Annotated in this window: 49 protein-coding genes and 1 tRNA gene (2 of these 50 cut by a window edge); 37 read left to right on the forward strand and 13 right to left on the reverse strand. The window is 48.5% G+C overall.

What is annotated here, in order from left to right; all coding sequences use genetic code 11:
* On the forward strand, nt 1-948 hold the 3' end of the coding sequence (ggpS, locus tag CLV83_RS11810; RefSeq protein ID WP_132292257.1) for a glucosylglycerol-phosphate synthase. 1,335 nt of this gene lie to the left of the window's left edge; 948 of the gene's 2,283 nt are visible here — the last part of the coding sequence; the start codon falls outside the window, past its left edge; it ends in the stop codon at nt 946-948.
* Between the two features lie 33 nt (nt 949-981).
* Here the strand turns inward: ggpS and CLV83_RS11815 are convergent, their stop codons facing one another.
* Nucleotides 982-2,187 carry a multidrug effflux MFS transporter gene (locus tag CLV83_RS11815; protein WP_132292260.1) on the reverse strand — a complete coding sequence of 402 codons (1,206 nt, stop codon included), beginning with the start codon at nt 2,185-2,187 and terminating at the stop codon, nt 982-984.
* Nucleotides 2,188-2,468: 281 nt separating this feature from the next.
* Between CLV83_RS11815 and CLV83_RS11820 the strand changes: the two genes are divergently transcribed.
* Both CLV83_RS11820 and CLV83_RS11825 read left to right on the forward strand, forming a co-directional pair.
* On the forward strand, nt 2,469-3,119 hold the full coding sequence (locus tag CLV83_RS11820; RefSeq protein WP_165900292.1) for a TetR/AcrR family transcriptional regulator: 651 nt from the start codon (nt 2,469-2,471) through the stop codon (nt 3,117-3,119).
* 340 nt (nt 3,120-3,459) lie between these two features.
* Nucleotides 3,460-4,287: an ATP-grasp domain-containing protein gene (locus tag CLV83_RS11825; protein WP_132292266.1), complete on the forward strand. Its 828-nt coding sequence runs from the start codon at nt 3,460-3,462 to the stop codon at nt 4,285-4,287.
* Here CLV83_RS11825 and CLV83_RS11830 read toward each other — a convergent pair.
* From CLV83_RS11830 to CLV83_RS11850, 5 genes are read right to left on the reverse strand one after another with little or no spacing between them, the layout of a single operon-like run.
* The gene (locus CLV83_RS11830) at nt 4,224-4,754 is read right to left on the reverse strand and encodes a hydrogenase maturation protease (RefSeq protein WP_132292269.1); all 531 of its coding nucleotides are present in this window, start codon (nt 4,752-4,754) and stop codon (nt 4,224-4,226) included. The two genes, CLV83_RS11825 and CLV83_RS11830, sit on opposite strands and share 64 nt — an antisense overlap.
* On the reverse strand, nt 4,751-6,049 hold the full coding sequence (locus tag CLV83_RS11835) for a Ni/Fe hydrogenase subunit alpha (RefSeq protein ID WP_132292272.1): 1,299 nt from the start codon (nt 6,047-6,049) through the stop codon (nt 4,751-4,753). Before CLV83_RS11835 ends, CLV83_RS11830 begins: the two co-directional genes overlap by 4 nt.
* Entirely contained in the window at nt 6,039-6,848 is an 810-nt protein-coding gene (locus CLV83_RS11840; RefSeq protein WP_132292275.1) for an NADH-quinone oxidoreductase subunit B family protein, read from the reverse strand. The genes CLV83_RS11835 and CLV83_RS11840 overlap by 11 nt, the downstream gene beginning before the upstream one ends.
* Nucleotides 6,848-7,690 carry an FAD/NAD(P)-binding protein gene (locus CLV83_RS11845; protein WP_132292278.1) on the reverse strand — a complete coding sequence of 281 codons (843 nt, stop codon included), beginning with the start codon at nt 7,688-7,690 and terminating at the stop codon, nt 6,848-6,850. The genes CLV83_RS11840 and CLV83_RS11845 overlap by 1 nt, the downstream gene beginning before the upstream one ends.
* A gap of 2 nt (nt 7,691-7,692) precedes the next feature.
* The gene (locus CLV83_RS11850) at nt 7,693-8,817 is read right to left on the reverse strand and encodes a 4Fe-4S dicluster domain-containing protein (RefSeq protein WP_132292281.1); all 1,125 of its coding nucleotides are present in this window, start codon (nt 8,815-8,817) and stop codon (nt 7,693-7,695) included.
* Nucleotides 8,818-8,992: 175 nt separating this feature from the next.
* On the opposite strand from CLV83_RS11850, the gene CLV83_RS11855 reads away from it, so the two are divergent.
* The 3 genes from CLV83_RS11855 (at nt 8,993) to prsR (ending at nt 13,580) form a co-directional block, all read left to right on the forward strand.
* Nucleotides 8,993-9,065, forward strand: a tRNA-Thr gene (locus CLV83_RS11855).
* Between the two features lie 1,055 nt (nt 9,066-10,120).
* On the forward strand, nt 10,121-12,166 hold the full coding sequence (gene prsK, locus CLV83_RS11860) for an XrtA/PEP-CTERM system histidine kinase PrsK (protein WP_132292284.1): 2,046 nt from the start codon (nt 10,121-10,123) through the stop codon (nt 12,164-12,166).
* 1 nt (nt 12,167) lies between these two features.
* Nucleotides 12,168-13,580, forward strand: coding sequence for a PEP-CTERM-box response regulator transcription factor (gene prsR / locus CLV83_RS11865; protein WP_132292287.1), 1,413 nt, complete (start codon nt 12,168-12,170; stop codon nt 13,578-13,580).
* Nucleotides 13,581-13,964: 384 nt separating this feature from the next.
* On the opposite strand, the gene CLV83_RS11870 is transcribed toward prsR, so the two are convergent.
* Nucleotides 13,965-15,185 carry a porin family protein gene (locus tag CLV83_RS11870; protein ID WP_132292290.1) on the reverse strand — a complete coding sequence of 407 codons (1,221 nt, stop codon included), beginning with the start codon at nt 15,183-15,185 and terminating at the stop codon, nt 13,965-13,967.
* Nucleotides 15,186-15,242: 57 nt separating this feature from the next.
* A complete protein-coding gene (locus CLV83_RS11875) occupies nt 15,243-15,875 on the reverse strand; it encodes an XrtA/PEP-CTERM system exopolysaccharide export protein (RefSeq protein WP_165900293.1) in 633 nt (210 codons plus the stop codon).
* A 365-nt stretch (nt 15,876-16,240) separates the two neighbouring features.
* On the opposite strand from CLV83_RS11875, the gene CLV83_RS22695 reads away from it, so the two are divergent.
* The 12 genes from CLV83_RS22695 (at nt 16,241) to CLV83_RS11935 (ending at nt 29,507) form a co-directional block, all read left to right on the forward strand.
* The gene (locus CLV83_RS22695) at nt 16,241-16,750 is read left to right on the forward strand and encodes a VPLPA-CTERM sorting domain-containing protein (RefSeq protein WP_207894841.1); all 510 of its coding nucleotides are present in this window, start codon (nt 16,241-16,243) and stop codon (nt 16,748-16,750) included.
* A 159-nt stretch (nt 16,751-16,909) separates the two neighbouring features.
* Complete coding sequence (locus CLV83_RS11885; protein ID WP_132292296.1) at nt 16,910-18,289, forward strand: undecaprenyl-phosphate glucose phosphotransferase; 1,380 nt, start codon at nt 16,910-16,912, stop codon at nt 18,287-18,289.
* A gap of 13 nt (nt 18,290-18,302) precedes the next feature.
* Entirely contained in the window at nt 18,303-19,847 is a 1,545-nt protein-coding gene (locus tag CLV83_RS11890) for a hypothetical protein (RefSeq protein WP_132292299.1), read from the forward strand.
* Nucleotides 19,848-19,849: 2 nt separating this feature from the next.
* Nucleotides 19,850-20,677, forward strand: a complete 828-nt coding sequence (locus CLV83_RS11895; protein ID WP_132292302.1) for a CpsD/CapB family tyrosine-protein kinase — start codon at nt 19,850-19,852, stop codon at nt 20,675-20,677.
* 11 nt (nt 20,678-20,688) lie between these two features.
* A complete protein-coding gene (locus CLV83_RS11900; protein WP_132292305.1) occupies nt 20,689-21,993 on the forward strand; it encodes a right-handed parallel beta-helix repeat-containing protein in 1,305 nt (434 codons plus the stop codon).
* A complete protein-coding gene (locus CLV83_RS11905) occupies nt 21,983-22,918 on the forward strand; it encodes a glycosyltransferase family 2 protein (protein WP_132292308.1) in 936 nt (311 codons plus the stop codon). The genes CLV83_RS11900 and CLV83_RS11905 overlap by 11 nt, the downstream gene beginning before the upstream one ends.
* A gap of 68 nt (nt 22,919-22,986) precedes the next feature.
* Entirely contained in the window at nt 22,987-23,331 is a 345-nt protein-coding gene (locus tag CLV83_RS11910; protein WP_243642373.1) for an acyltransferase, read from the forward strand.
* Entirely contained in the window at nt 23,303-24,556 is a 1,254-nt protein-coding gene (locus tag CLV83_RS11915) for an O-antigen ligase family protein (protein WP_132292314.1), read from the forward strand. Before CLV83_RS11910 ends, CLV83_RS11915 begins: the two co-directional genes overlap by 29 nt.
* Nucleotides 24,557-24,578: 22 nt before the next feature.
* Nucleotides 24,579-26,084: an oligosaccharide flippase family protein gene (locus tag CLV83_RS11920; protein ID WP_132292317.1), complete on the forward strand. Its 1,506-nt coding sequence runs from the start codon at nt 24,579-24,581 to the stop codon at nt 26,082-26,084.
* Nucleotides 26,085-26,522: 438 nt separating this feature from the next.
* On the forward strand, nt 26,523-27,668 hold the full coding sequence (locus CLV83_RS11925) for a polysaccharide pyruvyl transferase family protein (RefSeq protein WP_132292337.1): 1,146 nt from the start codon (nt 26,523-26,525) through the stop codon (nt 27,666-27,668).
* Nucleotides 27,661-28,668 carry a glycosyltransferase family 2 protein gene (locus CLV83_RS11930; RefSeq protein WP_132292349.1) on the forward strand — a complete coding sequence of 336 codons (1,008 nt, stop codon included), beginning with the start codon at nt 27,661-27,663 and terminating at the stop codon, nt 28,666-28,668. The genes CLV83_RS11925 and CLV83_RS11930 overlap by 8 nt, the downstream gene beginning before the upstream one ends.
* A gap of 50 nt (nt 28,669-28,718) precedes the next feature.
* A complete protein-coding gene (locus CLV83_RS11935) occupies nt 28,719-29,507 on the forward strand; it encodes a glycosyltransferase family A protein (RefSeq protein WP_165900294.1) in 789 nt (262 codons plus the stop codon).
* 460 nt (nt 29,508-29,967) lie between these two features.
* Here the strand turns inward: CLV83_RS11935 and CLV83_RS22915 are convergent, their stop codons facing one another.
* The 3 genes from CLV83_RS22915 to CLV83_RS11950 form a co-directional block, all read right to left on the reverse strand.
* Nucleotides 29,968-31,050: an acyltransferase family protein gene (locus CLV83_RS22915; RefSeq protein ID WP_132292355.1), complete on the reverse strand. Its 1,083-nt coding sequence runs from the start codon at nt 31,048-31,050 to the stop codon at nt 29,968-29,970.
* A 63-nt stretch (nt 31,051-31,113) separates the two neighbouring features.
* Nucleotides 31,114-32,064: a glycosyltransferase family 2 protein gene (locus CLV83_RS11945; RefSeq protein ID WP_132292358.1), complete on the reverse strand. Its 951-nt coding sequence runs from the start codon at nt 32,062-32,064 to the stop codon at nt 31,114-31,116.
* Nucleotides 32,051-32,965, reverse strand: coding sequence for a glycosyltransferase family 2 protein (locus CLV83_RS11950; RefSeq protein ID WP_132292361.1), 915 nt, complete (start codon nt 32,963-32,965; stop codon nt 32,051-32,053). Before CLV83_RS11950 ends, CLV83_RS11945 begins: the two co-directional genes overlap by 14 nt.
* 762 nt (nt 32,966-33,727) lie before the next feature.
* Between CLV83_RS11950 and xrtD the strand changes: the two genes are divergently transcribed.
* The 5 genes from xrtD (at nt 33,728) to CLV83_RS11975 (ending at nt 39,781) form a co-directional block, all read left to right on the forward strand.
* The gene (gene xrtD / locus CLV83_RS11955; protein ID WP_165900295.1) at nt 33,728-35,302 is read left to right on the forward strand and encodes a VPLPA-CTERM-specific exosortase XrtD; all 1,575 of its coding nucleotides are present in this window, start codon (nt 33,728-33,730) and stop codon (nt 35,300-35,302) included.
* A 34-nt stretch (nt 35,303-35,336) separates the two neighbouring features.
* Nucleotides 35,337-37,718, forward strand: a complete 2,382-nt coding sequence (locus CLV83_RS11960; RefSeq protein WP_132292367.1) for a tetratricopeptide repeat protein — start codon at nt 35,337-35,339, stop codon at nt 37,716-37,718.
* Between the two features lie 20 nt (nt 37,719-37,738).
* A complete protein-coding gene (locus CLV83_RS11965) occupies nt 37,739-38,635 on the forward strand; it encodes an ExeA family protein (protein WP_132292370.1) in 897 nt (298 codons plus the stop codon).
* Between the two features lie 190 nt (nt 38,636-38,825).
* Nucleotides 38,826-39,269, forward strand: a complete 444-nt coding sequence (locus tag CLV83_RS11970; protein WP_132292373.1) for a glycosyltransferase family protein — start codon at nt 38,826-38,828, stop codon at nt 39,267-39,269.
* Nucleotides 39,266-39,781: a glycosyltransferase gene (locus CLV83_RS11975; RefSeq protein WP_132292376.1), complete on the forward strand. Its 516-nt coding sequence runs from the start codon at nt 39,266-39,268 to the stop codon at nt 39,779-39,781. The genes CLV83_RS11970 and CLV83_RS11975 overlap by 4 nt, the downstream gene beginning before the upstream one ends.
* A 210-nt stretch (nt 39,782-39,991) precedes the next feature.
* On the opposite strand, the gene CLV83_RS11980 is transcribed toward CLV83_RS11975, so the two are convergent.
* A complete protein-coding gene (locus tag CLV83_RS11980) occupies nt 39,992-40,726 on the reverse strand; it encodes a TraX family protein (RefSeq protein WP_132292379.1) in 735 nt (244 codons plus the stop codon).
* 310 nt (nt 40,727-41,036) lie between these two features.
* Between CLV83_RS11980 and CLV83_RS11985 the strand changes: the two genes are divergently transcribed.
* The 10 genes from CLV83_RS11985 to CLV83_RS12030 all read left to right on the forward strand — a co-directional run bounded on the left by CLV83_RS11985 (nt 41,037) and on the right by CLV83_RS12030 (nt 51,079).
* Nucleotides 41,037-42,443, forward strand: a complete 1,407-nt coding sequence (locus CLV83_RS11985) for a phosphatase PAP2/dual specificity phosphatase family protein (RefSeq protein WP_132292382.1) — start codon at nt 41,037-41,039, stop codon at nt 42,441-42,443.
* 294 nt (nt 42,444-42,737) lie between these two features.
* Nucleotides 42,738-43,895, forward strand: a complete 1,158-nt coding sequence (locus CLV83_RS11990) for an alpha/beta hydrolase family protein (protein ID WP_132292385.1) — start codon at nt 42,738-42,740, stop codon at nt 43,893-43,895.
* Nucleotides 43,896-43,932: 37 nt separating this feature from the next.
* Nucleotides 43,933-44,859, forward strand: a complete 927-nt coding sequence (locus CLV83_RS11995) for a VOC family protein (protein WP_132292388.1) — start codon at nt 43,933-43,935, stop codon at nt 44,857-44,859.
* Nucleotide 44,860: 1 nt separating this feature from the next.
* Entirely contained in the window at nt 44,861-45,205 is a 345-nt protein-coding gene (locus CLV83_RS12000; protein ID WP_132292391.1) for a Rieske (2Fe-2S) protein, read from the forward strand.
* Nucleotides 45,206-45,235: 30 nt separating this feature from the next.
* On the forward strand, nt 45,236-46,369 hold the full coding sequence (locus CLV83_RS12005; protein WP_132292394.1) for an FAD-dependent oxidoreductase: 1,134 nt from the start codon (nt 45,236-45,238) through the stop codon (nt 46,367-46,369).
* Nucleotides 46,370-46,441: 72 nt separating this feature from the next.
* Nucleotides 46,442-47,245, forward strand: coding sequence for a cyclase family protein (locus CLV83_RS12010; protein ID WP_132292397.1), 804 nt, complete (start codon nt 46,442-46,444; stop codon nt 47,243-47,245).
* A gap of 19 nt (nt 47,246-47,264) precedes the next feature.
* Nucleotides 47,265-47,843: a cupin domain-containing protein gene (locus CLV83_RS12015; protein WP_132292400.1), complete on the forward strand. Its 579-nt coding sequence runs from the start codon at nt 47,265-47,267 to the stop codon at nt 47,841-47,843.
* A gap of 42 nt (nt 47,844-47,885) precedes the next feature.
* Nucleotides 47,886-48,872, forward strand: coding sequence for a fumarylacetoacetate hydrolase family protein (locus CLV83_RS12020; protein ID WP_132292403.1), 987 nt, complete (start codon nt 47,886-47,888; stop codon nt 48,870-48,872).
* Nucleotides 48,869-49,861 carry an NAD-dependent epimerase/dehydratase family protein gene (locus tag CLV83_RS12025; RefSeq protein ID WP_132292406.1) on the forward strand — a complete coding sequence of 331 codons (993 nt, stop codon included), beginning with the start codon at nt 48,869-48,871 and terminating at the stop codon, nt 49,859-49,861. Before CLV83_RS12020 ends, CLV83_RS12025 begins: the two co-directional genes overlap by 4 nt.
* 264 nt (nt 49,862-50,125) lie before the next feature.
* Nucleotides 50,126-51,079, forward strand: coding sequence for a fumarylacetoacetate hydrolase family protein (locus CLV83_RS12030; RefSeq protein ID WP_132292409.1), 954 nt, complete (start codon nt 50,126-50,128; stop codon nt 51,077-51,079).
* A 77-nt stretch (nt 51,080-51,156) separates the two neighbouring features.
* Here CLV83_RS12030 and CLV83_RS12035 read toward each other — a convergent pair whose 3' ends face one another.
* Nucleotides 51,157-52,248, reverse strand: coding sequence for an amidohydrolase family protein (locus tag CLV83_RS12035; RefSeq protein WP_207894843.1), 1,092 nt, complete (start codon nt 52,246-52,248; stop codon nt 51,157-51,159).
* 356 nt (nt 52,249-52,604) lie between these two features.
* Here CLV83_RS12035 and CLV83_RS12040 point away from each other — a divergent pair, with 356 nt between their 5' ends.
* The 4 genes from CLV83_RS12040 to CLV83_RS12055 form a co-directional block, all read left to right on the forward strand.
* Nucleotides 52,605-54,260 (forward strand): DUF1302 domain-containing protein, encoded by a 1,656-nt coding sequence (locus tag CLV83_RS12040; protein WP_132292412.1) that lies wholly within the window; start codon nt 52,605-52,607, stop codon nt 54,258-54,260.
* Between the two features lie 12 nt (nt 54,261-54,272).
* Entirely contained in the window at nt 54,273-55,652 is a 1,380-nt protein-coding gene (locus CLV83_RS12045) for a DUF1329 domain-containing protein (RefSeq protein WP_132292415.1), read from the forward strand.
* A 178-nt stretch (nt 55,653-55,830) separates the two neighbouring features.
* On the forward strand, nt 55,831-57,015 hold the full coding sequence (locus CLV83_RS12050) for an MFS transporter (protein ID WP_132292418.1): 1,185 nt from the start codon (nt 55,831-55,833) through the stop codon (nt 57,013-57,015).
* A gap of 26 nt (nt 57,016-57,041) precedes the next feature.
* A protein-coding gene (locus CLV83_RS12055) for an arylsulfatase (protein WP_132292421.1) crosses the window boundary here: on the forward strand, nt 57,042-57,671 show its beginning. Its footprint extends 1,008 nt past the window's final position; the window shows 630 of its 1,638 coding nt (coding positions 1-630); it begins with the start codon at nt 57,042-57,044; its stop codon lies off the right edge, out of view.

Consider the following 57,671-nt stretch of genomic DNA (forward strand, 5'->3'; position numbering starts at 1 on the left):
GACTACGTCGGCTTCCATATCCCGCGTCAGGTGGAAAACTTTGTCGATGTGGTGCGCGGAGTCATGCCGTTCCAGGTGCAGGAGCGTCAGCCCTGTGCGCCGCGTTTCCTGACTTACGGCTGTGCCGCGGGTCTGGGTGAAATGACCACCGAAATTGAAACGACGCATCGCACCATTCGACTCGGTGCCCACCCGGTGGGGCTGGATATAGACCGCATGAAGCAGGCGTTGGATTCCCGTGCCTATCGCAAGCAGAAGCGTTTGCTGGAAGAGGATGTGGGCGTCAAAGGTGAAGGCAAGGTCATTCTGTCCGTGGAGCGGCTGGACTACACCAAAGGGGTGCTGCCGAAATTGCTGGCGTTCGAGAAAATGCTCGATGCCCACCCGGATATGATCAATGAAGTCACGCTGGTGATCATCTGTGTGCCTGCGGCGCAGGAGATTAAGGTCTACCAGGAGCTGGTAGCCGATATCGAACAGGCAGTAGGGCGTATTAATGGCCGCTTCGCCCAGGTGGGCTGGACGCCGATCCGCTACTACTATCGTGGCTTCCCGATGCAGCAGCTAACCGCCTTTTATGAGCGGGCCGACGTGATGTGGATTACGCCGCTGCGTGATGGTCTGAACCTGGTCGCGAAAGAGTTTGTTGCTATTCAGGGGCTAACCGAAGGGGCCGGGCGGCTTGTGCTGTCAGAGTTCACCGGTGCGGCGGCTGAGCTGCATGGTGCGCTGCTGACCAACCCGCACGACCTCCATGATCTCGCGGAGCGCTGTTACCAGGGGCTGGTGATGACGCCGAGTGAAGCCGCCACCCGTATCCGCCTGCTTTACGATATCGTCACTTATCACGATATCCGTCGTTGGGGCGCCGAGTTTATCGCTGGCGCACGCAACGAGGAGAAAGAGCCGGAGCCCACGGAGCTGGAGGCGTTGATCACACCGGCCTGATTGGAAGTCGGCAAAGGGCAGCCGGTCCCGCCGCTATTCGGCGGGTTCCGGTGCCGGACCCATCTGCAGCAGCAGGCGAACGGCTGGCGCCAGCAACGCGCAGGCAAACATCACCATTGTCATCGGTAGCGGTGTGCCATCAGCAAACAGGCTGGTGACCGAGCCTGCCATTGCGCCGAAAGCGAATCCGCAGGCGCCCATAAGAGCGGTCGCTGTGGCACTGTTGCGAGGGAAAAAGTCGGTGATCCCGGCCATGGAGTTGGCACTGACCAGCCCGTGACAGCCGAAGAACAGCATCACTAGCGGAATGAACAGGAAAATGTTCAGCGCGTCGCCGCCAAAGGTAACAAACAGCAGCAGTCCCGCACCGGTAATCAGCTGGATCACCTGGCCACCGAGTAGCAGCTTGCGTGGAGCGTGCTTTGCCAGCAGGCGGATATTGAGCTTGTTCATCACCAATACAGAGAAGACGTTCGCACCGAAAGCGAAGGGGTAGACCGTCTCCGACAGGTTGAAGTATCCCATGTAGACCGAGGGTGAGCTGGTGATAAAGGCAAACAGGCTGCCATAGCCGAAACAGGCTGAGGCAAGGTATCCCACTGCGTGGCGGTTCTTTAACACCATCCAGTAACGTTTTATCGCATTGGGCCGGTCTTTCTGCACCACGCGAGTCTCAGGCAGCGACCGGTAGATTACGAAAGCGATGATGGCACCGTAGATCAGCAGCAATCCGAAGATCATATGCCAGCCCAGGGTTTGCAGGACCAGGCTGCCCAGCACGGGAGCCATCAACGGTGCGAGCATCAGAATGACAGCCATGCGTGACAGGGTTTGGGCGCTTTCCCGGCCGCTGTACAGGTCGCGAACAATCGCGGGCGTATTCACCACGGTCATTCCGCCACCCAGAGCCTGGAGAATGCGGAAACACCAGAGCCACTCCACGTTGGGGGTGAACATGATCGCCAGTGAGCCGGTAAGAAACAGGCTAAGGCCGGTAAAGATGCCGATACGGCGGCCGAAGTGATCGGAGAAGGGACCACCGAACAGCTGGCCCATAGAGAAACCGAACAGGAAGAAACTGATCGACAGTTCCACCTGATGGACGCTGGCTCCCAGCGATTCAGCAATGGTCGGTACCGCCGGCAGATAAGCATCAGTGGCCAGAGGCGCCAGTGCTGTCAGTGCCGCAAGAATAAAGAGAAAGCCCGGTATATGTAGGCTTTTCGTGCCTGCTGTCATTCATGACTCCGAAAAAGTAAAGGCTCCGGTACCCTGTACGGCGAACCCGGAATAAGCGAATGTGAGTGGTGAAACGGCACTGAAGGTTTTAACTGGCGAGCCTGAATGTCGTTATGGGTGGCCCAAGACCTGTGCTTCGGGGTAAAATGATAATGTAATATACATTACACTATTGATCTGCGTCCAGTACCTGACTTGAACCGTCTGATATAAGGGTACAGCTACAACGCTACGATGATTCAGACGGGTGACCAGTGCGGATGCCCGACCGGTGGAAGAGTATGAGCAATCCTGAACAGTGCAACGACAATCAGGCGATGACTCCCAAAGGGCGTGAGCGTCAGCGGCGTATTCTGGACGCGGCCCGGGAGGTGTTTCTTGAACAGGGTTTTGAAAACGCCAGTATCGGCGAGATCATGAAACGGGCCGGTGGCTCCATGAGTACACTGTATCGCTGTTTCGGCAACAAGCTGGGTTTGTTTGAAGCGATGATGCAGCAGGCCACCAATGACCTCTTCGACAGCGTGGATGATCGTGTCGTTTGGCATGATGGGCTGGAAGAGGGGCTCAGAAGTTTTGGCCGCCGGTTCATAGAACAGATCAATACCCCCAATGCTATCGCCCTGTTTCGCCTGGTTATCTCCGTCAATGGTGCCGACCGTGAGGATATTCAGCGGATCTTCTATGCCAATGGTCCCGGCCGAGTGCGTAGCCGGCTGACCGAGTTTCTGAGCGCGCAGGCGGATAAAGGGCGTATTAACGTCGATAGCTGTGAGTTAGCCGCCGGACAGTTCATTGATCTGATTAAGGAACCCTGGCATCAGCAGGCGCTGTTCGGCGTTTCTTACCCTTCTGACCTGCCGGAGAAAAGCCTGGAGCAGGGGATTGCGCTATTCCTCAATGGCGTAAAGGCCAAGGATGTTGATGCTTGAATGAAAAAAGGCCGGTGAGGCGAAACGCCAGCCACCGGCCTGGGAAGAAAAAGGATATGATCTTTGAGTCTAGCAGCAATGGACGATCGGATGAAACGGCTGCAACAGCGCGGAAAAAGAGTAGCTGAAAGCAAGTTACTGAACGCCTCTACTACTGATTGAATATTGGTCAATCTTCGCAAATTCGTGTAGAAAATTTCACCAATAAAAAGACTGACAACCCGCCTTTCGGGGGCTTACAATTCGCCCCGCTTCTGATCAGTCGGCCAGGTTCCTGGCCCAGTTGCTTAACGCCCCGTTTCGGTGATCCGCCGGCGGGCTTGAATCCAGAGAAATACCAATGCAGTGCGTATCGTTTGATGCGTTTCGTACGCTCGGCTTGCCGAATGTCCGCTATATCAAACCGGAACATATGTTTCGGCACAAGGCGGAGATCAGGGACGCTGAGTGGGTGCTTTTCCCCGAGTACTGGCAACTCGGCGGTGTTCTTTTCGGTTTGAAAGGTCGGATCTTTCCCAGTCTGGCGACCTATATGGTTGGTCATGACAAGGTAGAGATGAGCCGTGCTTTCGAGATGGTCGCGCCGGGCAATACGCCCTGGACGCTGATCGAACCGAATACCGAAAGTGGCGCGGAACGTATTTTGTCGCAGATGGCGCTACCCTTCGTTGCCAAATTGCCAAAGGCGTCGATGGGGCAGGGCGTGTGGTTGATACGTACGGTACAGGACTGGAACGCTTATCGTAGTTGCACGGACGTGCTTTATGCACAGGAATGGCTGCCGATCGACCGTGATCTGAGGATCATCGTTGTTGGTGAGCGGGTGGTAAGTGGTTTCTGGCGATTGCAGGGTTTCGACGGATTCCTGAATAACCTGTCTCAGGGAGGCAGGGTTGATGGCAAGACACCGATACCTGAAGCGGCAATGGAACTGGCGTTAACTCTGGCGAAAAAGCTGGGTGTTAACCATGCCGGTTTCGATATCGCGATGGTGGATGGCCATCCCTATGTACTGGAGTTCAACCGGTTGTTTGGCAATACCGGCCTGCCGGGTCTGAACGAGAAAGTGACGGAAGCAATTAAAGAGTACCTGATCGCCCAGGATCATTCAGATGACCCGGATGACGATCCCAAAGAACCCACACCACCGTTGAAGGTTGCTGTATGAACAACATTTTTTTCCAGACGCTCAAGAAAGCGTTCAACCAGTCTGTTAACACCCGCGTTAACCGCCAGGCTCAGATCCTGGCCGGCGATATTCGCCGCGCCGATCGTAATGCCGTGGAGTTCGAGGCGTTGCGGAAGCAGACCAAGAGTACCGGCCAGATTCAGGGCTTCGGCCAGGCCAACGCCATGTGATCCAGCTGTAGCGCTTCCCGCCTGCAGCAGCTGATCAAGTCCCGGCTGCAGGTAGCAGCCGGGGGCTTTCCTCTCGCTTTTCACCGCATCTACCAGCCAACATTCCGTTTCACCCGCCAGGTAATCGATCAGCCCGACACCGGGTCGATCCAGAGCAACCACCTCAACATCCTCTCTCTCGCCAAGCCTTTTCGACAGCCGTTCGATCACCGTCCAGCCCAGCCGGTCATCACCGTTTGGTGAGCCGATACCGATAATCTTCAGTTTGTCGTTCATCTGCGCTCGAGCTTTAGCTGCAGAAAATGGGTGGCGCAGGAGATACAGGGATCGTAGTTGCGAATCACCTTCTCACAATGAAGCCGTAGTTCCTCTTCGCTATGATCAAGGCCATAGGCTTGTAGTGAGTGTTGCAGGTCCTGTTCGATACGTGCCTGGTTCTGGCTGGTGGGCGGGACGATACGCGCTGAGTGAATCAGCCCCTTTGCATCGGTTTCATAGCGATGCCAGAGCAGTCCACGGGGCGCTTCCGTCATGCCGTAGCCAACGCCCTCGCGAGGTGTGACTTCAATGTAGGGGCTGTCCGGGAGGTGATAGTTGCCGCTGATCGCCAGCGCTTCTTCGATGGCGATCTCGATCTCGATGGCGCGGGCGAGCATGCTGTGGAACATGTTCTGGCTGGGAAAATTCACCCCTTTGTTTTTTAGCCTTGAAGTGATCGAAGCTGGCAGATGCTCAGTGTTGAGGTTCAAGCGGGCAAGGGGACCAACCAGGTAGGGGCTGTTATGCAGGAACGACCAGAGCGCGGTGGAGTGTGGGGCCTGCTCTTCGCGGAAATAGTGTTCCCACTGCTGGGCGCTAATATCCAGCCCTTCGGAGCTGGCCAGGCGGCCGGTATGAAAGGGGTATTCAGTGGCGTTGGTCATCGCCACCGATATAAAGTTATCGATCACTTCCGGCATCGGCAGTGAGGAGCACCAGTCTGTCAGCGCCTGGGCTTCAGGTTTCAGCTGCTGTAGCTTTTCATGCAGCCTCTCCATGGTCCCAGCATCGGGTGCGTGGTGAAAGCCGCCGACGCGGGCACCCACAGGGTGTACCGAACGCCCACCAAACAGCCTGATCAGTTCGTTGCCAAGTGCCTGAAGGGCCAGCCCACGGCGGGCTTCTTCAGGATGTTTTGCAGCCATGCCGATCACGCTGTCAAAACCCAGATAGTCGGGCAGTGCCAGCAGATGAATATGCAGGGCATGGCTTTGAATCCACTCGCCGCAGTAGAACAGGCGGCGTATACGCTGGACCCAGTCAGAGGGTGTGATGTCGAACGCCATCTCCAGTGCCTGCACTGCACTCATCTGATAGGCGACCGGGCAGATACCACAGATACGAGCGACGATATCCGGCACTTCATGCCAGGCGCGCCCTTCCAGAAACTTCTCGAAATAGCGGGGCGGTTCAAAGATCGATAACTGCAGTTGTTCGATCCGCCCCTGGTCGATCTTCAGGGTAAGAGAGCCTTCGCCTTCAACCCGTGTCAGCGCTGGCACGTCGATCCGTATTCGTCGCTTATTGCCCATCCTTCTCCTCCCCGGCTGCTCTTACAGCAAGGCCCGCTTCATTGAACGCAGGGCTTGCGCTGTTGATCAGCAGAAAACGCCGGGCGATGGCATCTGGCAGCAGCCCTATACCGGCAAAACGGCGGCTCAGGCTTGCGGTATTGGTGTTTTCCGAGGGGCCGTAGCAGCCGTAGCAGTCGCGGCCAAAACTTGGGCAGAGCGCGCCACACCCGGTGCGGGTGACCGGTCCCAGACAGGGTTTGTCTTCGGTGACCATCACGCAGACCTTCTGCTGGCGCTTGCACTCCAGGCAGAGCTTTTCGCTGTTATCGAACGGCGGCACGCCAAACAGTAGAGAGTTGATGCAGGCTAGCAGCTGCCGACTATTGATAGGACAGCCCCAAAGCTCGTAATCGACCCGTACTTCTGAGGCGATGGGATGCGCGTGTTCAAGTGTGCTGATAAATTCGGGCTGGGCATAGATAGCATCCCGCCACTCGTCATGTTTGTTATCCAGGTTGCGCAGCGCCTGTAAGCCTCCGGCGGTGGCGCAGGCACCGATACTGACCAGGTAGCGACTGTTATCACGCACCTTGCGGATTCGTTCTACTTCATCCGGCGTGGAAAGGCTGCCCTCAACAAAGGCGATATCAACCGGGGTGTCAGGGGCGTCCAGACCGGCTTCAAGAAAGTGAGTCAGCTGAACACGCTGGCTTAGCGTAATAAGATCGCCGCCCAGGTTAAGGAAAGCGAGCTGACAACCATCGCAGGAGCTGAACTTATGCACTGCAATGCGAGGCTTTTCGCCAAAGGGCTTCATTAAAATCCCCTTGTACCGAGCAGGTCGCGTACCTGCGGATAATTGAATACCGGGCCATCGCGACATATAAAGGCGGCACCGAACTGACAATGGCCACAGTGACCGACCGCACACTGCATATTGCGCTCCATACTGAGCCAGATCCGGTCGGCACCTAAGCCTAGCTCGATAAGTCGTTCCGCAGAGGCGCGCATCATCGGTTCCGGGCCACACAAAAAGGCGATGGCACGATCCGGTTGTAACTGGAGTTTATCCAGCAGTCCTGTGACCATGCCGGTATGCCAGTGCCAGCTCGCGCTGGCCTCGTCTGCAGCGAGCAGCACCCGGGTATCGGGTTGTTGCGCCCAATGTTCATACTGCTCATGCCAGATTAGATCATCGGCATGTTTCACGCCCTGAACCACAGATATATGGCCATAGAGCTCGCGCTGGCGCATCAGATCGTGCACGACCGAGACGGCTGGTGCGCAGCCCAGGCCCCCGGTGATGATATGCACATCCTCACCGCGGGCGCGTTGCATCGGCCAGCCCTGACCGTATGGGCCACGAAGCCCCAGGCGATCGCCAGGCTGTAGCCGCACCAGGGCACGGGTAACACGACCCACGGCGCGGATGGTGTGATCCAGTAGCAGCGTTTGGTCGAGAAAGCCCTGGGGACCAGACTTGATAGAGATAGGCACCTCACCGACTCCGTAAAGGTAGAGCATATTGAACTGCCCAGGGGCGCAGTAGAACCGATGGCGCGCGTCGGCATCGGTGAGTCTGAGCCGCAGCGTGACGATGCTGGGCGTTTCCTGAATCCGCTCCACCACTTCGGCCTCGAGAGGCAGGTAGGGATTCATAGTCAGTCTGCCTTGCCGGTAGAGGGGGAGCAGATGGCAGCGAGCTCCTCGGTCGGATCAATCCCTACCGGGCACCAGGCGATGCAGCGGCCACAGCCGACGCAGCCGCTACGACCGTACTGCTCGTGCCAACTGCCGAATTTATGGGTCAGCCACTGACGATAGCGTTGTGAGGTTTCCTGGCGCAGGGTGATGCCGTGCAGGTAACTGTGGCCGGGGCTGAAACAGGAGTCCCATTGACGTTCATGGCCGGTTTTCACGCCAGAGACGTCCGGTACATCGTTTTCACTGTGGCAGAAGCAGGTTGGGCAGACCTGGGTACAGTTGCCGCAGCTCAGGCAACGTTCGGCAACCTCCTGCCAGCGCGGGTGATCCAGGTTGGTGAATAAACTGTGCTGCAGGTTCTCGCCCGGTAGCTGACGTGACTGCCGAGCGGCTGAATCGGCGACCTCTTTACGAGCTTGACTGAAAGCCTTTGGATCTCCCGTCTCCAGAGACAGTCGCTGAACGATTTTTTCTCCATTGATGCTCCCGGCGCTGACGAAGTAGCCCCGATCCGTTTCATACAGAGAAATATCGAAATCGTTACGTACTTCCGGCCCGTCGCCGGTGGCAGCGCAGAAACAGGTATCTGCGGGGTGCGTGCAGCTAATCGCGACTAAGAACAGACGCTGGCGGCGAGCTAGAAAGTAAGGGTCAACCTGACCACCCTGGAAGTGCTGCTCCTGCAGCTTTAACGCCGCAAGATCACAGGAGCGTACTCCGATCACGGCCAGGGGCTCGGTTTCGGTCGGCGCTTCTCGAAAGCGCAAACCGCCGTCGGCAGTGACTTCGGAATACCAGAGGTTCTCGCGGGGAGCAAAGGTCAGGGGCTTTAATGCCTGAGGACCATTAGCCCAACTGAAGTGGCGAGGAGAATCGGTTTGCTGCAACCGGTAGTGACCGGGCGCCTGAGTTTGCTCAATACCGCGGGGCAGGGCGTTGATGTGTTCTATCGTCTCGAACAGTAATGCGCTGTCCTTGACCTGCGGAGCCACGCAACGGTAGCCGCTCTGGCTTAATAGATCCAGTAGCTGCTGGAAGCGCTCCATCGGCAGGAAGCCGGGAGTATCGACGGCCTCTCTCATTGCAACCTAATCCCCCAAAATTATTCTTATCTTATTATTACTGGTACTGATGGATTTGCAGCGAAACCTGAAAACAGGCTAATTCCACATAAAATAGAAGGTTGTGCCGGGCTGTACAAGCGCTCTCTTGTTCGATTTATGCGCCATTGCTAATATTTTCCTCCGTTAGCTAAGCGCCGTTGTAGCTCAGCTGGTAGAGCAGCTCACTCGTAATGAGCAGGTCGAAGGTTCAAGTCCTTTCAACGGCATCAGAGACACCGAGGTAGTTAGCAAGGCCGCATTCCATGAAGCGGCTTTAAATACTGAACAACAGACTAGAGGTCACCTGTAGCGAACAGGGGGCCTACCTCTCCAGCTCGGGCTAGCGGGTATCCGTGGTAGATTGTTTGAAACGTAGTCCGCCAGCTACTGGCGGGTATGATGTCAAGTTTGGCTCCCCCAGGCTCAGGGAATATAGCGGCGCTGTTAAGCGATGAAAGCAGTTAATGGTAGCCGCCTATCAAATTCGACCAGCATCTGGCCTTCTCGAAAAATCGTGATGGATCACCTGCGCTGAATACCTGCTCACCTTCCAGGTTGGCTGAGCAGAAACCAGTGTAGCGACAAGTACCCTGGACCATAGTCCGATGATCCTGGCGTTGTTTTGCATGCTATCCTCAAAGCTGTTGACGAACGCATCTTGCGGCTCTGCCACGATTTCTGACCGGGTTGGAACATCTAACAGTCCGAGATCGAACCTGAGTGCTCCATGCGTAGTTGCACGTCATTGCTGACATGCGGTTTTATCGAGCAGGGGGCCAGGGCTAAATTTTCGGATTTCTCCAAGCTGATAGAGTTGGATTGGCCATCGAATTGGTAACCTATGTTCAGAAGCAGCAAGGCAATTTAGAAACTATTCAAGGCTTGAAAGGAGCATCAATCAAAAACCTCCGCCGTAGCCTGCGCTTTTGCTAGACAACATGCATATGAGCAAATAGATATCCTAAGGAGCCCTTTCCATCAACAAAGTTTAAGAGGCCCTGTCCTTTGGCCTAACTTGGGCTTTACCGAAATTGATAGTGACTGTTATCTATGTTATTGAAATAGAAGTTGAAACGATGATTGAAACTTAACTTTTGTAATATTTTGAAATTTATTATATTGAATATACTAAAAATATATGCTAAATGTACAGATTAATCTGTATTCGTAATTTTATGATAATTTTCTGTAGGCTAAATTCACCTGATAGCAGGGATTAAGGTTTATAGAATATTAAAAATATTTTTATTTATTTAAAGTAAAAGAAGAGTATCTCAATCCAATGGAATGGATGAGCGAATTTGGAGCGGCAGCAGCCGTAGCCACGCTAGGGACAGTTTTTGTTGCGGGTGTCTTTAAGGCAAGTAATACAGCTTATCTTGCGCTCACAGCACTCCTCATTAATACGGTGATCGTATTACTGGCGGTCTCGAATACCTCTGCGCTTGATATTTTAGGGTTAAATCCCATAACAACCGAACTGTTAAATTTTTCGGTCTGGTCAGTTCTTTTCCTTTGCGTTGCTATAAGAATAGACTTCAGAAGAAAAGTCTTTTTTGTTGCCTTCTGGTCCACTTGGACGATTTCGTTTTCCGTTTTACTGCTCGATAGCGATAATAGTTTTTTATTGCCTTGGGTAGAATTACCCGTGTTACTAGCGACAAGCTTTATGCTGCTGTACACGCTTGAGAGGCTTACCAAATCACAACGCCTCGATACAGAGGCGTTCGTTCTTTTACTTATGATCGCCGTTTTATTCATCGTGGATATCAGCCGATACACAATCGCCTTTGTGTACGAGCAAGAAAATATTGGTGTCCTGATGCGCAGCTTTAGCTATTGTTTTATATCTATATTAGCTCTCATTTGGCTGTCAATTTTCGATGGCACACGTACTTGGAATTCGAGAGTAAAAATTTCACAAACCGCTGCATACTATGGGTCTATTATATTTTCCACCGGACTTATAGTGTCGCTTATAATTATATTTTATTCATTAATAAATGCCAGTAACGGATTTTTAGTTAATGCGTTAATGTCATCGACTCTCTTTATACTTTCTGGTTTGGCAATATTTTCAATAATGTCGATAAAATTTAGAAGTAAAGCGAGAGTATTCCTAAATAAAAATTTCTTTAGTCATAAGTACGACTATCGATCAGAGTGGATAAAAATTAATAAATCGCTATCTGAATTTGATGAAGGTGAGCGATTTGAAGAGGTTGCTTTAAACTCTATTATAGATGTGGTGAGCGGTGAAGAGGGCGGGCTTTGGTTGAAGGAAGGTGCCAACTTTCGTCTAGCAGCCCACTCTAATTTATTCGAGTTTAGAAAAAATATAAGCTTATACGGTGCTATGCTCAATAGGTTTTATTCTGATCATTGGATTTTCTGCCCGAGTGCATCTCCCGGAAGTAAACTAGCTAAGTTTAATCATGAACTGCCACTAGAGTTAAGCAAGATCAAAGGACTCTGGTTGGTGATCCCCTTGCAAATAGGTAATAAAGTAATCGGGTTTGCTGCAATCGTAAATAATAAGAATGAGCACCTTATCGATTGGGAGGATTTGGACATTATCCGTAATGTTAGTGGACAAATAGCGGGCTATCTTCAACTTCACATATATGAAAAGCGTGAAGAAATTCAAGCTCAGCTGGCAACGTACTCGCAAATGAGTACGTTTCTTGTACATGATTTAAATAATGTCACGGCCCAGCTGTCGATGATCGTAACCAACGCAGCGAAATATAGAACGAATCCTGAATTTATAGATGATACCTTTGAAACCGTTGAAAATGCTTCGCAGCGACTGAATACCTTGACTGGCAGGTTAAATAGCGGGAGAGCTGAGGCACAAGAGCTTTGTACGATAAATGATTTGATTACGGCAGTTAAGTCCTCTACTAAAAAAGGCTTTCCTGAACCAGAATTCGCTTTTGAAAAACGTATGGCGAAGCGAATTCTCTGTGATAAACAAAAACTATCTATGGCGATATCGCATCTTATAAAAAACGCCCAAGATGCCAGTGATGCGCTCGGAAAGATTTTTGTAGAAGCTAAGATGGAGGGGCCTTGGGCTGTTTTTACTATTCGTGATAATGGCACCGGCATGTCACAGAAATTTATCCAGACAAAACTTTTCAAACCTTTTGAAACAACCAAGAAAGAATCGGGTATGGGTTTAGGGGTTTTCCTCACAAAGCAATACGTAGAGCAGATCGGAGGTGCTCTAGAAGTTATAAGTGAGATTGGGGTAGGAACGGAGTTCGTGATCCAGCTGCCTTTAGTTGAAGAGCGAGAAGAAATAGTTGAAAGCAAAGGACTGTAGTATGACTAATAAATTTAAACCTATGTTGCTCGTTGTGGAGGATGATCCAATACTCCGAAAGCAATTGAAATGGCACTTTAGTGATTATCAATTTCTCGAAGCGAGCACCTGTGATGAAGCAATCGCTATTGTAAAAAAATACAGACCAGCTGTGATATTACAAGATTTGGGTATTCCTCCTGAGCCTGAAGGCGTTGAGGCTGGCATGAAATGTATCTCTGAGATACTTAGTGTACATCCAAATGGCAAGTTGATAGTGATGACTGGGCGTGGTGATCATGCAAATGCGATTCGTGCAATATCGCTAGGAGCCCAAGATTTTTTCCAGAAGCCGGTTTCCCCTCAAACATTGGATTTCATAGTAGAGAGGGGGTTCAGGATATCTAATCTACAATCCGGCATACAGCACGGAGATATCGACGCGAATGATCTAGTATCAGAACTTCATACAAAGAATGAGGCGATGATCAAAGTATGTAAAACTATAAAGAAACTGGCTCCGACAGACATAACCTGTACCCTGTTAGGAGAGAGTGGTGTAGGTAAAGAAGTATTGGCGAATGCGATCCATCGTAATAGTGATCGACGTGACCGTAAGTTTATGGCGATAAACTGTGCTTCGATACCAGAGAACCTAATCGAAAGTGAGTTATATGGTTACGAAAAAGGAGCATTTACCGGTGCAATAAAGCGAAGTGAAGGGAAGATTGAAAGTGCTAGCGGCGGCACTCTATTTCTTGATGAAATAGGAGATATGCCTTTAAGTATCCAAGCGAGTTTACTCCGTTTTCTTCAAGAACGAAAAATACAGAAATTAGGTAGTACGAAAGATATCCCCGTCGACGTTCGCGTTGTGTGCGCGACTAATAAAAACCTGCTAGAGATGGTTGCTAATGGTGATTTTCGAGAGGATCTCTACTACCGCATTTGCGAATACGTTATAAAGATACCTTCACTTAATGATAGGAGAGAAGACAAATTATCCCTTGCTAACTCTTTCCTAAATGAAGCAAAGAAAAAATATAATCCTGCCATAACAGGATTTACACCGAAAGCACAGAAAGAAATTATCGAGTTCGATTGGCCTGGAAATATTAGAGAGTTAGAAAGCAGAGTTAACATAGCAGCAGTAATGGCTGAAAATTCGTTGGTGACCGCTGAAGATATGGGCTTCCCGGTTGAAGAGGATGAAGGATCTTTAGCCGAAAAAGAAGATAATGCCGTTGATGATAGCACTCTTAATGTAATGTTAGATACAACATTAAATCTTAAGGATGTTCGAAGACAAGCCGAAGTAGTGACGATTAAACAGGCTCTTGATAGAACTAAATCTATCTCAGAAGCGGCTAAGGTTCTCGGCGTATCGAGACCGACACTCTATGACCTAATGAAAAAATATAGTCTGGTTTCTTGAGCGTTATGAGAGAAGTGTTTTTGATCTTTTTTTAACGCGAAAAATTAAATGATAAAAAATAGCTATTAGAACACCCATTATATTAGATATGGAATCGTAGACTGAAAATTCCCGACCTGTTGTTGCTATATGTTGAATAGCTTCTGAGCTTAAAGCGAATATTATAACTAAAGCAGTTAAAACGATGCGGTAACGTTTCGAAGTGATGCTAAGTGTTCCAATAGTTAGGCCTACGAAAAGTGATAAGTGGATTAGCTTGTCAAAGGGGTTGGGAATGCGCAAAGTGACGATGTCAGTCAGCATCCCGATGATAAGCGTTGCAGCTAAGATGCAGCCGATAGCCACAAGGGGTATACGAGATCTGATATCGGGCATAATGAGACCTCAAAATTCTCTTTTAGCACGTATGCCGACTTTAAATTCTTCGAAGGAGTTGCTTGGAAGAAACGCGTTACGATCCTGATAAGAGCTGTAAACGCTCAATGAAAAATGCCTAGTTAGCTGAGAAGAGAGCGAAAGGTCTGTTTTCACCTCTTCCCAACTGGTTGCCTGGGAATCCGGTGTCTTGTACTCCGAGTAGCCTAGACGAAACGATGCAGTCTTCCTGGAGCTGAGGCGATAACTGAAAGTGTGTAAAAGACTCAAGGTGTCCGAATCTAACTGGCTATTCTCATATCGTTCGGTGAAAAATGCGACCGTCGTGTTGTTGGTACAAAGACCGCAGAGTCCAGTATACAAATATGAGATCCTATAGCGCTCTTGAATGAACTCCTCTACAAGACTTCTGTTGGAGAAATTGTCCAAAAGTGCATCGGGATCCGCGCTGGCTGACGTTGTGTCGGTCACCTGTCTGGATGCGGAGAATTGGAGCTCATTATGTCCACCAGTAAAGTTAAGCCCCAGTTCGAATGTCGGTGTTTCGATCGAGTCTTTAGAACCTGCATCAGAGTACATGTAGCCACCCTCGATGAAGTAAGAAACACTTCGTAGTTCACGTGAAAAAGCGATGCCCCAGGAGGCTCTATCCGTGCTTGGTACGGATTCGTATTCGGTTCTGCTGAAAGACGCATTGAGTGAAGCGCGGTTTAAGGGGGAAAGCAATCGCAGCGCTGATAGGTCAATACCTAACTCTTCGCTATCCAGTTCAGCACGATCCTCGTTTCGATTAAGGCTTACGCGAGGCGTAAAATTTAAAGAGTCGATTGATGTGAGTCTGATATCTTTAGAAAGCGCTGTCGTCAGATGGTGGGTAGTGGCAGAGTTTCCTGGGCTGGAGGGTGCCGCTGGATCAATCAGTGACAGCGAGGATATATGAGATAACTGAAACTGTGTTAAGGGACTAAAATTGTAATTGTAATCGAGGGTCCCGGTTAGCTTCGTGTCATTATCCTGAGAGCTTTTCGCGTAATTGAAATAAGTTAGCCCATAGCTTAACTCCAGCAACTGATCGCTGTTTTCAAAAGCATGTGCTGCAGATAGAGAAAGCTTATCTTGTCTTTCCGTTATAGTGCCTTCATTCACCTGAGTCGCGTTATTAGAGAGTGCCGAGTCTATCTCGATGCTAAATTCGGCCGCATTCACAGGTAATCCGATAGCAATCGCCATGAAAACAGACGACTGTAGTGGCAGTCTGAGGTTACAGGAGATCACAGGCTTTTCCGCTTAGAACGTTAATTCTGGGACTGTAATAATATCCGACGGATAGAGCGGATAGTTGTACCTGAGATCACCTTGTTCAATAAGTGCGTCTAAGTCCACGTCGAAAAATTTAACACTCTCATCAGCCTGTTTTCTAACAAGCCGGGCGCTTGATCTATCGGCAAAATCGTTGGTACCGCCGGCAAGCAATACCAAATCTAGTACGGTCATTCCCTCTGACCACTTCACGGTGAGTGGTGAGTCTACTGCACCGGTGATCCTAACTCTGCGGGTGAATTCGTCACTGTTGATCTCTTTAACTATCACCGTGACTTGGGGGTCTCTGACGAACTCTTCCAGCTTCACCTGGATCTCGGAAGCAAGCGAGCTTGGTTTATCGCCTTTCGCCTGTATGTCCCCTAATAGAGGAAGAGTTACGAAACCGTCCGGGCGAAGTGCAGTAACGACAGATAGCTCGGGGTTGTTCCACACCCGTATGTCGAGTACATCGCGCTCACCAATGGTGAAGGGCTTTGACTCTAAGGTGCTATCGGTAAGTCCGTTATGCTCGGAAGGCGGTGAGGGAGAAGTCGTGGTACAGGCGGAGGCCAAAACACATCCCGCAGTCAGTAAAAATGAGCCAATAATTGGTTTCATGCGAAAATACTCATGTATTAAATCCATTTAATTGAAAGCAACTAATCACACCTTCACGGAAAAATCCTAACCCAGGATTTATTTTAGGTCTAGTTAATTGGCATGTAATTAAAACGCAGATAAATAATTTTTGAGTGTGCGTGTTGGGTGGCGTCGATAAACTTTACATCTGGAACCAATTCGTTGACTGTATCGTCAGATAAAAGTCTAAACTATTGATTTATATTGAGAATCTATGTGTTGGCCTGATTTTGGCTACTAGCGAACCGCGCGGGTCTGGTTGTCAACGCGGATAAGTAAATTAAGTGCCCCTTTAAATTAAAAGGCGAGCACATGGACTTGGATTGAATGGAGAACTTCCTATTATGAATGCTACAAAAATATTGATGGCTTGCCTGGCTATGCTATCTGCCGTTGCTGTAATGCCAGCGCACTCTGCAACGCTGGAATACGGCTCACCGCTATCCTTTAATTTTCAGGGTGATGATCCGTTGGGTGATTATGAGGAAGTGACGTGGGATTTTGATGTCGCAGACTCGAATCTTCAAACCATTGACTTCACTGGCTGGGTTAACCCAACAGAACGTTATGATAGCGCGACTGGTGAGTTTGTATCGGTCGTCGTTAACTGGGTTCTCGAGTTTTCAGCCGATAGTGGCTTGAGCTGGAGTGTAATTGATAGCCTCACAAGTACTGATCTCGTTAACGAAGCCTCAGTTTTAGCGTCTCTTGGTACTTATCGAGTCACAGTTTTTGGAGAATTCGATCAGGCTCATTTGCGAGTATCTGCTGTCCCGATTCCCGCAGCAGCCCTTCTTTTTGGAACCGCCCTCATAGGCTTTGCCGGTTTTCAGGCACGTCGTAAGGTTTCGTAAGACGAAGAGGTAACTGGAATAGAGTACGAAATACAAGGAAGGGCGGAGCTCTTCTTTGTATTTCTATTTTTCAGAGTCGGCTGACAGGCGCTGCAAAAAATATGGGAAAGTAATGAGCTATAAGCTCATCTATACGCGTCGACAAACGTTGGATTTAATATGGAAAATTTTGCAGGACGCTCATTGCTCCAACGTCGAAGCCCGATATCAGTAATGATTCAGGCTGGAGTGGATGTGACAGTTGTCATGTTAGTCTTCTGGTTAGTAGCTACTGCCTTTGACGGCAATTTTCTACTTAATCATCTTATCGTACTTCTATTGACGTTGATTTTGATGGCCCTTGTTTTCGATAACCAGGGGATCTACCGGCGCAACCGCGGTTATCTAAAAAAATCCTGGGATCTTATTCGGTCTTGGACGGTTGTAGCGACTATCTCACTCTCTATCGTATACCTGCTTAACATCTTGGATGACATCGACCGAGAGATGCTGATTGCATTCTTTGGTGGTTCGATATTGCTTCAGATGTTAAGTCACATACTCTTTAGGCTCCTATCAACAAGAATCAAAGCAGAAAGCGTGCGTGTGGCTACGATTGGCAAGTCGTCCAGCACAGCGTCAATTGCGCTTAAAATTGGTAACAATCCATGGCTTAAAGAGAAGGTGGTCGGCACCTATCTTGTAGATGCCGGTCCAGAACTTGGTTCGAGTCACGGACTGAGTGAAAAGGTGATTACTGAGTTAAAAGAAAGTGGTGTGTCCAAGATCTATCTGTCCCTTCCTCTGAAGGACACTCACTTGGTTGATACATTGTATAGCAAGTTAGCGCCCTACAACTTTGATGTTCTTTGGGTGCCTGACTTCGGCTCTCTCAAGTTGATTAATCCGAGCTTTCGCGAACTATCGGGCTCTCCTGTTATATCTCTTTCAGAAACCCCTCTTTTAGGTGTGCACCGTCTAAAGAAAGATCTCTTTGACCGAATTTTCGCCGTTTTTGCTCTAATGATTTTCGCGCCAGTAATGATAGCCACTGCTGTCGCTGTGCGTCTTTCGTCGCCTGGACCTGTTTTCTATCGGCAGAATCGAACGGGGTGGGACGGGCGGATATTCCAGATTTGGAAGTTCAGGAGTATGCGGGTCCATCAGCCAGATGAAGGTTTTATTCAGCAAGCGACGAAAGGGGATCCAAGAATTACCAGTGTTGGTCGCTTTATTCGAAAAACCAGTATCGATGAGCTTCCTCAGCTGTTCAATGTTCTTGACGGCAGCATGTCGATTGTTGGCCCTCGTCCTCACGCAATAGAACATGACCAGCATTATTCAAAAAAAGTGGATGCATATATGGACCGGCACCGAATTAAGCCAGGTATCACTGGCCTGGCACAAGTGCGTGGTTACCGAGGCGAAACAGAAACAGACGAGCTGATGCGAAAACGTGTTGAAGCCGACGTTGAATACATCAACAGCTGGTCGTTGTGGTTGGATCTAGAAATTATCTTTCGAACGGTTTTAACGCTATTTAACAAGCGCGCTTATTAGGGTCGACTGCCATATGTATAGTGATGAAGAAGAACAGGGTATTGAAATTCCAAAGAAATACTTGGCGGCCTTCGACCGTTATAAGGTTTTGGTGATTATAGCGATATTCGCACTGGCGACGATAGCTTTCATTGTTTCTAACTTAATACCCGCTGTTTATCGCTCTCAGTCTGTGGTTTTGGTCGAAACTCAGCAGATTCCGGATGATCTTGTTAGATCTACCGTTACTTCTATTGCGGCTGAGCGTATACAAATTATCAAGCAGCGTGTCATGACTCGCGCAAAGCTTTTGGAAGTTGTGAACAAGTATCCTTCGTTGACTGAAAGTAGAGAAGGGAAAACAGTATCCGGGTTCCTTACCGAGATCCGAAACGATATCACCGTAGAGTTGATTAACAGTGATAACCGTAGACGTAACGCAACTGTAATAGCATTTCGTGTGGGCTTTGATGCAAAAGACCCAACGGTGGCACAGAATGTCGCTAATGATTTAGTTACCTTGTTTCTAAATGAGAATGTTACAGCGAGAACCGAGAGGGCATCTGAAACTACAAGCTTTTTAGAATCCCAGGCCACGAAAATGGAGCATCGCTTATCTGAAATTGAGCAGGCAATAGCGGAATTTAAAGCGAAAAATAAAGATGCCCTTCCCGAACACCTAGATCTTTACGTATCTATGTTAGACCGGGCTAAAACTACCGCAGCGGAATTGCAGAGAGAGATTCAGTCAACAAAAAATCAGATAGATCTGCTGGAAATTCAATTGGCAGAGCAGCCAGTCAATCGAAGTTTAACCGACCCAGTCTTGGCAAAGCTTCGTGCCGATTATCAAGCGTTACGAACCAAGTATACCGATACTCATCCCGATGTTGTTAGCATGAAAACGCAGCTTGAATCGTATCGTCCAGTAACAACAAGCTTGGAAAATCATAGTAACAATCTAATTGAAGAACGTGTTGAGGAAGGAAAACTAAGAATTGTATCTTTAGAAAACGAAATTAGTGAAAAAAAAATAGAGATCGAAGATTTAGAGACAAAGATTATAAAAATTCCTCAGGTTGAGCGCGGCTTAGTCTCCTTAAATCGAGACTATAACGTCATCAAAGCACAATACGATAAAGTAGTTGCTAATACAATGCAGGCTCAGATGGCTGAGAGTCTAGAACAGGGTAGTAAAGCAGAGAGGTTCTCGATACTTGAGCCTGCTCAATTACCGGACCGGCCGTTTAGTCCGGATCGTAAAAAGTTGTTGGTTGCAGGAGTAGGCGGGAGTCTCGCAATCCCGTTAGGGCTTGTGTTATTGATCGGCTTTATGGATCGAAGCATAAGGGATGAGAAAGAGTTGGAAAAGCTAATCGGAGCTCCCCCGATAGCTGTTGTTGGCTATATAGAAACTAAAGCCGAAGTGTTAGCGAAAAAGAAAAAATTAAGTCGAACCCTATTGGTTATATTTGTTCTTTCTATAGGGGGGGCTTTAGCGGTTCATCTTCTATATATGCCTTTAGATGTTATTTATTTGAAAATTATTTTTAAATTATCCAATTTAACGGGGGCTTAATAATGTCGACTTCAATTATAGACGTTGTTAATAAGGCCGCAAAAAAAGATCCAGACATAGTTGAAAAAAACTTAGTATCCGGCTCTAGAGATACAGTAATAGACAATTCAAGAAAAGAAAATATAAAACCTATCGAATACACAACGACAAGAGTCATCAACGTTGATCGGTCTGCAATGTTGGAAAATCGGGTTGTATCTTTAGAGAAAGAGAACCCGGATTCGATCGCATTCTCTATGTTGAGAACAAAAGTTCTCTCTGAGATGAGAGCTAATGACTGGACTAGTTTGGCTATTTCTGCGCCCACTCCTGGCGCAGGAAAGTCTCTAGTAGCGGTTAACTTAGCTGTCAGCATTGCCTTGGAAGCAAACCAAACGGTATTGCTTGTAGATATGGATTTGAGGCAACCATCAATACACCGTTACTTCGGTATTGAACCCAAGTACGGGATAACGGATCACCTTGGAAGCAATGTATCTTTAGGTGAGATTATGTTTAATCCCGGTATCGAACGTATATCTGTAATTCCAGGACGTAAGAGGATAGTAAACTCATCCGAAACGTTAGCAAGCTTAAAAGTAAAAGAGTTAGTGGCAGAACTTAAGTCACGATATCAGAAGCGGCTAGTTATCTTCGATTTACCACCATATCTTGTTTCCGACGACGCTCTTGTATTTTTACCCTATGTTGACTGTTCTTTGTTGGTAGTTGAGAGCGGCAAAAATAACAAATATGAAATAGAAGAATCGTTGAGTATGGCGAAGGTCAGACCTCTTATTGGAACAATCTTGAATAAAGATAGAGCTTTTAAAAAGATTAACGTTTATTAGGGGCTAACATTTTGAAACTAGTAGCTTTATTAGTGCTTATATTATTAGCCAGGCCGCTTCTAGCTGATACGACATACTATATCGACCCTACAAATGGAAGCGATGAAAATAACGGTAGCAAAGATTATCCTTGGAAAACGATACAGGGTTCTATAAAAAACTCTCATGTAGCCTTCGGGAAATGGAAACTGCCATATAATGCCGATAGGCCGAGAGTCGTTTCTGTTTCTAGTGTTGAGAGCGAAAGCATTACACTCATATTAAAACCTGGATTCTACGGTAGGCTTGAAATTATCTCTAAGATTTTTGAAAAAGAATTAACTATAAAATCTGAATATCCATATAAAGCAGTATTCGATTCGGTTTATATAAAGTCTTCGGGGAATATTAAAATAGAGGGCTTAACAATAACCCGAAGCGTTACGCATGATGAAAGTAAACATAATTTATTTAGCGCTGTTACACACGATTGGACAGGACCGTCGAAGAATATAACGCTCAAAAATAGTCTCCTATATTCTAAATTTGGTAGAGATCAATGGAGCGTAGATGATTGGCTTAAATTTGATCTGGTGAAAGGGATCGATTCTGATGCTGAACAATCAAGGTATATAGGTAATATTATAATAAACACGTCATTTGCCGTGACTATATCTGGAAAAGACACCCTTGTTAAAGAAAATGTTATCAACGGATTCAGGGGAGATGGGATCAGGAGTATTGGGGATGATAATACCTTTGAAAGTAATGTGATAATTAATTCATTCGATGTCGATGAAAATCATGATGATGGTTTTCAGGCCTGGGTTAAAAGAAATGAAGAGGCGATTAGGCGAAATCGACTGATTAATAATGTGATAGTAGCACGGACGGATTCTAATGGGACTTTATATTCAAATAACCAGGGAATAGGGTTGTTTGATGGTATGTACGATAATTGGGAAATAAGAGATAACTTTGTAGTAGTAAATCATTGGCATGGATTGTCGATGTACGGAATTACCAACTCTGAGATCATGCGAAATGTTGTTTTTGATCCGTTTGAAGACAGAGTAGGTCCTGCTGAAATAAGAGTTATGCCGGCAAAAAATGGAGATGCGAGCGCGAATAATATTCTACGTAAAAATTGTGCTCATAATTATATAGGTATTGATAGTACAGAAATAAGAACTAATAAGAAAATTAACTATCCCACTAATATAGACGCGTTGAACCCAGGCCATCTAGGGATTAAAGAAACGACTAGTTACGATGAAGTAATATCTTTATTAAAGGACTACCGTAAAAAAGTAGAGGCTCATTGCGATGGACGATAAATTAGTAATCGTGATGATCGCCGCCTACAACGCGGAAGAATATATTTGTGAAACAATCGAGAGCATACTGGTTCAGTCATATAAAAACTTTAAAGTCGTTATATGCGATGACTGTAGTACGGACCAGACAGTAAATAAAATAGAAGGTTTTAAAGATAGGCGTATAGAGCTTATTAAAAATAGTGAAAATCTAGGGAAGTCAGTATGCCTAAATAAAATAATCGAAGCTACGGATGGCGATTTTTATATGATGCAGGATGCTGATGATACATCGCATCCAGACAGAATTAAATTATTAGTTAGTTTCATCGAATTAAATCCGTCAGTAGATCTTATAATGTCGGGGTATCAATTAATTATAGATAACGAAAGTTGTTGTCCTCGTGGTACGGATTTAACTATTAATGAATGCCAGGAACTTGTAGCCCAATATAAAATGCCCTCTCATGATCCTACTATGTTTATAAAAGCCGTCGTGGTTTCTGAGGTTAGGTTCGATCGCACTTTAAGGATAGGTCAAGGATTGGATTTTATCTTAAGAGTAGGCGAAAAATATAATATATCTGTTATTGAAAACGTTCTTTACAACTATCGAGTACATCCATCTTCGATCACGAGGATGAAAAGAAAAAAACGTAATACAATGATTTCAAAAATTAAACTAGAAGCTTACGAAAGACGGAAAGTAAATTCTAAAATACCAATAATAAATTATCCGCATGCTAATAGTGACAGTGATAAATATAATAATTTATACGTACACTTTATAGAATCAGTACGTTACCTTCTGCAACGAAGAAAAATTAAAAATGCGTTTTGTGTTTCTTTTAAAAGTATAAGGTATGGAAATTTTGTTATGATAAATTATTACAAGCCACTCGCTATAGCTATAATTAATTTAGGTTTGATTAGATGCTACCCCTAATTATACGGAAAGATTTTAGACATTTATTACTGAAGCTTAGAACTAAGTACTTTAATGTCTTATGGAAGATGAATATATCTGACACTGCTCTGATCTCTTTTAAAGCGAAACTTGATCGAACGAATCCTAAAGGTATAACTATTGGAGAATACACGCATATAGCTTTTGGTGCTGTTTTACTTACACATGATATGTCTAGGAATCTTCATAGTAAGATTAAGATTGGTTCAAATTGTTTTATTGGAGCTAACAGCATCATACTACCCGGCGTTGAAATTAACGATGGTTGTATAATAGCAGCGGGAAGTGTTGTAACGAAATCTATTAGTCCTAATTCTATAGTGGCTGGTAACCCAGCCAAGGTCATACGAACAGGTATTAAAGTTGGAAAATATGGCGTTATTAAAAAATAGCCAATTTAATCGAACGATTGCTTTTTTATTTGTGATTTCTTGTTTCGTTCCCGCAAGTCTGCATATTGATTTTTACGGCCTACGATTAGAATTCTATCGTTTTTTATTAATTATATTCATGCTTTCTAATCTAGGCGTTATTTTTAAATCCGTTGATAACAAAGAAAATAGATTACTGGCATTATTTTGTTTATTAGCCGCACTTTCTTACATATTAAATAATGGATTATCCTACATTGTTAGTGGGATAATATTGTTTTTAGAGGTATACGTTGTTTTCATCTTGGCTAGATATTGTTTCGAAAATTCATATTTACAATATAAGTTAATAAAATTAGTTGGTGTGATCTTTATCTTCCTGGTGCCTTTTGCTTTAAAAGAGGCTAATGATGGAATAAGAACACTGCAATTGCTCGGAGCCCAGATATCGGGAACAGAGACTTCTAGTTACCTTGGCGATAATTATTTCAGATACGGTATTCATAGAAGTAGTACAGTCTTTAGTCATCCGATTCTATACGGGGTAATAGCGGCTGCTTTTATACCTATATTTATGGTTTCAACTAAAGGTTTATTTCGTGTTGTTACAGTATTTTCATTGTTAGTTGGAGTCGTCGTTTCAGTTTCAAGTGTCGCTTTTATGATGTGTGCGGTATTTTTGGTCGCTTATATTTTAAAAAGAATATCAGCATACTACAGAAACATATATAGAGATTTTATACGGACTGGGATAATACTCTTTTTTATACTGTCAATTCTATCAAATAGAGGTCCGATACTTTTCTTCATACAAACGTTTACGTTGAATAGTAATACCGCTTTCACGAGATATCAGCAATGGCAATTCGCAATGGACGATATACTGAGAAATCCATTTTTTGGATACGGGTTCGGAGAATGGACAAGACCTCATTGGTTAGCTCCTAGTATTGACAGCTATTGGTTAAACTTAACGTTAGAAAATGGTATTACGGCGTTATTAATTATATTTTTGTTCTGTGTAGTTGTTTTGAAAAAAATGATGAGGGCGTATTCTTATAACCGCAATGCGAAAATATATGGTTATATAATCGCGCTAATATCATTATATATCGCCGCATTTACGGTCGATTATTTTGACCGCGCTCAAATATTTTTCTATTTTATATCCGGATTTTCATTGGGATTACTTACATCCGAGCATAAAAAATCATTAAAGAACGTTAATGCAAAGACCGTAGAGTAAAAACCAAACGAACGAGCAGATTATGAAAATTCAATTTACTAAATATAATGGAGACAATGATGGCGATGAAACGCTCACATCTCGAGCGGTTAAGGGGATATCATACACATTAAGTTCAAAAATACTAATAGTACTTTCGCAGCTTATCACGCTTTTGGTTTTAGCCCGAATCTTGACGCCTGAAGACTATGGGCTAGTAGCATATGTAAGTATTTTCACTGGTATTGCTACTCATTTGATGGAGGCGGGTATAAGTACTGCGATAATTCAGCGAAAGATAGTTAACCATTCAGAAGTGTCTAATCTTTTTTGGGTTAGTTTTAGTGTCTCTTCTTTACTAACGATAGTATTTATAATTTTAGGATATTTTATCTCCTATTTTTATAGCGACATCCGCTACTTTTATGTTTTTTCGGCTACTAGTCTTGTCTTTATTTTTTCCGGCGCCTCGATACAGCATGATGCTATATTAAGACGGGGAATGCAGTTTAAAGAGATTTCTATTCTAGACCTTACTGCGAAAGTTTTAAGTTCTGCTATTGGTGTTTCATCTGCGGTTTACGGTCTTGGATATTGGTCTTTAGTTTATATGACTGTTAGTTATCCTTTTATATTGTCTTTGTTGAGGTGGATTTATTCAGGCTGGCTTCCATCATTTTATGACCGTACTACTAAAATTTATATGTTTTTGAATGTCAGTTCTTTTGTTTTGATAGGAAATATTATTAATTATATTATTATAAATGTGGTCGGTTACTTTATACATTATATCGGTGGCTTGTCGTCATTAGGCTATTACAATAGATCGCTAAATATTGCGACCATTTTTAGTAAACAATTTCTTACTCCAATGATAGCGGTTACGCAGCCTGCGTTTTCTAAGTTGCAAGGTAATAACGAAAGAGTCTCTGACAAATTGATGTTGGTGTATAACTCAATTTTGTTATTGTCGGTAGTGACCGGAGTTATCTTGTATTGTAACTCTAATATTATTATTGACTTGTTGCTGGGTGACGCCTGGATTTCAGCGTCAGAGCTTTTTCAATATCTAATAATATTATCTGTGCTCGGACCTGTTAGTAACTTTCTTTCTGTAGGTATGAACACTCTAGGCAAAGTTAAGGAATTAGCGATATGGAGAGTGTTTCAACTACTGTTAATTGTTTTAGAGTGTGTAATTGGCTCCAATTGGGGCTGGATGGGTGTTGTAATGGTTTCCTCAGTATCAGGCGTAATGTTTAGGTTTCCATTATTTATCTGGTTTGTATCAAAATATATACCACTTAAACGATCTGTCGCAATCTTTAATTTTTATTATTTACTATTTTTTGTATCTGCATTACTGTTTTTAGATAAAATTTTATATAGTGGCGATAATCATTATAATATCTATATTTTTTCAATTTATTTATCCGTAGGTGCGTTATTTTTTTTAGGAATTATCGCTTATTTAAACAGAGGTTTCAGGTTGGCTATTATCTATGTTTTTAATTCTTTATCGGCTATTTTTTTAAAGATGAAATCTTAGCGGTCACTTAAATTTTTTGTTAAAAGGTTATTAATTCATGGCTTTGGCCTTATCGCCTAATTGCAAATTGAATTCAATATTGAAGGTGTTAACTAAGCGAACAGTAATCTCACATGCGTTGTGCGTGCTGCCTACGTATTTAAGCAATCAAATGTGGTTCGCTAGCTTAAAAAAAAGTCCAATCTCGACACTTAGGTTAGAAGTAGTTGCAGATAGTAGGCTGAGGATATGGGGCGAGAAGGTACGTTTTTTCAACGCCTGGCTGGGATGAATTGATGTTTAGGGGGGCTACCATAATAAAAAGAAGGGGATGGCTTCGACATTAACTGAAATTGGGTATGGGGCGTCCGTGCGTAAGCAATATATTTTCGTTTGCGTCCCCTGATAGTGATCCGGCGTTGCCGGAGGTGATTTTACTTAAGTATATAGGGAAGCTATATGGATGTGGCGATTCTAACCCAGCCGCTGGGGCATAACTATGGCGGCCTGTTACAGGCCTATGCACTTCAATTTGTTCTCGGAACCTACAAGGTTAATTACATCACAATCGACCGGCTTAAAAACGAGTGCTCCGCATTTGAAACCATAAAACATAGATTGAGAGAAACAAAAGAAATAGTTAGAGGAAGAAGGAAATACTTTTTTTCTAATAAAAGAAAAAACCTCGTTTTAAAAGAACTTATTCGATTTAAGAAAGAACGTATTCACCTATCGATTCCAATCACCAGCGAATCAGGCTTACGGGATTATTTTAAAAATAGGAATTTTCATGCAGTAATCGTTGGTAGTGATCAGGTGTGGAGGCCGCGTTATTCTCCAAGTATTTTGAATTTTTTTCTTGATTTCTTAGATGATATTGATTGTAACGCCAAGAAAGTATCTTACGCTGCTTCTTTCGGAGTCGATTGTTGGGAATACGATGTCAATTTGTCGCTGCGTTGCAAAGAATTATTAGAAAATTTTAATGCGGTTTCTGTAAGAGAAAAAAGCGCTATCGAGCTATGTAGCGAATATCTTAGTAAACACAGCACACTTGTGTTAGATCCAACTTTGCTTCTTGATCCAGATGATTACTTATCGCTAGTACCCGAAGCGAAGGCTAGTAGAGAATACGATATCGTCTCATATATATTAGATTCTAGTGATGTTAAGTATGGAGTAGAAGAATTTATAGCTAATAAATTGAATGCGTCTATCTACTCACTTAAGCCTGATTCTGATCCAAATCATATTTCAATGGTAGATACCGAAAATTATCCTTGGCCTAGTGTAGAAGAATGGATTAATGCGTTTGCTAATAGTCGTTTTATCCTAACGGATTCATTTCATGGCACCGTATTTGCGATAATTTTTAACAAGCCATTCATCGCGCTGGGTAATGTGGATAGAGGTCTTTCCCGTTTTCAATCGTTATTGTCTCTGTTTGGACTAGAGAACCGGTTGGTTACTGATGTATCTGACGTATCTGAGAGGCTACTTAGTACTGATCCCGATTGGGCTTTCGTAAACCAGCAGCGCGAGGAGCTTAAAGAACAGAGTTTAAGTTTTTTATTAGAAAGCATTGGAGCTATTAGAGATGAATGATTCACCTCTAGTATCGATAATTGTACCGGTCTTTAATGCGAGTGAGAGCTTAGAGCATTCAGTAAATTCACTCCTAAACCAATCCTACCGTTACCTAGAAATTATATTAATTAACGATGCTTCTACGGATTCTTCCATTTCGTTAATGAAAAAGTTAGCGGATAAAGATTCCCGAGTGGTATTAATAAATCTTCCTGTTAACGTTGGAGTTCATGGTGCAAGGATTGCCGGGCTTAGTCAGGCTAACGGCGAGTGGATTGGATTCCTTGACTCTGATGACTATGCAAGACCAAGTATGTTTATGAATATGGTCCGAGCTGCTTGTTACTCTCAGGCGGATATAATCGTCTGCGGCTCTGATCGAGTCGATACTCAACGCCGTATCATCGCTAATAAAATTTCATTTAAAAAGTCTAAAGCTTTTAAAGAAAATGTCTTCGAAGATTTTTGTTCATTCAGGTTCGGAACGGGATCATTATGGAATAAAATTTATAAAAAAAATGTGATTAAATCGATCACAGAAATAACATTTCCTTGGCGCCAGGAAATTAATGAGGATATGATAGTTAATGTGATGTGTTTTTTAAAAGCAAAAAGTGTTTACGTTTTATCAGATATCTTACACGAGTATGTTTATCGTGCTGAAAGTGTCACCTCTGAAATGTCAAACCCTTTCGCCTTCACGCAACTACTCAAGGCGTATCTTTTATCTGCACATATTGTAGGTGATTTAGATGTTTCTAAGCTACCTTACATTGCTGATTTGTATCGAACTCAATTTTCTTGGCCTGAGTACAAAATCAATGATTTAGAACTATTAGAAGATTTTTCAGAAGAATTTAAAGTTTCACTCGATATCTTCCCTCAGGCTAAGTCTATTATTCTACCCATGGTAATTGCTAGACCTGATATAGATATCAGCTTCAAGCAAGCTGTTCGGATCGCCTATAAGAGAGTTAAAATACGGTTGTTAAATCTATTACCGACGATTAAGGAGTGATCGTGTCAGTCATAGTCTCATTGACTTCCACCTCGACCAGGATGGAATTATTGAAATATACATTATTGTCATTGATGGATCAGGATTATCCCGCGTTCAGAATTTATCTATCGCTATCTAAAGAGCCTTATCTTATCGATAGTGGAGTAAAGGTGTTACCGCCTTGGCTAAATGACATGGTTTCTATCGGAAAGTTAGAAGTGTATTGGGTAAAAAATACAGGCCCCTATCGAAAATTATTACCCATCATTAATCAGGTAGAAGATGACGATCTTTTGGTTACTTGTGATGATGATGTTATTTACGGCAGGGGGTGGTTATCAAGTCTTATAGAGTCTGCGACAGAATATCCAAAACATGTGGTGTGTGGGCGAGGGAGGACGGTTAAAAAATCTATATTTAGTTCTAGGCCGCAAACTTATCTTCACTGGCCGCTTGCGCATGGGGGGGCGACGGGGTTTGATATTGTCCCAACCGGTGTTGGTGGTGTTGTTTATAACAAGAATCTCTTGGATATGGATTTCATTAATAAAAAAGAATTTATGGATTTGGCGCCACGTCAAGATGATCTTTGGTTTAATAAGGCTCGAGAGTTACTCAATACTCCAGTACATATTTCGGAAAAGGCAGGAAGTTTTTTATTCCCAATAAATGCGCCTGGTGCTTTATTTGACAATAATGCATTTAGTAAAAAATCATCTAAGCGATTCCGTATCATCTCGGCTTTACAGGAAAAAGCTCAAGGTCTAGCCGGCAGGTTAGGTCTACCTATTTGTTCAAATGACGTAGCATATTCAAATATTAATCGGTATGTAAAGAAAAGGGGCTCGCAAATTTAATGGCCTCTTAGGTTAAGGGTTGTTTGGCTAATAAGTGCGACACAGATCGTTCAACTATTGAAAAATAGCCAGCTCCTTACAGTGGTACGTTTTTTCTCGCCCTAATCGCTGGTCTGTTGATCTAGAAAAACCGTATGGATATAGGTTCTTCTTACATAGGTTAACAGCGGAGGTAAATCCCTCGGCTAAAAAATCTCGCGCCGAGGGATCGAGAGCTTTCCATGGATAACTAACTCTCGTCAAATCCACCAGAAAGCCTTACCGATCCGTAAATATAAGGTTCTTGGTAGTACGGTCAGGAGAAGTTGGTTCCCGGGGAGCGTTTAAGAGCACTGATCGATGCGAACTAAGCCATAACTATCAATAGTCGTTATATAGTATCGATATTAATAATAGGTTATTAAAACTACGAGGTTGAGCAAAATTTAATATACGAAACATTATGTATTATAGAGGAGGATCATATTTTCCCGTTAAGAAAAATTGGTAATATTCGTTTATCAGATACCATGTGCTTATGAATTAATGTTGTGATTATAAAGGTAATAACAGCACAGAAAGCTATGAATATATTTTCGTTTTCGAAAAAGGATTTAAATGATAATGCTATCGCATATATGACTAGGTAATGCATCATATATATAGTGTAGGAAGCACTAGCGTAGAAGCTTATAATATTACTATGTTTTGGTAAGCTTCTCTCACTTAGATAAAATAATATATTTGCGATCGAATAAGATGTTATTGCATATACCATCAGTTCTGCAGATTTTAAAAATACGTTATTAAATGGGTTGTTCTCATTAAATACGATGACTATTGTGGTTAGACAAGCGAATAAACACCAGCTTGGCGTGTGGAAAATTTTGTAAGCTCCTTTATATTTGAAAAGAATAAAACCAAAAAGATAGTATGGGAATTGATATAATATCTCTCTTAATAGGAAGCTAAATTCAAAGTTAAAAAAGTTTACGATTATTTGCGTATAAAATATTCTTAGCAGTACTGAGAGTGTCGCTAATGATAAAATTAAGATAACTATGTAGATGTTGTTTTTATCGTCAAGGTCTTTTATGTACTGTTTCAGAAAATTATTTGATGCAAGCTTATCAATCGGACGCAAGAAAAATGCATAAAAGATAAGAGGAAACAAAAACCAAAGGTGAAGGTGCCAGACCATAGGTCCGTTGGCGGCATGATTATTTTTAAAGTATAAATTTAAGGTATATTTTTCGATACCTTCATTATGATACAAGTACACTAACTGGTTTGTGATCGGATTAAGAATTATAAGTCCAAAAAATAGAGGAATTCCAATTCGAATTAACCTGTTTTTAATCGCGATTGAATACCCGTATTTGCTACAAGTTAACGCTGTCAGAAAACCGGAAATTATAAAAAAAGTTTCCATACGGAATAAGCTAGAGATATAAAATATCGCGCTGTAAAATGGTGATGGTTGAAGGGCGAGTGTTGCCGAATGAACTATTATACCTCCTATCATTAGTGCCGCTCGGAGGAAGTCGATATGTGCGTATCGCATCAAATTCAAACCTTTGATATATAGAATCGGCAGTAAAGACTAGCTTATTAATTCAGTAGCGGGTTAGTCTTCTCCTATGAAGCTTGGTTTTCCCCTTTTATTTATAATGCCTGAGTACCAGCCTGATAAAGCTATTTTAAATGAATTAATATTTCCTTTTACGAAATAGCGAAAGAATATCAATGACAAAGCCAGAGGTGACAAGAATATTTTTGCGAATTTATGGTTTAAATCGCTCATCATTAATATTTTATTTCGTTCGTCTAGAAAAATAGATAGCTTTGATCGGCTTTTGGGGGCGGCTCCTGATCCGGTTGTTGTTCCTTGAATATGGTGAACTATCGAATTTTTAGAAAAACCTATTTTCATACCCTGATTTAACGCTCTTATACACCATTCGATCTCCTCGCAATAGAGAAAATAGTCTTCTCTCATTAGGCCGACCGTTTCTACGAATTTTTTACTTATTAGTATTGAAGCACCAGTAATGTAGTTCATTTTACTTTCTACTTTTCTTTCATCAATGTGTGTATCGATGCTAAAACCATTACCGATGGAGATGGGTCTTATGCTGTAGATACTCCAATAGCCTCCTAAGGATTGAATTTTTCCATCAGATTTCAGAAGTACTCCACCTACTGCGTCATAATTACTAACGGTTAGTTTGTATACAAGAGCCTTCAAAGCGTCGGGTTCAGGTCTCGTATCGGGATTGAGCACCCACCATGCATCAAAACCATTCGCTTCCTTTATGCCCATGTTTACTCCCGCTGCAAAGCCCCCGTTTTGTCCGGCGTTAACCAGGTGGATCACTTGGGCTCCAGCACTAAAAGCCTTTAAACGCTCTTGCAGAGATACGAAAGAATCATATCCACCGTTTTCAATGATGAAAACTTCATAGTTTGTATATGAGGATTCGCTCAGAGATGTTAGGCAGTTTATTATATCATCCGGATTTCTATATCCGACGATGATAATAGCTATAGCTAGTTGATGCTGGTTATTTAATGTCATCTATTATAAGTCTCAGTCCGTCATAAAATCGCCAAAGACGTATTTTATATAGAGTTTGTGTCGCAGATAATTTCGATTCAAGTTTCACTAAAGATTTGCAGTTGAAAATTTTAGGTGTATGAATGACTGCTGAGATAGGTAATAGTAAAGTTCTTAAAAACCAGCGTAGCTTACCGTTAGGCTTAGTTAGAATTAATGCATAGGTTTCTCTATTTAATCGGCGCCATTTTATCTTCAATTCATCCCAGTTTTTTCTTGGCGGATGCTCTATGATCGAAAGGCCAGCGTAGCCTAGGATATAGCCTTTTTGAGTAGCACGATGACACCATTCCTTATCTTCTGATACGCCGGTTTTAAAGCCACCAACTTTTTTAAATAATTCACGTTTGCAAAATATACCAGCTGTTACGGTAAAGCCTTCCTCTTCAATATAGCGCTGGTTATTAAATGCAAAGCAAAGCTCAAATGCTTCTGCACCGCTTAGTGCTCGAGCTTCTGGTGTTGTTACCACGACTTTGCAACCCGCAATGTCGCAATGGTGTAGGCTATCTATTCCTTTATTTAACCAATCCTGATGAGGTACACAGTCGCTGTCTATGAAGGCGAGGGTTGGGGCGGATGCTACCTCTACTCCTCCATTTCTCGCGGGTCCCGCTCCTTTCTGTTTTACGGTTAATACCTTATCAACCAGGTGAGCGATTGGGGCAAAACGGGTGTTGAAGTCAGGACTGTCGTTGTCTGCTAGAACTAATTCGTACTCAGACCTTGGTGTATCTAGTTTGTTAAGCGCTTCAAGGCATTGCCGCAAAGACTCAACGTCGTCGTAATGGGGAATTATGACGCTGACTCTTGGTGAAGTTGATGGACTAATCATCTCTGGATTCCAGCGCTTCCTGCGCATCGAGTACCTTATATAGCTCTCCTTAGCAAATAGTATACCAATAGGATCTAACTCGCAGTGGGATACGAAACACTGTCACCTTTTATGCGTTTTTCCCCTGGGAGAGATAGGTATACCGATCCCTTTTGGCAGCGGCTGTCGACATACTTAACAGTTCTTAAACGCATCAGCGATCGAATGTTAATAATGTCGACAGAAATTACATCTGCGTCAGTATTTTTTATGGATTCCTTCAGCTTTTCACCTGGGTTAATGGATTTTAATTGGCTATCTCATTGTTTTAAAAGAGAAATATTTGTTTGGAGTGTTTTTTGCTTGGCCTGCAGCCTGTGAGGCCACAGGGAATGAGCGACAGGTTCATTACCTTATTCGCACAATCTCCAATCTCGGTAGTGGACGTGGCGGGTTTTATTAAATGTTTAATTGGTGCATTTTAACATTTTGTTTTTTTGGGTAGTTAGTTACGGTAAATCAGATAATTTATCTGGATCTGTAGTTAGCAAACCATAAAGGGCTTCTTGCTAAACGATAGCAATAAGTCACATAAACTAAAATTATTCTTGATTTTAATATGGAAAGATTTATCCATTTAATAGTTGCAATTAAATAGCCTTTAGCGCTCTATTTTTATCGCCCGTTCACTTTAGGATGACGGAGAATAATTTTATTAATAGCGAAAGTATTATTATCATATGATGTTTATATCATACTAGTCGAAGTTTTTTATTTAAATGTATTTAAGTAGATTTTATGGAGCCTAGGGTGCAAATTAATTATTCATATAAATCAGCAAGACTAGATGATGAGAGTTATTTTATAAAATGTGCTTCATTGCTATTGTTATCTGTTTTACTTGTTTATTCTGAAGCGATTTATGGACTTATTATTCAGTGGTGGACGAGTGAAGAGTATGGCCACGGATTATTTATGCCTTTTGTGGCCGCTTATATTGTTTGGCAAAAACGTGATCAAATCTCGGAACAGCCGTTAAGTTCGAACCTGACAGGGATACCAATCTTGGCATTCTCTCTATTTTTACTGGTTGGGAGTACGTTAGCGGATATAGCTTCGGTCAAAAGTTACGCTTTTTGTATCGCATTAATAGGAGTCTCGCTGCTATTGGGAGGCCTACGTCTTTTAAGGTTTACAATATTGCCTATTATATTGTTAGGTTTAGTCGTACCGCTACCTTATCTTTTGATTTCATCCTTAACCTCCGGGTTACAGCTTATCTCTTCTGAACTTGGTACCTGGTTTATTCGTAGTTTCGGGATACCCGTTTTTCTAGAGGGTAATATTATCGATATGGGTACTTATAAGTTACAGGTTGTCGAAGCCTGTAGTGGTCTTCGTTACCTGTATCCATTGCTTAGTATCGCTTTGATTGTTAGCTATTTTATGCGTACGGGTTTGATATTCAAGGTACTTTTAATAGCGAGTGTAGTTCCCGTCACGATTTTTATGAATAGCCTTCGGATTGCAGTTACAGGCGTTTTGGTCAACGCCTACGGGAACGAAGTCGCTGACGGATTTTTACACGACTTCGAAGGTTGGGTCGTTTTTATGGCGGCGTTAGCTTTATTGCTATTTGAAGTATATATATATAAAGTGTTCTTTCGTAGAAAGGAGCGATTCGCAGAGCTTTTTGACCTATTATCTACTAGCGCCAGCACCAATAAATTAACGTCAAATATATCAAGCTACAGAATTTTAGTGTCCGAATCATTGATTCTGCTCACGGCAGTTTTGTTGGTTTATATTTATATGGCGGATTCGCAGATTCCACCAGAAAGAGAGCTTTTCAATCAGTTCCCTATGAGAATAGATGGTAAAAATGTTGAGCTTACTTTATTAGAGCCTGACGTCCTAGATATTTTGCGCCCAGATGATTATTTTCTTGGGACTTACGGGCGATCTCGAGCGGATCAAGTTAGTCTATATATGGTTTATTATTCACAACAGCATGACGGAAGCGCGTTACATTCTCCACGCGTCTGTATTCCGGGGGGAGGCTGGATTATTGAAGATGAACAGATCATTTCTTTTAATCTCCAGAAAAAATTTGATTATTTGGAAGTAAACCGCGCAGTCATTCGTAGGGGCGAATTGACGCAAATAGTTTATTATTGGATTGATCAACGTGGGGTACAGTTCACAAACGAATATTTGGCACGGGCATCGTTATTAAAAAGTTCGGTTATGGAAGGCCGAACTGATGGCGCGTTAATTCGAGTTAACGTATTGGTTGAAAACGATGACTTCAACAGGGCAGACAAAGAACTTCAGGATTTTGTTCGGGATATGTCAGTTTTCCTTCCGGATTATATACCAAGTTGATAATCGGGTTAAATGTTTAAAAAGGGATTATTAAATGTTCGTTAAATCAATAAAAATACTCGTATTATCAAGTAGTATTTTGCTTTTCGGCTGTTCGTCACCAGAAGAAAAGGTTGAAACATATATCGATTCAGCTAAATCCTATCTTGAGATAGGTGATTATGAAAAGGCACATATTGAATTCAGTAATGCGTTGCAAATAAATCCTGACCATGTAGAAGGTCTCTATCTCGTTACTAAAGTGTTCGAACACGATCAGGAATGGCCGAAGGTGTATCGGTATCTTCAGCGTGTGCTTGAGCTCCAGCCAAATCATATCGATGCGCTTTTGGACATAGGGCAGTTGGAGTTAAGTGCACAGCAACTTGATGTTGCGTTATCACGCAGCGCTTCGTTACTCAAACTCGCGCCCGAGTCTGCCGAGGTTCACGCCTTTCGCGCTTTAGTCTTGTTACGTTTGAGTGAGCCGTCCCGTGCGGTTGAAGAGGCTGAAGTTGCGCTACGTCTGGACCCAGATAATGTTGAAGCAAAGCTAGCCTTGGTATCTGAGCGTCTGCAAGCACAAGATCCAGATAGCGCGTTGTTACTCCTGAAGGATGTTGGAGAAGGATCGCTTAAGGTGGTAGCGGCTTTGCGTCTACAAGCTTATCAACAAAAGCAGGATGTAGACGGGATCCGGTCTGTATATCAGGGGCTTATCGATGATTACCCTCATGAAGATGGCTACTATTTCGCGCTGACCAGCTCCTACGTTACGACTGAGGAATACGACTCAGCCGTAGATACTTTGGCGAAGCTTTTAGGCTCTGAGCCCGATAACTTAAAAGCACAACTGGGTCTGATCGATCTTTACCGCAAGTTTTACGGTATAGAAAAAGCTGAAAACGAGGCAAAGAGTGCAATAGAGCGTAATCCCAAAAATGCTGAGCTTAAGTTTTATTTCGCCAGTATGCTCGCGGGTAACGGGCAAACTGATAGCGCTAGGGACTATCTGGTTGATATTGCAGAAGCTGAAGTAGAAAGTGACGTCCGCGCTCGTTCGTTCAATATGCTCGCTGCATTATCATACAGAGATGGCAAGCTTGAAGAAGGGGATGGCTTTCTACAGAAATCGTTAGAGGCTCAGCCGAAAAACGAGCAGGGTACTGCTCTGCAGGCGCAGCGTATGTTACAGAATGGTGATACTCAGGATGCTGTTTTATTGCTTAGGTCCATATTGCCGGAGTATCCCGACTCTCCCAAGATCCTTACACTCTTAGCTCAAGCACACCAGGCTGCTGGCCGTCGTGAGCTGGCGGCTGATCAATATGCAAAAGCACTTTCAGTGGCCCCAACAAACGCCGGTGTCATCGTTCCTTACCTGAAGCTGTTATTGGCTCAGAATAGTCTTCAGCGCGCTAACGCGGTGGTTGATGGGACATTGCAGACTCCGGCCGCCCACAACCAGGAGTTTTTGGTGCTTGCTGCTCAAGTTAAGTTGAACTCTCAGCAATGGGATGAGGCTCAGCATATCGCTGACAGGCTTTCCGGGCTCGAGCAAACCAGCTCGATAGCATCTGAAATAAAAGGCGCGGCATTCATGGGTCAGCAGGAGTATGACCAGAGTATTGCGGCTTTCAAAGAGTCCTTTGATCAAGCGGCTGACAACACAAGACCAATGGTTGCTATGGTACGGGCGTACGTTTCTATGGGGGAACCAGCACGTGCAAAAACGTTTATTGACTCCGTGCTTGCTGTCAGCCCTGACAACATCGCGGCGCTGATGCTAAGGGCAGAGCTTTACCGCTTTGAACAGGACGTTAGTTCAGCCGCTGATACTTACCGGTTTATCATTTCCAAGCAACCAGAGGCACTTACCGCGTACCGGGCGTTAGCCCGGCTGCTGCTTCAGCAGGAAAAACCGGCTGAAGCACTGGATGTACTAGCAGCTGGTATTACTGCGGTACCGGGCCGCGCCCTCTCTCTAAAACTGATGGGGGCCAATATTTACGAACAGCTGGGCCGCACAGCAGAAGCGATAGATGTCTATGAAAGTGTTTTAAGGGACGATGAGAGTATCGATATAGCAGCGAACAATTTGGCTGTTATCTACACAGACCGGGAAGGATTCGTTGATCTTGAAAAGGCGAAAGCGTTGTCAGAGCGCTTCCGACAGTCCGAGATCCCATATTTTCAGGATACTGTTGGTTGGGTTAACCTGAAGTTGGGGAATTTGAACGATGCTCTCTATTTCCACGAGAACGCGGTGGAATCGATGCCCGAGTTCGGAGAGTTTCGGTATCACCTCGGCATGGCCTACAAAGCCTCTGGTGACTTGGATAAGGCAAGGTTTGAACTGGAGAAGTCGATCAGTCTTAGCGAGGCTTCCTCGCCAGCTTGGTTGAGCGATGCTCAATCTCAGCTCAGTACGCTCTGATAAGGTTAAAGGAGTTTTCCTTGTACGAAGCATTTTATGGGTTTAAGGATAAGCCTTTCTCGCTGCAGACAGATCCCGCCCATCTTTATCTGGGAGAAGTACACGCAGCTGCGTATGCAATGTTGCAATACGGGTTGATTAATAAAGCCGGTTTTACGGTGATTACTGGTGAAATCGGGAGCGGTAAAACAACTCTGCTAGCTAAGCTGGTTGATGAGATTGAATCGTCGAAAAGAGTGGGGTACCTGTACCACACTCACGCTGGCCTGGGGCAGCTGTTGCCCTGGGTTTTGTACGCGTTTGGTCAGGATTATTCCTCTGATAACCAAATCGAACTCTATGACCGGTTTGTGAGATTTCTTCACGAAGAGAAAAAGCAGGGGCGGCAAGTGATTCTGATTGTCGACGAGGCGCAGAATCTAACGCTCCCTTTGCTTGAAGAACTGAGAACTCTGTCAAATGTTAACTTTGGTGCCGATCAGCTCATTCAGTTGATTCTTGTTGGACAGCCCGAACTACGGGACAAGCTCAAGCATCCGAGCCTAAAGCAGTTCGTTCAGCGGATAGCGGTTGATTACCATGTACCCGCACTGGATGCCGAAGAAACCAAGTCATATGTGAATCACCGGCTAACAAGCAGTGGCCGCACCAAGCCTTTGTTTACTTCTAAAGCCTACGCGTATATTCATCGCTTGAGCGGGGGAGTTCCGCGAATTGTGAACGTGATCTGCGATACGGTTTTGTCGTTTGGCTTTGCGGATGAGATCGAGTTGATTGATGGAAAATACATCGTTTCGGTGATTAAAAGCCGGGCTGCGGGAGGGCTGCTGGCGTTGGGGTATGAGCCTGAGCGTCGGGGACAGGCAAAAAGTCACCTGTTAAATGCCTCCTCTCTAGAGGAAGCTTCGAGCGTTTAAAGCTGGTCATGCTTTCGCGTTTTCTTTTGTCTAGTCGGCACCTGGTGCCACTTTCAGCTACTAAAAGAGTGGCTTGGTTCGGTGAACTTGAACTGTTATCAGGTATTGCCCGGTTGGGGCGCGAAAGTGGCCCAAACGGCTTTAGCATGATGAGCTATCTCGCCTCGGAATCTGGATTAGAGCAAGTCTTATGAAAGTACTCCTCATCTCCTCCTCTGGTGGGCACTGGGTTCAAATGTCCAGGGTAAAACCCGCTTTTGCCGGGGCAGAAATGATTTTTGCCTCTACTGAAAAACACTACGGACAGCACAACCCAGACCACCCATTCTTTTATATCCCGGATGCATCGCGTTCAAGTCCGTTCCGATTGGCTGTTCAGGGGGGCGCAGTGCTTTGGCTTATTCTTCGACAACGTCCAGATTGTATAGTGACTACGGGGGCGACTGCGGGCCTTTGGGCGTTAGTGTTTGGGAAGAAGCTGGGCGCTAAAACGATCTGGCTAGATAGTATTGCTAACTCATTGGAACTCTCTCTCTGTGGTAAAAAAGCACAAAAGTACGCGGATCTGTACCTGACACAGTGGGAGCATCTAGCCACTGATCGCGGGCCCGAATATGCCGGGGCTGTCATATGATTTTTGTTACGGTCGGTACTCAGCTGCCCTATGAAAGGTTGATTAAGGCGATGGATGAATGGGCCGCGCAGAACCCTCATCACCAGGTATTCGCTCAAATCGGAGATACCCAGTATTCGCCCAAGCATATGGAAACGACACGGTTGATATCGCCGCAGGACTATCAATTAAAACTTGCTGAAGCTAGGGTGATAGTGGGCCACGTTGGTATGGGGACGATCATTTCAGGAGTCGAGCATAAAAAACCTTTGGTGTTGATGCCGCGTCGCTTCGATCTCGGTGAACATCGAAATGATCACCAACGAGGCTCTGCACAGATGTTTGGCAAGCTCGCTGGTATATCTATCGTAGAAAATTCTGAGCAGCTGAAAATCGCATTAGAAGCGCGGTTATCAGCGCCTGCAGAGGGCTATAGCGATCAGCTTAAAGTGTCAGGTCAATTGATCGAGCGAATTTCAGGCTTTGTATCAGAACACTTTGAACTGAGCACATCACGCCGTAAAGAACCGTGATAAAACCCACGTAAGAAGTGGCTTTTAGGCGGAGTGAAACGCCCTGTCTTTGATAAAGCGTGTGCTATTCCGAAATCGATCAAGTCAGGCGATGGTCGATCAGAATAGCAGCACGTTTATCAGGTAGTTCAGTCAGTGATTAATCCTTCTCTTTTCCATCCGTTTTGCAGCTATGTAGCAGTCGCTGTTTTATCCAGCTAGAACCCCACGTCAGGCCCAAACCACCAAGGCGATAACTCCAAGATGCAAAGGGTACCAGGACTGGCGCAGCCAACGGGGAATGCCCGGAATAGGGGCGCGATCCAGGTTGACCTGGGAGACGGCGAAAACGGCGCAGCCGGTGAGAAAGCTGATCAGGATCGAGATCTGTGCGTGGTTAATCAGCGCGCAGATCGTCAAGGCGGGGACCAGGCTTATGAGTTGGTCTCGGTATCTGAATCCAAATGCAAAGGCAGGTACCAGCAGCAAGCCCCAGAGTTTGTATTCGAAATACGGGTTGACCGCTAAGGCAAGCAATAACATGCCGCCGGCGGCCAGGAGCTTAAGGGCACCTTTATCGATCCGGTCGACGGTGGCGAATGCGAGCAGTCCAAGTGCAAGCGTAAAGCAGACATTCAGCTTGCCGTTGTCCATGACGAAGAAATAGGGAATCTGGCTAATCGCTGCGAGTACCAAAACCCTGAGGCCGTAGATATAGGGGCGGCGGGTGTTATGTACCAGGTGCCAGGCGATTAATGCGGCGAAGAGAGGAAAGGCGGTGCGGCCAGCGGTCTGGGTCCAGGGCGCGAGTGGAGAGTCCGGCCAGAGATAATGGAAACTGTGCTCCAGCGTCATGGTAATAATCGCGATCCATTGCGCGTAAGCCACCCAGACGTTTTTATTGCGAGCTGTTTGCTCGACGGGCATGGATGGTTGAACGATATCGTTTGAAGACTGAGGTTGCATCGGCAGATCTACTCCTTGTATCCGGTTAGTTATGGACAGGAGAGCGCATCCGCAGTTCACTGGATGCCAAGAACCGGCACTGGGAGTATCCAGTTCCAGGTCTCGACAGATAAACTCAGTGATCTGCTTTGGGCAGTTTCAAAGCCCGTTCGTTGTACGAGATAGCTGGCTGACCCGCAAGGTACAAACCTGTGAAAGCGTGAATTGGGGGTAGCGAGCGATAATGAGCAGGTCGTACAAAGTGTGATAAATAGCCGCGGCCAGGATGGCCGTTTGAATCAGGTGTCATCAGGACAGGGATCCAGGTTTTATGGCGAGGGCTTTTCCTTTTTTCCGGCTGAGGTTGATCTGGCTGCTCTTCCTCGCGCCGTTCTTCTTTATTACCTATAACCTCGCCAACCGTTACGCAGCTCAGCTGCCAGAGGTCGATAGCCTGGTATTTGCCTGGGAACAGCATATGCCGTTTTGGGCCTGGACGATTATTCCCTACTGGTCGATCGATCTGCTTTATGGACTGTCGCTGCTGCTACCGCGGACACGAACCAGCATTCACCGCCTGGGACTGCGGTTGCTGAGTGTACAGGTCATCTGTGTGACCTGCTTTATGCTCTGGCCGCTGCATTTCTCGTTTACCCGGCCGGATACCGGCGGGGTGTTTGGGCATCTTTTCGATATTCTGATGGGTTTTGATAAGCCCTTTAACCAGGCGCCTTCACTGCATATCGCACTGTTAGTTGTTATCTGGTCCTGTTTCCGTGAGTACTGTGCACAACGCTGGCACTGGCTGATTCATGGCTGGTTTTTCCTGATAGGGCTATCGGTGCTCACTACCTGGCAGCACCATTTTATCGATCTGCCTACCGGTATACTGGCGGGTTGTTTGTGCTGCTGGTTGTGGCCATTCGAAGAGAAGCCGGTGTACCGGATGTTCAGTCTCGAAGTCTTCAGAGCGCCGGCCAATCCGCTGTTGCCGCGACGTCTGAAGTTGGGACTTGCTTACCTGGCGGTAGCTATTTTAACGGCTGCGCTTGCCGTCTATCTCCAGCCTTGGGGGCTGTGGCTGTTTTGGCCGGTTACATCGCTGAGTTTGGTCGCGCTGAACTATCTGCTGATCGGAGCTGACGGGTTTCAAAAGCGATCCGAGGGTCGGTTTAGCCTCACGACACAGCTGTTGTTCATGCCCTATACGGCGGCGGCCTGGTTGAACTCGCGCGGCTGGACTTTCAACTACCCGAACGCCAGCCTGGTCGATGAAAACGTCTATCTCGGACGGCTGCCCTCAGGCCGGGAAGCAGGGCGCTACTGCGGCATTGTCGATCTCTGTGCGGAGCTGCCGCTAGGGGTGTTGCGTAAAGCTAAGCCCGCCCACTATTGCTCGGTACCGGTGTTGGATCTAACGGTGCCCAGCACCGATCAGTGTCTTCGTGCTGCCGATCATATTGAAAGGTATCGCCAGTCGGGCCCGATACTGGTGTGTTGTGCTCTGGGGGTCTCGCGCAGCGCCATGGCCGTTGCTGCCTGGTTGCTGTGCTATCGACCCGGGACGAGCGTGGATGATGCGATTACGCAGATTGAAACGGCGCGCCCACAGATCAAACTGTCAGATAAACACCGCAGGGTGCTGGAGCAGCTCGCCTCACATCAAAGTGCCAGAGCCGATAAGCCGATCAGTTTCGAAGCGATTACTGCAGCAGCCTCCGATGCTTCTTCCCTATAAAGTCGCGGCTCATTCGCTGCCATGACCTTTGTAAATGCTGCTGGCGGCTAAGGCTGTCAGCAGCAATCTCGCTTCCTCTCTTTATCTTTCCTTCACCTTTGCCTCACCTTCCCTTCACCTATGCCTCGCCTCAGCCAGTGCCTGGCTGCATGTCGGTTAGGTATCTGCAAAATCGATATATGTCATCCGGTCAAACGATTTTTACGATGTTAGCGCGCCGAGTAGCCTGTGAAAGTCGCAAAGTCACTCGTTCTCAAGGGCGACGTTTAGATAATAGCTATCGGGGTAGTTGCGGTGTTCAAATACTTTCCAACCAATTATGTCTGGAACCTGTCGGTAGATCTCTCTATCGAGATGGGCGCCAGAATCGGTGAAATCGAAGAGATGTGCGGCCCGCTTCAGGAAGCCGCCAAGCAGCAGGATGCCGAAGGTACACGGGCATTCCGGGAAAGCTGGGAAAAGATGGCTGACAAGCTCTGTGAGCTTGCCAGAGAGGATGAAGAGCGCGGCAGGATGATCTCCGCCGGTGACAAATATAAGCGCGCTTCCAACTACTACATCACCGCCGAGCGTCTGCAGGGGCATGGCTCTGAAGGCCGCGAGGCGCTTTACCAGCGTTTTCTGGATAGCTTCTTGCGTGGTATCGACCTGGCGAAAGATAACTGCATTCGGGTCGAGATTCCCTACGGTGATTCTTTTTTGACCGGCCTTTACGTCCGGGCAGAAGGTGTTGAAGGCGAGGCGCCGCTGTTGGTGCAGGTTAACGGCCTCGATTCCACCAAGGAGATGAAGTACTTCGTTGGCATGCCGGGCTGGCTGGCCAAGCGTGGTGTGTCCTCTCTGATTATCGATCAGCCGGGTACCGGCGAGGCACTGCGCCTGCAGGGGCTGAAAGCGATCTACAACGCCGAGCACTGGGCCTCCCAGGTGGTGGATTGGCTGGAGCAGCATCCAGAAGTCGATTCCAAGCGGATCGGTATGGAAGGCGTCTCTTTAGGCGGTTACTACTGCCCGCGTGCCGTGGCCTATGAGCCGCGCTTTGCCTGCGGTGTTGTCTGGGGTGCAAACCACGACTGGCGCGCCGTGCAGAAGGCACGTCTCAAGCGTGAGGGCGATTTCCCGGTGCCGCATTACTGGGAACACGTCTGCTGGGTCTGGGGCGCCAAGGATATCGATGAATTTATGCAGATCGCCGAAAAAGTGCATCTGGATGGCGTCGTAGAGAACATCCGGGTGCCGTTCCTGGTGACTCACGGTGAAAAGGATTCACAGATTCCGCTGGAGTATGCCCAGCGTACCTACGATCAGCTGGTGAACAGTCCCGACCGTGAGTTGAAGGTATTCACCAAGCGGGAAGGCGGTATTCAGCACGGCAGCTTCGATAACTCCGCTAACAGCGGTGCATATATCGTAGACTGGGTCGCCGAAAAGCTGGGTGGTCACACCGCATAAGTCGACCAGCATCTAAGAATAATAACGAGGATCAAGTATGAAAATTATAGGACCGGACGCGCTGCTTTTTGGGGTCGATGACCTGGAAGCCTGCACCCAATACCTGACCGATTATGGCCTGACTCCGGTCGGTGATGGCCGCTTTGAAGCGATGGATGGCACGGCCATCGTTATCGCTGCTAAAGACGATACAAGCCTGCCTGCCGATATGGGCAATGGCTGTCAGCTGCGCAAGACACTCTACGGCGTGGCAGACGAAGCTACTCTGAACGCGATTGCCGAGGAGCTTGGTAAAGATCGCGAAGTGAGCCGTTTGGTGGATGGGTCTATCGAATCCGTAGATGATATGGGCTTCACCCTTGGTTTTCAGCTCACCATCCGCCGGGACTATGAAGCGCCTGCCGAAGTGGTTCACTCACCGGGCAGCAACGCGCCAAAACGTGAGTTGAACGAGCTAGGCGTAGACCCCAGCGTAAAAATTACTCCGCGCTCTCTGTCTCACCTGGTTTACTTCGTGCCCGATGGCGACAAGGCCGAAGCCTTCTACCGTGATCGTCTTGGTTTCCGCGTCACTGATCGTCTGGTGGGCGCTGGTCCGTTCATGCAACCGGGCGGCACCCAGGATCATCACACCCTGTTCATGATCCAGGCACCCGAGTTCATGCGTGGTCTTGAGCACTTCACCTTCCACTTCGGTGGCCCCACCGAGGTGATGCTCGCCGGCAGCCGCATGGTCGAAAAGGGCTACCAGTCGTTCTGGGGCCCGGGCCGTCACCAGATGGGCTCCAACTGGTTCTGGTATTTCAACAGCCCGTTCGGTGCCCGCATGGAGATGGACGCGGATATGGACCTGCACGACGAGCAGTGGGTTGCCCGTGAAATTCCGATCAGTGCAGAGATCTCCCAGGCGTTCCTGTTCCAGTATCGCGAGAAGTGGATTCCGGGGCCGGGCGGAGGCAAGTAACTTGTCCCGCAACCCTCAGCGGTTGTGCGCTATCGACGAGTTGCCGGAAGGGGAGTCGAAAGGCTTCGATCTGGATGGGGACGGTCAGGACGAGCTGTTTGTCGTGCATCGCGAAGGCGTCCTGTACGCCTATCGCAACAGCTGCCCCCACCAGCCCGGCGCTCCCATGGCCTGGCGCAGGCACGCGTACCTCAATAAAGAGAGTTCGCTGATCGTCTGCTTCGCCCACGGCGCGCAATTCGATATTGAATCCGGTCTCTGTATTGATGGGCCCTGCCAGGGGGCTTCCCTGACAGCGGTGCCCCTGTCGCAGGACCGGGATGGAAACGTCTACCTGACCGAATAAAACAAAGATAAGAACAACAGGAGTGTCATCATGGCAGCGGGTTTGAACAAGGTCCTCGTGATTGGGGGCGGATTTTCCGGCATGTCGGCGGCGATCTCTTTTCGCAAGGCCGGTGTTGAGGTTGATCTGGTAGAGATCGACGAAAAATGGCGCCCGGAAGGCGCAGGTATCTCCATTAATGGCCCGTCGCTGCGTGCGCTCGACGAACTGGGAGTCTACGAACAGTTCGAGGAACATGGCTACGTCAGCGAAAATTTCGACGTGTTCGCCGCCACCGGCGAGTTTGTCGTGCAGCTGCCCACACGTCCGCCGGTGCATGAGCGTGAACTGCCGGGCGGTGGCGGGATTCTGCGCCCGGCGCTGGCCAAGATCCTGGCGGACAAGTGTCTGGAAGTGGGCACCAACGTACGCCTGGGGCTGAGCTACAGCGAGATTACCCAGACAGGAAACGGCGCTCGCGTCCAGTTTACCGATGGCACTGAAGCCGAATATGACCTGGTGGTGGCTGCCGATGGCGTCCACTCCAGTGTGCGTAAAACCTATTTTCCCGATGCGCCTCAGCCCAAACCGATTCATCAGAGCGTCTGGCGTGCCGTGCTGCCGCGACCGGCCGACGTGGTGCGTCCGCGCATGTGGATGGGCCGCACCAAGGTCGGCGTAAACCCGATCTCCGAAACCCATATGTACATGTTTCTGACCGAAGATCGCGCCATCGATGATCGCGTGGAACCGGAAAAACAAGCCGAAGTGCTGGCTGCTCTGGTGCGTGAATTCCCTGCGCCGATGCTGCAGGAGCTGGCCAACGAGCTGGACAAACCGGATGCCAACGTGGACTACCGTCCGCTGGCTAATCTGCTGGTGCCGCTACCCTGGCACACCGGTCGCATCGTGATGATCGGCGATGCCGCCCACGCCACCACACCGCATCTGGCCTCCGGTGCCGGCATAGGTATCGAGAGCGCCATGGTGCTGGCCGAAGAGCTGGATAAAAGCGCCGATATCGAGACCGGTCTCAAGGCGTTCGAAGCGCGCCGCTGGGAGCGTTGCCGCATGGTGATCGAGAACTCCGCCGCGCTGTGCGAGATCGAGAAGAGCGGCGGCAGCCGTGACGAGCACGCGAGCATCATGCGTGAGTCCATGGCCACGCTGGCACAGCCGATCTGAGGTCAGCTCAGCTTCGGTTTAACGCCCGGCTTCCTCCGGGCGTTGCTCCCCACAGTTTTTAGGAGACAAACAATGGCGATCAATCCCAAGCGTCGTTTCGTCGATCTGTCGATCTTTCTGGAAAACGATGTTCTCTCCGATCCACCGCCGCTGGCGCCGAAAATTACCTACCAGACCCATGACGAAACCGTGCATGAGTTTGTGCAGATGCTGCCGGGTACCACGCCGGAAGATTTCCCCGATGGTGAGGCGGCCGCTGCTGAATGGGTCACCTGCACCACGCATAGTGGCACTCATCTGGATGCGCCTTACCATTTTCACTCCACCCAGGACGCCAAACTGGGTGAGAAAAAGCCCTCCATGACCATCGACCAGGTGCCGCTGGAATGGTGCTTTCAGCAGGGCGTAAAGCTCGACTTCCGTCACCTGCCGGATGGTCACGTGGTAACGGCCAAAGAGGTTGAAGAGGAGCTCAAGCGGATCGGGCATGAACTGCAGCCGCTGGATATCGTGGTGGTGAACACCCGCGCCGGCTCCCGCTACGGCAATAACGACTACGTGAACGCCGGCTGTGGTATGGGCTATGAAGCGACCATGTACCTGCTCGAACGCGGTGTGCGCCTGACCGGCACCGATGCCTGGAGCTGGGATGCCCCGTTCAGCTACACCGCCGAGCGTATCCGCGAAACCGGTGACAAAAGCCTGATCTGGGAAGGGCATAAGGCCGGCCGTGATATCGGCTACTGCCACCTGGAAAAGCTGCATAACCTGGAAGCCCTGCCGGCTACCGGCTTTATGATCAGCTGCTTCCCTCACAAGATTCGTGGTGCCTCCGCTGGCTGGACCCGTGCCGTGGCGATTTTTGACGAAGAGTGAATAGAGCAGGGAGAAAGGCATGAGCTTTCCGCCGATTCATCGAGTAGTCACCGGCCATGATGCCGAGGGCAATGCCGTGGTTGCCAGCGAGGGCGCACCGCCCAAGGTGGTCGAGATCGAATCGATACCGGGCACGATTTTTCATGAAATATGGGCCACCGGTGCGACACCGGCCATCGTGGATAACGGTGAAGATCCCACCCTGGGCGATCTGCAGCTGTCGCCACCGGCATCGGGCACCCGTATCCGCATCGTCGATATTCCGCCGGACAGCGAAGAGTTTCTCGCCCGCGGCGCCGAGGCGATGGATGCGGCGTTCAGCCAGATCGGTGAGGTCGAGGCTTCTACCGTGAAGGCCGATTCACCCCATCCGCTGATGCACCGTACCGAAACGGTGGATTACGGCATCTTGCTGGAGGGCGAACTGGTGCTGGTGCTCGACAGGGGCGAGGTCACTTTAAAACCGGGCAGCGTCGTGGTGCAGCGCGGTACCAATCATGCCTGGGCCAACCGCTCCGGCAAGCCCTGCCGCATCGCCTTTATCCTGGTCGATGGCCGCTATGATCCGGCGCTGGCCGAAGCACTCGAAGCCCGCTAGGCCGGGCACAGAATAAAAAGTATTAAAAGAGGGATATAAAGGATGAAACTGGCCACTCTTAATGACGGCAGCCGTGATGGACAGCTGCTGGTCGTCTCCCGTGATCTGAGCCGTGCGGTCAAGGCGCAGGGCGTTAACACCATGCAGCAGTTACTGGAAAACTGGTCCGATTTTGAGCCCGGTCTGCAGCAGCAGTATGCCCAGCTTAATAACGGCGAGCTCAGTGAGACACTGTTTTTCGACCCGGCCCAGGTGATGGCACCGCTGCCGCGCACTCATCAGTTCGTCGATGGTTCGGCCTTCCTCAATCATGGCAACATCATGGAGCAGGCGTTCAATCTGACCATTAAGAACGAAGATAACCGACCGATCATGATTCAGCGCCAGGGCGACGATTTCCGTGGCCCCTGCGAGGATTACCCGTTCCCGTCAGAGGCGGATAACGGTGATTTTGAGGGCGAGGTCGCGGTCATCCTCGATGATACCCCCATGGGCGTCACGCCGGCGGAAGCGGAAAGCAAGGTCCGTCTGCTGGTGTTGATGAACGATGTCAGTATGCGTGCCCATCTGTTCAAGGAGATCCAGCTCGGGTTCGGTTTTCTGCTGGCCAAACCGGCCACCGTGTTCGGCCCGGTTGCTGTCACGCCGGATGAGCTGGGTGAGGACTGGAAAGAGGGGCGCGTGCATCTGGATATGAACGTATCGCGTAATGGCGAGTGGTTCGGCAATCCTAATGGTGGCGAGATGGACTTCAGCTTTGGCGAGCTGATTGCGCACCTGTGCTACAACCGCAACCTGCGCGCCGGCATGGTGCTTGGTAGCGGTACCTTCTCCAATGAGAAGTACAACAAGGTGGGCTCAGCTTGCCTCGCCGAGCGCCGCGCTATCGATGTGATCGAGTGCGGTGAGCCGAAGACCGATTTCCTTCATTTCGGTGAAAGACTGCGTTTCGAGATGTTTGGCCGCGACGGCCAGTCGATCTTCGGCGCCATCGATCATCGCTTTGTGCAGGCGGATAGCAAAAGATGAAGGTGCTGGTCACCGGCGGTAACGGCTTTGTCGGCCGGGCACTGGTGCAGCGTCTACTGACAGATCCTGCGATTGAGCAGTTAACCGTTGTGGACTGCATGGTCGATGGTTTACCGGATGACCCGCGCATAACTGCGGTCAGCGGCAGTATTGTCGATACCGGGGTGCTGGAGCAGGCGTTCGCCGGCAGGCCGGAGGTTATCTATCACCTGGCCAGTATCCCAGGCGGCGCCGCCGAAGATAACTACGAGCTGGGGCTGGATGTGAACCTGCGCGCTACGCTGGCGATGCTGGAGCTGGCGCGGCTTCAGTCCGAAGAACAGTCCCAAGAACAGTCCCAAGCGCAGTCGCAAGATCTGTCGCAGAGGCAGCGCCCGCTGTTTCTGTTCTCCAGCTCCATCGCCGTGTATGGCGCGCCGATGCCGGATCCGGTGACCGATGACTCAACCATGAATCCCCTATTGAGTTATGGTGCGCAGAAGCTCGCCGCCGAGGTGTTGGTAAAGGATTATCACCGGCGTGGCTGGATCGATGCCCGTATCCTGCGCCTGCCCGGAATCGTTGCCCGGCCGCCACAACCTTCTGGTCTGCGCTCGGCATTTATGAGCGACCTGTTCTGGAAACTGTCTGCCGCTGAGCCGATGGTTTGCCCGGTATCGCCGGATGCGGTGGCCTGGTGGATGTCGGTGGGTTGCTGTGTGGATAATCTGATTCATGCCGCGACCGATCGCGATCCAGCGTGGGAACAGCGCTGCGATTACACCCTGCCGGTACTCAGACTGACGGTTGGTGAAGTGGTAGCAGGGCTCGCTGAACGCTTTGGCCAGGACCGCGCTGAAAGCGTTGAATACCAGCCCGATGCGGCTCTGGAAAAGGTATTTGGTCGCTTCCCTATGCTGGACTCCAGCGCAGCTCTTGCGGTGGGTTTCAAACATGATGGGGATATTCAAAGTCTGATCAGTCGCGCTTTGTATCGCCAGGTGGTCTGAACACTAATCCCGACTGTGATACTGGGAATTGCACTTGGCATGTGCCGAGAACCGGATTACTGTTGAGGCTTCTATCTGTTGGCTGGCGAAATGATATAGCCGGCCAAGAGCCAAATAGACAACATAATAAAGAAGGCTGTTCCTTTGTCTCAAGATTACTCTCTGTCTCTGGATGGCTCTTTACCTCTAGATGACTCTTTACCACTAAAGTACGCGCTCGGCACGTTTTCAGTGGCGGGTGCGCCTGCTTTCCCCGGCATTGTTATGGGCGACTCTGCGCTCGCCCTTCAGGCGCTGCTTCCGCTCTGCCGTAATCTGGGCAAGCCGCTTTATGCGGTGTCATCCATGCTTGAAATGCTGGATCACTGGGATCAGAACCAGCCTGCGCTGGACGCTGTCGTGCAGGATCTGCAGGCCGATCTAAACAGCGTCACGCCCAATCTTCCCTGGGTTTCCCTGGCCCACCTGCGGGTGCATGCGCCGATCGAAAACCCTCGCCAGTTTTTCTGCGCCGGCGCCAATTACCGCAAGCATGTCATCGATCTGATCGTGGATCAGGGGCGGGACCCGGGGCTGCAGAATCTGTCGAAAGAGGAGACCCGCCGCGCCGCTGAGCAGGCGATGGACGAGCGGGTCAAACACGGCGAGCCTTACGTCTTTACTCAGCCTGTGGGATCTATCTGCGGGCCTTACGATGACATCCTGCTGCAGCCTGACGTGGAACAGCCGGACTGGGAGCTGGAGCTGGCGGTTGTGATCGGGAAGGAGACCTTCCGGGTTAGCGAAGCCGAAGCGCTCGACTACGTGGCCGGTTACACCATCATTAACGACATATCCAACCGCGAGCTGATCCACCGTACCGATATGAAAGCGATAGGTACCGACTGGGTGATGGGCAAAGGGCTACCGACCTACAATCCCATGGGGCCGTTCCTGGTACCGGCATCGCAGATCGGCGATCCACAGCAGCTGCATGTCAAACTGAGCCTGAATGGCGAGGTGATGCAGGATGAGGGCTGCTCGGACATGATCTTCCCGGTGGCGAAGCTGATCGCTTATCTGAGTTCCCGTATCCGCCTGCTACCGGGCGATATCCTGATTACCGGCTCTCCGTCCGGTAATGGCAGTCACTATGGTCGTTTCCTGCGGGATGGCGATTGCCTGGAAGGGGAGATCAGCGGAATTGGTGTGATGCGAAATCGCTGTAAAGCGCTCTGATCAGCCAGGGGCCTGGGCGGTGACGCCTTGGCCCCTATCTCTTTTAAACTCCTGTCCCTATTAAAGTCTGTTCTCTATTAAATCCCAAGCAGTCGTTTGGCGTTGTTTGAGAGAATCTTCTCCCGCTCCTCAGGGCTGAGTTCCGTCAGCTCATTCACCAGGGCGTGAATATCATAGGCGCCCATATCGAACGGGTAATCCGTCCCCACAACCACCTGATCAACGCCCACCGAATTGATCAGCGCCTGCACCGCTTCCGGGGTGTAGACCAGGGTGTCGAACCAGATGCGACGCAGGTATTCGCTGGGTGCATGCTTCATCGTCTGTGCTTCCGGGCGCACGCGGTGGCCGTGGTTGCTGCGTTCCGGGTAGAAGGGGAGATAACCGCCGCTGTGGGCCGCCAGTATCTTCAGATTCGGATAGCGGTCGAATACACCGCCGAAGATCAGCTGTGACAGCGCAATGGTGGTTTCCAGCGGTTGGCCGATCACGTTGGACAGGTAATGGGTGTCCAGACGATCGCCCAGGTCGGCGCCAAAGGGGTGGATAAATATCACCGCGCCGAGTTTTTCCGCGCAGGCCCAGAGCGGTTCCAAAGCCGGGGAGCTAAGCGGGGTACCTTCCACGTGGGTGGAGATCTCCGCGCCACGAAAGCCGTTTTTGACCGCTGTTTCCAGCTGGGCAACGGCCAGCTCCGGATGTTGTAACGAGAGCGCACAGAAGCCGCTGAACTTCTCAGGATGCTGGTCGATCAGCGACAGGATCGCGTTGTTCTGTACATCCACCAGCGCTGTGGCCAGTGCTTCATCCGCCCAGTAACAGTAGTGGCTCGGGGATGGGCTGATCACCTGCAGGTCGATCCCCAGGCGTTCCATATCTTCCAGCCGGGCGCCTGGGTCCACCAGCTTGCCGGCGATGTCGGGCAGCATCCGCTCATCGTTGTATTGGGATGAGGCTTCGCCGGTGGTCAGCCGCATGCGGGCGTTTTCCTGACGCCGCTGCGCTTCCTGAGCAGTCAGCCTTTCTACATCGGGTACAAATACGTGGCAGTGCAGATCGATCACCTGAACCGCCCGGGATCGCTGGTTAACCGCTTGTTGCGCCTTGTTCGCCAGCGAACAGGAGGGAGGACAGCGGGAGTCGCAGATATGCAGTTGGATAGCGTCCATTGGTTTCCCTTTTTTATGATTATCTTGGGCGCAGCGGCGAAACCTCAGGGTAAAACCGCTACCGCCCGGGACGTTTTTCGAGACGCTATAAATCTATGCAATCCGGTCACAATCCAATAAATCGTTTATAAACATGTAAGCCATCGATTGTGTGGATATGAAAAGTAGGTGTTACTACCCGTAAAACCGATAGTTTCCATTTTTATAAACGATTGGTCAGATGCCTCGTTTGGAGAGAACCTCTTCCCCATCGCCAACAAGCACAGGTGGCAGACGCGGCAAATCCCGGGTGATCGGGAGCGTTGAGCACACTGCGGCGATTTCCCATTAAAAAAAACAACAGGGGCTCAGTTCTCATGACCAATAAAAAGGCGGTTTTCCGGCCAGTTGCGCCGTTCCGGCTGACACTGGCAGCGGCTCTGGTACTGGGGGTACCGGTCGCCCAGGCATTTGAGATCGATACGGGTAACAGGGATGTGTACCTGCGGTGGGATAACACCGTGAAGTACAGCACAGCGTTTCGTCTGCAGGATCAGAGCGAGGAGTTGATCTACGGAACCGGCGGGTTGAACGGTAACGATGGTGATCTGAACTTTGATAAAGGGTTGATCTCCAATCGTGTCGATATCCTGTCAGAGCTGGACATCGGTTATAAAGACTTCGGGGCGCGTATCAGTGGCGCTGCCTGGTATGACGATGTTTACCACAAGAAGACGGATCGCGGCGTAGGCTCTGCGATTCCTCCATTCCTTGATACACCCAACGCTACCTCGGTTCCATACAACGAGTTCACCAAAGCGACTCAGGATCTGCACGGTGGCGATATCGAACTGCTGGACGCCTTTGTTTATTGGAACGGCCTGATCGGCGATCGTGCGCTGTCGGTACGCGCCGGCCAGCACGGCCTGGTCTGGGGTGAGAGCCTGTTCTTCGGTGCGAACGCCATCGCCGGTGCCATGGCGCCGGTGGATGTAGTCAAGGCGCTCTCTGTACCGAATACCCAGTTCAAGGAGTTGATCCGCCCGGTTAACCAGCTCTCCAGCACCTTTCAGTTGACCGATGACCTGACTCTCGGCGCCTTCTACCAGCTGGAGTGGGAAGAAACCCGTCTGCCGGGTTCAGGTAGCTACTTCTCCACCGCTGATATTATTGGCGATGGCTCCGAAAACATCGTCGCCGGTCCCCTGGGGCGTATTCCTCGCGTCAGCGATGCGGAAGCGGGTGACTCAGGCCAGGGCGGTATCCAGCTGCGCTATGCCGGTGAATTCACCGACTACGGCTTCTACGCCATGCAGACCCACGCACGTACGCCGACCCTCTACGAATACGGCGCCAACTACGCCGTGGGTGATCTGGGCAACTACGCCTGGCTCTATCAGGAGGATATCAAAACCGTAGGTGCCAGCTTCATTACCACGGTAGGCAACGTCAATATCGCCGGTGAGGGTTCGCTGCGTTGGAACATGCCGCTGGTATCCAATGCGGTGGAGCTCCACGATAGCAGTCGTCCATCCGACTATGTGGATGATCCGCTACACGCCGTTGGCCGCACAGCCCATGTCAACCTGAACATGCTGGCGTCACTGGGCCCGTCTTTCATCTCCAAGGAAGCGAGTCTGGTCGGTGAGGTAGCTTGGCACCGTCTGTTGAGTATCACCGATAACCCCGAAATGCTGGATTCCAAGGCAGAACGTGACGCCTGGGGTCTGAAGGTTGTGTATACCCCCACCTATCGTCAGGCGTTCCCGGGCTGGGATATCAGCGTACCGGTGGGTATCAGTTACTTCCCGAGGGGCAAGTCTGCTGTGTTGAGTAACTTTGGTGTCGATGAGGGCGGTGATATCAGCCTGGGTGTTAACGCCACCTACCTGAACGATATCCAGATGGGTCTGCAGTACACCCACTATTACGGTAGCGAAAAAGCCGCGCGTGACGAAGTGCAGGAGCTGACCTTCGACCAGTCGCGTGCTGACCGTGACTTCATTTCATTCTTCGTCAAGACCACCTTCTAAGAGGACTTGAGCATGATAACTACAAATAAACTCAAAGCCTTGAGTGTCGCCATCATCGGCGCCTGTTCCCTGAGTGCCCAACTGAGTATGGCCGGTGTCAGTGCCGAAGAAGCGGCCAAGCTTGGCGATACCCTGACCCCGCTGGGCGCCGAGATGGCCGCCAGCGCCGATGGCCTGATCCCCGCCTGGACCGGTGGCTATACCCCCAAGGATGCGTCGGAAACTGAGCAGGATATTCCAAACCTGTTCACTGACGAAAAGCCGCTGTACAGCATTACTGCCGCCAATTTGGCCGAGTACGCTGACAAGCTGACCGAAGGCACCAAGCGGATGTTTGAGCTCTATCCGGATACTTACCGGATAGATGTGTACCCGAGTCACCGTACCGCCAAGGCACCGGACTGGGTCTACGAGAACACGGCTGCTAATGCCACTCGCGCGACGGTGGAAGATGTTAACGGTGCACCTGTAGTCAAAGGTGCCTTCGCCGGTACGCCTTTCCCGATTCCGCAGGCCGGTGTCGAGGTGATGTGGAACCACCTGATGTTCTGGCGTGGCTTCGCGGCGGATATGATCTTTCGTCACTACCTGATCACCGCTGATGGCCAGCCGGTGATGACCACTGATGGTGAATCGGTGATGCAGATGCCGTTTTACGATCGTGAGAGCTCCGTGGAAGAGTTCGATAAGGATGGTGACCGTTGGCTGTTCCGTCTGAAGAACATCGGCCCGCCGATCCGTGCCGGCGAGCAGATCATGGGGCGCAATAACGTGGACCCGCAAAAGAGCCAGTCCCACGTCTACCTGACCGGTCAGCGCCGCGTACGTAAGCTGCCGAACGCCTGCTGCGACACGCCGACACCGGCCACCGCAGGGGTAATGTCCTTCGACGAACTGACCGTGTTCTCTGGCCGTCTCGACCGTTTCGACTGGAAGCTGGTGGGCAAGCAGGAGATGCTGATCCCTTACAACAACAACGGCATCCAGCACCTGGATGGCCCGGAGGCGCTGTTTGACAAGCACCACCTGAATCCGGATCACGTGCGTTGGGAGATGCACCGTGTCTGGGTAGTCGAGGCAAACCTGAAAGAGGGCGAACGCCACCAGCTGCCGCGCTCACGCTACTACATCGATGAAGATACCTGGTCTGCAACCCTGGCTGACCGCTGGGACGCGCAGGGCGAGCTGGCCAAGACTCTCTGGGCGCTGAATGCGGTGATTCCGAAAGCGCCGGGCACTATCCCGATGACCAGTGGCTTCTACGATCTGACCTCCAAGTCCTGGTTCGTACAGAACTACTACGTCGGCGATGACCACACCTATCGACTGGTGGATCGTCACAGCCCGACCGAGTTCAACCCCGCCATTATGGCTGGCCGGGGCGTACGTTAAACCGGAGTAGAAGGGCGGTTTTAGCGCAGGCTAAACAAGCGCTATAACCGCCCGATTGCAAGATCTATCCCCCTTCCCTTGACGGCCCTCGAACGCTGCTTCGTGGGCCATTTTTTCGGCGCCGGATATCGGGCCCAGGTCGGTTTTCACGACCGGGTGGTTGCCGAAGGAGAGTCTCATGAACACTGAACGTCAGGCGGGCTTGCCGCAATCCCTGTTACTGCTGCTGGGTAGCTGTCTGCCGGTGCTAGGCGCGGTGCTGATCGCTCCGGTACTGCCACGGATGCAGAGCCACTTTGTCGGTACTCCGGGCCTGGAAGCGCTGGTCCCCATCGCTCTGACCATTCCCGCGCTGGTGATTGCTCTGACCGCGCCCTTTGCCGGGTTGGTTGCTGATCGCTTCGGTCGTCGCCGTCTGCTGCTGGTGTCGATGATCGTTTACAGCATCTTCGGCCTGATGCCGTTTTGGCTCGATTCTCTGGTCGGCATCGTGATTAGTCGTGCAGGTCTTGGCTTTGCCGAAGCCGGCATCATGACTTGCTGCACCACGCTGATCGGTGATTACTACGGCGGCAAACGTCGCGAAAAACTTTTTGCCCTGCAGGCGGTGGTCACTTCGCTGTCTGCAGCGGTGTTTATCTCTGTGGGCGGCGTGCTGGGCGAACAGGGCTGGCGTACGCCGTTTGTACTTTACGCAGCGGGCTTTATCTTCCTGCCGCTGATGGCCTGGCTGCTCTGGGAGCCGGTCAAGCATCACGCCCAGGCGGCAGCAGGGCAGGACGAAACCTTTCCCTGGGGCGGGCTGGCGCCGCTCTACCTGCTCTCGTTCCTGGCCGGTATCAGCCTGTTTATCGTGCCGGTGCAGGCCGGTTTCCTGCTGACTCAGTTGCAGATCGACGCGCCCCAGGATATCGGTATGACCATGGGCGCCAACCAGCTGGGTGTGTTGCTCGGCGCGCTGGGGTTCCGGCTGATATCCAGCCGTTCCAGCGGCTCGCTGCTGATGCTCGGGTTCAGCCTGGCCGGTGCCGGCGGCATCCTGATGGCGTTCGCTCAGACCCATATGCTGGTAACCTTGGCGGTGCTGATCAACGGGCTGGGTGTCGGCCTTATGCTGCCGACACTGATTACCCGCATCATGTCGCAGGTTGAACTCAGGCAGCGTGGGCGCGCCGCCGGTGGCTTCACCGCAACGCTTTTTGGTGGTGAATTTGCCAGCCCCCTCGTTGTACTGGCGATGACGGGCGGCTTCGGTGTAGCACTGACCAGTGCCCTGATGGCGGTAGGGCTGGCGCAGCTGCTGGTGGCAGTGCTGTGCGTAACGCTGATTCGATTCCGGGCACCGGTTCCGGCAGCGACCTAATAAGAACAAGATGGAGTAGAGATTAAATGACAGTTAAACCTTTAGTGGGGGCCATGTTCGCGCTGGCGATGGCCGGTTCTCTCAACGCTCAGGCTGCCACGGAAAAGCCGAATATTCTGCTGATCCTGGCCGATGACCTGGGCTATTCGGACCTGGGTAGCTTTGGCGGCGAGATCGAAACGCCGAGCCTCGATAGACTCGCCGATGAAGGGCTCAAGCTGACTAACATGTACGCAGCAGCGAGCTGCTCGCCGACACGCTCCATGCTGATGTCCGGCACTGACAACCACCTGGCCGGTCTTGGCACCATGGCGGAGGCGCTGCCCCACGAGCCTTTCCATCAAGGCAAACCCGGTTATGAGGGCTACCTGAACGATAAGGCGCACTCCCTGGCTGAACTGCTTCAGGATGCGGGCTACAGCACCAATATGGTGGGTAAATGGCACCTGGGGATGGGCGCGGATCAGGGCCCCGATGCCCGCGGTTTTGAGCGTTCCTTCGCGCTGTTTGAGGGCGGCGCTGTCCACTTCAAACCGAATACGGTCAATCCTTCCAAGCTTGATAAGGTCACCTACCGTGAAAACGGCGAAGCGGTGGAACTGCCGGATGATTTCTATTCCAGCGATTTCTACACCGACAAACTGATCGATTATCTC

Source organism: Marinobacterium mangrovicola (assembly GCF_004339595.1).
Classification (GTDB): domain Bacteria; phylum Pseudomonadota; class Gammaproteobacteria; order Pseudomonadales; family Balneatricaceae; genus Marinobacterium_D; species Marinobacterium_D mangrovicola.

Bases quoted from the DNA above. Each gene is read 5' to 3' on its own strand.
- CLV83_RS11815 (WP_132292260.1), bottom strand. From the start codon at position 2,187: ATGACAGCAGGCACGAAAAGCCTACATATACCGGGCTTTCTCTTTATT.
- CLV83_RS11820 (WP_165900292.1), top strand. From the start codon at position 2,469: ATGAGCAATCCTGAACAGTGCAACGACAATCAGGCGATGACTCCCAAA.
- CLV83_RS11825 (WP_132292266.1), top strand. From the start codon at position 3,460: ATGCAGTGCGTATCGTTTGATGCGTTTCGTACGCTCGGCTTGCCGAAT.
- CLV83_RS11830 (WP_132292269.1), bottom strand. From the start codon at position 4,754: ATGAACGACAAACTGAAGATTATCGGTATCGGCTCACCAAACGGTGAT.
- CLV83_RS11835 (WP_132292272.1), bottom strand. From the start codon at position 6,049: ATGGGCAATAAGCGACGAATACGGATCGACGTGCCAGCGCTGACACGG.
- CLV83_RS11840 (WP_132292275.1), bottom strand. From the start codon at position 6,848: ATGAAGCCCTTTGGCGAAAAGCCTCGCATTGCAGTGCATAAGTTCAGC.
- CLV83_RS11845 (WP_132292278.1), bottom strand. From the start codon at position 7,690: ATGAATCCCTACCTGCCTCTCGAGGCCGAAGTGGTGGAGCGGATTCAG.
- CLV83_RS11850 (WP_132292281.1), bottom strand. From the start codon at position 8,817: ATGAGAGAGGCCGTCGATACTCCCGGCTTCCTGCCGATGGAGCGCTTC.
- prsK (WP_132292284.1), top strand. From the start codon at position 10,121: ATGGAATGGATGAGCGAATTTGGAGCGGCAGCAGCCGTAGCCACGCTA.
- prsR (WP_132292287.1), top strand. From the start codon at position 12,168: ATGACTAATAAATTTAAACCTATGTTGCTCGTTGTGGAGGATGATCCA.
- CLV83_RS11870 (WP_132292290.1), bottom strand. From the start codon at position 15,185: ATGGCGATTGCTATCGGATTACCTGTGAATGCGGCCGAATTTAGCATC.
- CLV83_RS11875 (WP_165900293.1), bottom strand. From the start codon at position 15,875: ATGAAACCAATTATTGGCTCATTTTTACTGACTGCGGGATGTGTTTTG.
- CLV83_RS22695 (WP_207894841.1), top strand. From the start codon at position 16,241: ATGAATGCTACAAAAATATTGATGGCTTGCCTGGCTATGCTATCTGCC.
- CLV83_RS11885 (WP_132292296.1), top strand. From the start codon at position 16,910: ATGGAAAATTTTGCAGGACGCTCATTGCTCCAACGTCGAAGCCCGATA.
- CLV83_RS11890 (WP_132292299.1), top strand. From the start codon at position 18,303: ATGTATAGTGATGAAGAAGAACAGGGTATTGAAATTCCAAAGAAATAC.
- CLV83_RS11895 (WP_132292302.1), top strand. From the start codon at position 19,850: ATGTCGACTTCAATTATAGACGTTGTTAATAAGGCCGCAAAAAAAGAT.
- CLV83_RS11905 (WP_132292308.1), top strand. From the start codon at position 21,983: ATGGACGATAAATTAGTAATCGTGATGATCGCCGCCTACAACGCGGAA.
- CLV83_RS11910 (WP_243642373.1), top strand. From the start codon at position 22,987: ATGAATATATCTGACACTGCTCTGATCTCTTTTAAAGCGAAACTTGAT.
- CLV83_RS11920 (WP_132292317.1), top strand. From the start codon at position 24,579: ATGAAAATTCAATTTACTAAATATAATGGAGACAATGATGGCGATGAA.
- CLV83_RS11925 (WP_132292337.1), top strand. From the start codon at position 26,523: ATGGATGTGGCGATTCTAACCCAGCCGCTGGGGCATAACTATGGCGGC.
- CLV83_RS11930 (WP_132292349.1), top strand. From the start codon at position 27,661: ATGAATGATTCACCTCTAGTATCGATAATTGTACCGGTCTTTAATGCG.
- CLV83_RS22915 (WP_132292355.1), bottom strand. From the start codon at position 31,050: ATGCGATACGCACATATCGACTTCCTCCGAGCGGCACTAATGATAGGA.
- CLV83_RS11945 (WP_132292358.1), bottom strand. From the start codon at position 32,064: ATGACATTAAATAACCAGCATCAACTAGCTATAGCTATTATCATCGTC.
- CLV83_RS11950 (WP_132292361.1), bottom strand. From the start codon at position 32,965: ATGCGCAGGAAGCGCTGGAATCCAGAGATGATTAGTCCATCAACTTCA.
- CLV83_RS11960 (WP_132292367.1), top strand. From the start codon at position 35,337: ATGTTCGTTAAATCAATAAAAATACTCGTATTATCAAGTAGTATTTTG.
- CLV83_RS11970 (WP_132292373.1), top strand. From the start codon at position 38,826: ATGAAAGTACTCCTCATCTCCTCCTCTGGTGGGCACTGGGTTCAAATG.
- CLV83_RS11975 (WP_132292376.1), top strand. From the start codon at position 39,266: ATGATTTTTGTTACGGTCGGTACTCAGCTGCCCTATGAAAGGTTGATT.
- CLV83_RS11980 (WP_132292379.1), bottom strand. From the start codon at position 40,726: ATGCAACCTCAGTCTTCAAACGATATCGTTCAACCATCCATGCCCGTC.
- CLV83_RS11985 (WP_132292382.1), top strand. From the start codon at position 41,037: ATGGCGAGGGCTTTTCCTTTTTTCCGGCTGAGGTTGATCTGGCTGCTC.
- CLV83_RS11995 (WP_132292388.1), top strand. From the start codon at position 43,933: ATGAAAATTATAGGACCGGACGCGCTGCTTTTTGGGGTCGATGACCTG.
- CLV83_RS12005 (WP_132292394.1), top strand. From the start codon at position 45,236: ATGGCAGCGGGTTTGAACAAGGTCCTCGTGATTGGGGGCGGATTTTCC.
- CLV83_RS12010 (WP_132292397.1), top strand. From the start codon at position 46,442: ATGGCGATCAATCCCAAGCGTCGTTTCGTCGATCTGTCGATCTTTCTG.
- CLV83_RS12015 (WP_132292400.1), top strand. From the start codon at position 47,265: ATGAGCTTTCCGCCGATTCATCGAGTAGTCACCGGCCATGATGCCGAG.
- CLV83_RS12020 (WP_132292403.1), top strand. From the start codon at position 47,886: ATGAAACTGGCCACTCTTAATGACGGCAGCCGTGATGGACAGCTGCTG.
- CLV83_RS12025 (WP_132292406.1), top strand. From the start codon at position 48,869: ATGAAGGTGCTGGTCACCGGCGGTAACGGCTTTGTCGGCCGGGCACTG.
- CLV83_RS12030 (WP_132292409.1), top strand. From the start codon at position 50,126: ATGGGCGACTCTGCGCTCGCCCTTCAGGCGCTGCTTCCGCTCTGCCGT.
- CLV83_RS12035 (WP_207894843.1), bottom strand. From the start codon at position 52,248: ATGGACGCTATCCAACTGCATATCTGCGACTCCCGCTGTCCTCCCTCC.
- CLV83_RS12040 (WP_132292412.1), top strand. From the start codon at position 52,605: ATGACCAATAAAAAGGCGGTTTTCCGGCCAGTTGCGCCGTTCCGGCTG.
- CLV83_RS12045 (WP_132292415.1), top strand. From the start codon at position 54,273: ATGATAACTACAAATAAACTCAAAGCCTTGAGTGTCGCCATCATCGGC.
- CLV83_RS12050 (WP_132292418.1), top strand. From the start codon at position 55,831: ATGAACACTGAACGTCAGGCGGGCTTGCCGCAATCCCTGTTACTGCTG.